Annotated in this window: 50 protein-coding genes and 2 pseudogenes (1 of these 52 running past the window's edge); 24 read left to right on the top strand and 28 right to left on the bottom strand. The window is 66.6% G+C overall.

Annotated features, from left to right (window positions below; all coding sequences use genetic code 11):
• The 5 genes from DMX06_RS20855 to DMX06_RS20835 form a co-directional block, all read left to right on the top strand.
• Positions 1-856: the 3' portion of a LysR family transcriptional regulator gene (locus tag DMX06_RS20855; RefSeq protein ID WP_110739145.1), read on the top strand. 62 nt of this gene lie to the left of the window's left edge; 856 of the gene's 918 nt are visible here — the last part of the coding sequence; the start codon falls outside the window, past its left edge; the stop codon is at positions 854-856.
• An 85-nt stretch (positions 857-941) separates the two neighbouring features.
• Positions 942-1,604 carry a TetR/AcrR family transcriptional regulator gene (locus tag DMX06_RS20850; protein WP_110739144.1) on the top strand — a complete coding sequence of 221 codons (663 nt, stop codon included), beginning with the start codon at positions 942-944 and terminating at the stop codon, positions 1,602-1,604.
• Between the two features lie 9 nt (positions 1,605-1,613).
• Positions 1,614-2,198: an IMPACT family protein gene (locus DMX06_RS20845; protein ID WP_110739143.1), complete on the top strand. Its 585-nt coding sequence runs from the start codon at positions 1,614-1,616 to the stop codon at positions 2,196-2,198.
• 447 nt (positions 2,199-2,645) lie between these two features.
• The gene (locus DMX06_RS20840; RefSeq protein ID WP_110739142.1) at positions 2,646-3,332 is read left to right on the top strand and encodes an SDR family oxidoreductase; all 687 of its coding nucleotides are present in this window, start codon (positions 2,646-2,648) and stop codon (positions 3,330-3,332) included.
• Positions 3,333-3,419: 87 nt separating this feature from the next.
• On the top strand, positions 3,420-4,370 hold the full coding sequence (locus DMX06_RS20835) for an adenosine deaminase (protein WP_110739141.1): 951 nt from the start codon (positions 3,420-3,422) through the stop codon (positions 4,368-4,370).
• Here DMX06_RS20835 and DMX06_RS20830 read toward each other — a convergent pair.
• Positions 4,367-5,077: an ArsR/SmtB family transcription factor gene (locus DMX06_RS20830; protein WP_110739140.1), complete on the bottom strand. Its 711-nt coding sequence runs from the start codon at positions 5,075-5,077 to the stop codon at positions 4,367-4,369. The two genes, DMX06_RS20835 and DMX06_RS20830, sit on opposite strands and share 4 nt — an antisense overlap.
• 489 nt (positions 5,078-5,566) lie before the next feature.
• Between DMX06_RS20830 and DMX06_RS26625 the strand changes: the two genes are divergently transcribed.
• On the top strand, positions 5,567-5,764 hold the full coding sequence (locus tag DMX06_RS26625; protein ID WP_082337625.1) for a hypothetical protein: 198 nt from the start codon (positions 5,567-5,569) through the stop codon (positions 5,762-5,764).
• On the opposite strand, the gene DMX06_RS20820 is transcribed toward DMX06_RS26625, so the two are convergent.
• Positions 5,715-6,896 (bottom strand): multidrug effflux MFS transporter, encoded by a 1,182-nt coding sequence (locus DMX06_RS20820; RefSeq protein WP_110739139.1) that lies wholly within the window; start codon positions 6,894-6,896, stop codon positions 5,715-5,717. The two genes, DMX06_RS26625 and DMX06_RS20820, sit on opposite strands and share 50 nt — an antisense overlap.
• A 237-nt stretch (positions 6,897-7,133) precedes the next feature.
• On the bottom strand, positions 7,134-7,331 hold the full coding sequence (locus DMX06_RS20815) for a heavy-metal-associated domain-containing protein (protein ID WP_110739138.1): 198 nt from the start codon (positions 7,329-7,331) through the stop codon (positions 7,134-7,136).
• A gap of 146 nt (positions 7,332-7,477) precedes the next feature.
• On the opposite strand from DMX06_RS20815, the gene DMX06_RS20810 reads away from it, so the two are divergent.
• Genes DMX06_RS20810 through cueR form a run of 3 tightly spaced genes read left to right on the top strand, consistent with a single transcriptional unit; the run spans position 7,478 to position 10,719 of the window.
• Positions 7,478-7,864 carry a hypothetical protein gene (locus DMX06_RS20810; RefSeq protein ID WP_110739137.1) on the top strand — a complete coding sequence of 129 codons (387 nt, stop codon included), beginning with the start codon at positions 7,478-7,480 and terminating at the stop codon, positions 7,862-7,864.
• Positions 7,865-7,918: 54 nt separating this feature from the next.
• Positions 7,919-10,318, top strand: a complete 2,400-nt coding sequence (locus DMX06_RS20805; RefSeq protein ID WP_110739136.1) for a heavy metal translocating P-type ATPase — start codon at positions 7,919-7,921, stop codon at positions 10,316-10,318.
• A complete protein-coding gene (cueR, locus tag DMX06_RS20800; RefSeq protein WP_050703630.1) occupies positions 10,315-10,719 on the top strand; it encodes a Cu(I)-responsive transcriptional regulator in 405 nt (134 codons plus the stop codon). The genes DMX06_RS20805 and cueR overlap by 4 nt, the downstream gene beginning before the upstream one ends.
• An 18-nt stretch (positions 10,720-10,737) precedes the next feature.
• Here cueR and DMX06_RS20795 read toward each other — a convergent pair whose 3' ends face one another.
• Both DMX06_RS20795 and DMX06_RS20790 read right to left on the bottom strand, forming a co-directional pair.
• Complete coding sequence (locus tag DMX06_RS20795) at positions 10,738-11,514, bottom strand: AraC family transcriptional regulator (protein ID WP_110739135.1); 777 nt, start codon at positions 11,512-11,514, stop codon at positions 10,738-10,740.
• 48 nt (positions 11,515-11,562) lie between these two features.
• The gene (locus DMX06_RS20790) at positions 11,563-12,840 is read right to left on the bottom strand and encodes an acetyl-CoA C-acetyltransferase (protein WP_110739134.1); all 1,278 of its coding nucleotides are present in this window, start codon (positions 12,838-12,840) and stop codon (positions 11,563-11,565) included.
• Between the two features lie 115 nt (positions 12,841-12,955).
• On the opposite strand from DMX06_RS20790, the gene DMX06_RS20785 reads away from it, so the two are divergent.
• The 7 genes from DMX06_RS20785 (at position 12,956) to DMX06_RS20755 (ending at position 19,600) form a co-directional block, all read left to right on the top strand.
• Positions 12,956-14,308 (top strand): 3-oxoacyl-ACP reductase, encoded by a 1,353-nt coding sequence (locus DMX06_RS20785; RefSeq protein ID WP_110739133.1) that lies wholly within the window; start codon positions 12,956-12,958, stop codon positions 14,306-14,308.
• 2 nt (positions 14,309-14,310) lie between these two features.
• On the top strand, positions 14,311-15,162 hold the full coding sequence (locus DMX06_RS20780; RefSeq protein WP_110739132.1) for a MaoC family dehydratase: 852 nt from the start codon (positions 14,311-14,313) through the stop codon (positions 15,160-15,162).
• A 56-nt stretch (positions 15,163-15,218) separates the two neighbouring features.
• A complete protein-coding gene (locus DMX06_RS20775; protein WP_110739131.1) occupies positions 15,219-15,524 on the top strand; it encodes a MazG-like family protein in 306 nt (101 codons plus the stop codon).
• Entirely contained in the window at positions 15,521-16,270 is a 750-nt protein-coding gene (locus tag DMX06_RS20770) for a methyltransferase domain-containing protein (RefSeq protein WP_110739130.1), read from the top strand. The genes DMX06_RS20775 and DMX06_RS20770 overlap by 4 nt, the downstream gene beginning before the upstream one ends.
• A 20-nt stretch (positions 16,271-16,290) precedes the next feature.
• Positions 16,291-16,923 carry a DUF4136 domain-containing protein gene (locus DMX06_RS20765; protein ID WP_110739129.1) on the top strand — a complete coding sequence of 211 codons (633 nt, stop codon included), beginning with the start codon at positions 16,291-16,293 and terminating at the stop codon, positions 16,921-16,923.
• A 19-nt stretch (positions 16,924-16,942) separates the two neighbouring features.
• Positions 16,943-17,503, top strand: a complete 561-nt coding sequence (locus tag DMX06_RS20760) for a DUF4136 domain-containing protein (RefSeq protein ID WP_050703622.1) — start codon at positions 16,943-16,945, stop codon at positions 17,501-17,503.
• 144 nt (positions 17,504-17,647) lie between these two features.
• Complete coding sequence (locus tag DMX06_RS20755) at positions 17,648-19,600, top strand: pilus assembly protein TadG-related protein (RefSeq protein WP_258378899.1); 1,953 nt, start codon at positions 17,648-17,650, stop codon at positions 19,598-19,600.
• Here the strand turns inward: DMX06_RS20755 and DMX06_RS20750 are convergent.
• On the bottom strand, positions 19,585-22,221 hold the full coding sequence (locus DMX06_RS20750) for a PAS domain-containing sensor histidine kinase (protein ID WP_181427875.1): 2,637 nt from the start codon (positions 22,219-22,221) through the stop codon (positions 19,585-19,587). The genes DMX06_RS20755 and DMX06_RS20750 overlap by 16 nt on opposite strands.
• Positions 22,218-22,661, bottom strand: a complete 444-nt coding sequence (locus DMX06_RS20745) for a TadE/TadG family type IV pilus assembly protein (protein WP_110739128.1) — start codon at positions 22,659-22,661, stop codon at positions 22,218-22,220. Before DMX06_RS20745 ends, DMX06_RS20750 begins: the two co-directional genes overlap by 4 nt.
• A gap of 75 nt (positions 22,662-22,736) precedes the next feature.
• Between DMX06_RS20745 and DMX06_RS20740 the strand changes: the two genes are divergently transcribed.
• Together DMX06_RS20740 and DMX06_RS20735 are read left to right on the top strand one after the other, a co-directional pair.
• Positions 22,737-23,207: an A24 family peptidase gene (locus tag DMX06_RS20740; RefSeq protein ID WP_110739127.1), complete on the top strand. Its 471-nt coding sequence runs from the start codon at positions 22,737-22,739 to the stop codon at positions 23,205-23,207.
• Between the two features lie 113 nt (positions 23,208-23,320).
• A complete protein-coding gene (locus tag DMX06_RS20735; protein WP_375538110.1) occupies positions 23,321-24,103 on the top strand; it encodes a response regulator in 783 nt (260 codons plus the stop codon).
• A 231-nt stretch (positions 24,104-24,334) separates the two neighbouring features.
• On the opposite strand, the gene DMX06_RS20730 is transcribed toward DMX06_RS20735, so the two are convergent.
• From DMX06_RS20730 to cpaB, 8 genes are read right to left on the bottom strand one after another with little or no spacing between them, the layout of a single operon-like run.
• The gene (locus tag DMX06_RS20730) at positions 24,335-24,595 is read right to left on the bottom strand and encodes a DUF3613 domain-containing protein (protein WP_110739125.1); all 261 of its coding nucleotides are present in this window, start codon (positions 24,593-24,595) and stop codon (positions 24,335-24,337) included.
• A 13-nt stretch (positions 24,596-24,608) separates the two neighbouring features.
• Positions 24,609-25,310, bottom strand: a complete 702-nt coding sequence (locus DMX06_RS20725; protein WP_110739124.1) for a tetratricopeptide repeat protein — start codon at positions 25,308-25,310, stop codon at positions 24,609-24,611.
• A gap of 13 nt (positions 25,311-25,323) precedes the next feature.
• Entirely contained in the window at positions 25,324-26,211 is an 888-nt protein-coding gene (locus DMX06_RS20720; RefSeq protein WP_110739123.1) for a type II secretion system F family protein, read from the bottom strand.
• A 2-nt stretch (positions 26,212-26,213) separates the two neighbouring features.
• Positions 26,214-27,095 carry a type II secretion system F family protein gene (locus DMX06_RS20715; RefSeq protein ID WP_110739122.1) on the bottom strand — a complete coding sequence of 294 codons (882 nt, stop codon included), beginning with the start codon at positions 27,093-27,095 and terminating at the stop codon, positions 26,214-26,216.
• On the bottom strand, positions 27,092-28,348 hold the full coding sequence (locus DMX06_RS20710; protein ID WP_110739121.1) for a CpaF family protein: 1,257 nt from the start codon (positions 28,346-28,348) through the stop codon (positions 27,092-27,094). Before DMX06_RS20710 ends, DMX06_RS20715 begins: the two co-directional genes overlap by 4 nt.
• On the bottom strand, positions 28,345-29,535 hold the full coding sequence (locus DMX06_RS20705) for a pilus assembly protein (RefSeq protein ID WP_110739120.1): 1,191 nt from the start codon (positions 29,533-29,535) through the stop codon (positions 28,345-28,347). Before DMX06_RS20705 ends, DMX06_RS20710 begins: the two co-directional genes overlap by 4 nt.
• On the bottom strand, positions 29,532-30,821 hold the full coding sequence (locus tag DMX06_RS20700) for a type II and III secretion system protein family protein (RefSeq protein ID WP_110739119.1): 1,290 nt from the start codon (positions 30,819-30,821) through the stop codon (positions 29,532-29,534). The genes DMX06_RS20705 and DMX06_RS20700 overlap by 4 nt, the downstream gene beginning before the upstream one ends.
• A 19-nt stretch (positions 30,822-30,840) precedes the next feature.
• Positions 30,841-31,788 carry a Flp pilus assembly protein CpaB gene (gene cpaB, locus DMX06_RS20695; protein ID WP_110739118.1) on the bottom strand — a complete coding sequence of 316 codons (948 nt, stop codon included), beginning with the start codon at positions 31,786-31,788 and terminating at the stop codon, positions 30,841-30,843.
• Between the two features lie 289 nt (positions 31,789-32,077).
• Here cpaB and DMX06_RS20690 point away from each other — a divergent pair, with 289 nt between their 5' ends.
• Both DMX06_RS20690 and DMX06_RS20685 read left to right on the top strand, forming a co-directional pair.
• A complete protein-coding gene (locus DMX06_RS20690) occupies positions 32,078-32,260 on the top strand; it encodes a Flp family type IVb pilin (protein ID WP_062575218.1) in 183 nt (60 codons plus the stop codon).
• A 47-nt stretch (positions 32,261-32,307) separates the two neighbouring features.
• Entirely contained in the window at positions 32,308-32,715 is a 408-nt protein-coding gene (locus DMX06_RS20685) for a response regulator (protein ID WP_110739117.1), read from the top strand.
• Positions 32,716-32,900: 185 nt separating this feature from the next.
• On the opposite strand, the gene DMX06_RS20675 is transcribed toward DMX06_RS20685, so the two are convergent.
• From DMX06_RS20675 to DMX06_RS20655, 5 genes are all read right to left on the bottom strand, one after another.
• Positions 32,901-34,571, bottom strand: a complete 1,671-nt coding sequence (locus DMX06_RS20675) for a ShlB/FhaC/HecB family hemolysin secretion/activation protein (protein ID WP_110739116.1) — start codon at positions 34,569-34,571, stop codon at positions 32,901-32,903.
• 84 nt (positions 34,572-34,655) lie between these two features.
• Positions 34,656-36,206 (bottom strand): collagen-like triple helix repeat-containing protein, encoded by a 1,551-nt coding sequence (locus tag DMX06_RS20670; protein WP_110739115.1) that lies wholly within the window; start codon positions 36,204-36,206, stop codon positions 34,656-34,658.
• A 246-nt stretch (positions 36,207-36,452) separates the two neighbouring features.
• On the bottom strand, positions 36,453-37,793 hold the full coding sequence (gdhA, locus tag DMX06_RS20665; protein WP_110739114.1) for an NADP-specific glutamate dehydrogenase: 1,341 nt from the start codon (positions 37,791-37,793) through the stop codon (positions 36,453-36,455).
• Positions 37,794-38,081: 288 nt separating this feature from the next.
• Positions 38,082-39,749, bottom strand: coding sequence for an energy-dependent translational throttle protein EttA (ettA, locus tag DMX06_RS20660; RefSeq protein WP_110739113.1), 1,668 nt, complete (start codon positions 39,747-39,749; stop codon positions 38,082-38,084).
• A gap of 227 nt (positions 39,750-39,976) precedes the next feature.
• Complete coding sequence (locus DMX06_RS20655) at positions 39,977-40,369, bottom strand: hypothetical protein (RefSeq protein ID WP_110739112.1); 393 nt, start codon at positions 40,367-40,369, stop codon at positions 39,977-39,979.
• 951 nt (positions 40,370-41,320) lie between these two features.
• Between DMX06_RS20655 and DMX06_RS20650 the strand changes: the two are divergent.
• Together DMX06_RS20650 and glyA are read left to right on the top strand one after the other, a co-directional pair.
• Positions 41,321-44,452, top strand: a pseudogene (locus DMX06_RS20650) (sensor domain-containing protein); the annotation flags it as partial.
• 312 nt (positions 44,453-44,764) lie between these two features.
• Positions 44,765-46,018, top strand: a complete 1,254-nt coding sequence (gene glyA / locus DMX06_RS20645) for a serine hydroxymethyltransferase (RefSeq protein WP_011532152.1) — start codon at positions 44,765-44,767, stop codon at positions 46,016-46,018.
• Between the two features lie 59 nt (positions 46,019-46,077).
• Here the strand turns inward: glyA and DMX06_RS20640 are convergent, their stop codons facing one another.
• From DMX06_RS20640 to DMX06_RS20620, 5 genes are all read right to left on the bottom strand, one after another.
• Complete coding sequence (locus DMX06_RS20640) at positions 46,078-46,377, bottom strand: helix-turn-helix domain-containing protein (RefSeq protein WP_110739110.1); 300 nt, start codon at positions 46,375-46,377, stop codon at positions 46,078-46,080.
• Positions 46,374-46,766, bottom strand: coding sequence for a type II toxin-antitoxin system RelE/ParE family toxin (locus DMX06_RS20635; protein WP_110739147.1), 393 nt, complete (start codon positions 46,764-46,766; stop codon positions 46,374-46,376). The genes DMX06_RS20640 and DMX06_RS20635 overlap by 4 nt, the downstream gene beginning before the upstream one ends.
• Positions 46,767-46,843: 77 nt before the next feature.
• Positions 46,844-47,821: a GTPase gene (yjiA, locus tag DMX06_RS20630; RefSeq protein ID WP_110739109.1), complete on the bottom strand. Its 978-nt coding sequence runs from the start codon at positions 47,819-47,821 to the stop codon at positions 46,844-46,846.
• A gap of 182 nt (positions 47,822-48,003) precedes the next feature.
• Positions 48,004-48,201: a YbdD/YjiX family protein gene (locus DMX06_RS20625; RefSeq protein WP_050706909.1), complete on the bottom strand. Its 198-nt coding sequence runs from the start codon at positions 48,199-48,201 to the stop codon at positions 48,004-48,006.
• A 13-nt stretch (positions 48,202-48,214) separates the two neighbouring features.
• The gene (locus tag DMX06_RS20620) at positions 48,215-50,281 is read right to left on the bottom strand and encodes a carbon starvation CstA family protein (protein ID WP_110739108.1); all 2,067 of its coding nucleotides are present in this window, start codon (positions 50,279-50,281) and stop codon (positions 48,215-48,217) included.
• A gap of 166 nt (positions 50,282-50,447) precedes the next feature.
• Between DMX06_RS20620 and DMX06_RS20615 the strand changes: the two genes are divergently transcribed.
• Together DMX06_RS20615 and DMX06_RS20610 are read left to right on the top strand one after the other, a co-directional pair.
• Positions 50,448-50,816, top strand: a complete 369-nt coding sequence (locus tag DMX06_RS20615; RefSeq protein WP_110739107.1) for a PilZ domain-containing protein — start codon at positions 50,448-50,450, stop codon at positions 50,814-50,816.
• A 261-nt stretch (positions 50,817-51,077) separates the two neighbouring features.
• Positions 51,078-52,595, top strand: coding sequence for a nucleobase:cation symporter-2 family protein (locus DMX06_RS20610; protein ID WP_110739106.1), 1,518 nt, complete (start codon positions 51,078-51,080; stop codon positions 52,593-52,595).
• Between the two features lie 302 nt (positions 52,596-52,897).
• Here DMX06_RS20610 and DMX06_RS20605 read toward each other — a convergent pair whose 3' ends face one another.
• The 3 genes and pseudogenes from DMX06_RS20605 to DMX06_RS20595 form a co-directional block, all read right to left on the bottom strand.
• Positions 52,898-54,235, bottom strand: coding sequence for a TolC family outer membrane protein (locus DMX06_RS20605; protein ID WP_110739105.1), 1,338 nt, complete (start codon positions 54,233-54,235; stop codon positions 52,898-52,900).
• 4 nt (positions 54,236-54,239) lie between these two features.
• Complete coding sequence (locus DMX06_RS20600; protein WP_110739104.1) at positions 54,240-55,571, bottom strand: HlyD family type I secretion periplasmic adaptor subunit; 1,332 nt, start codon at positions 55,569-55,571, stop codon at positions 54,240-54,242.
• Positions 55,572-55,575: 4 nt separating this feature from the next.
• Positions 55,576-55,814 (bottom strand): annotated as a pseudogene (locus DMX06_RS20595) (type I secretion system permease/ATPase); the annotation flags it as partial.

Genomic DNA, 55,814 nt, shown 5'->3' with positions numbered 1-55,814 from the left:
CTACCGCAGCGTGGTCGAATGCGGCGGCTTCTCCGCGGCGGAGAACGTGCTGGGCATTGGCCGCTCGGCGATCAGCCAGCAGATGAACGACCTCGAGCAACGCCTGGGCCTGCGCCTCTGCCAACGTGGCCGTGCCGGTTTTTCGCTGACCGAGGAAGGCCGTGAGGTCTACCACTCGGCCTTGCAGTTGCTCAGCGCCCTGGAAACCTTCCGTACCGAAGTGAACGGCCTGCACCAACACCTGCGTGGCGAGCTGAACATCGGCCTGACCGACAACCTGGTGACCCTGCCGCACATGCGCATCACCCATGCCCTGGCCGAACTGAAGGACCGCGGCCCGGATGTGCGCATCCAGATCCGCATGATCGCGCCGAGCCAGGTCGAGCAGGGCGTGCTCGACGGCAGCCTGCATGTCGGCGTGGTGCCGCAGACCAGCCCACTTTCCGGGCTCGAGTACCAGCCGCTGTACAGCGAGCGCTCGCTGCTCTACTGCGCAGTCGGCCACCCGCTGTTCTATGCCGATGATCAGCAGATCGACGACGACCGTCTCAATGGTCAGGATGCGATAGCCCCGACCTTCCGCCTGCCGGCCGACATCCAGGCCCATTACCAGGCCCTGCACTGCACCGCCAGCGCCTCGGACCGCGAAGGCATGGCCTTTCTCATCCTGACCGGACGCTACATCGGCTATCTGCCCGACCATTACGCGATGTTCTGGGTGCAGCAAGGCCGCCTGCGCGCACTCAAGCCCGCCCAGCGCTTCTATGACCTGAGCCTGAGCTGGGTGACGCGCAAGGGTCGCCGGCCGAACCTGGTGCTGGAAAGCTTCCTCGAGAGTCTGGCTGCGACACGTTGATACGCATCTCTACCGCTAATGCTTGTCACTTCGGCGCAGGCAGGTAATCTGTCGGACATCCGTAACGACCCGCCCGGAATCGTCCATGACCCTAGAAGTCCCTGCGCATCGCTCTCCCGCCTCGGGCAAGCCCGCCGGCCGCATTCGCCAGAAGAACGAACAGGCCATCATCCAGGCAGCCGAAGACGAGTTCGCCCGCCACGGCTACAAGGGCACGAGCATGAACACCATCGCGCTCAAGGCCGGGTTGCCCAAGGCCAACCTGCACTACTACTTCACCAACAAGCTGGGCCTGTACATCGCGGTGCTGAGCAACATCATCGAGCTGTGGGACAGCACCTTCAACGCCCTGAGCGTGGAGGACGACCCGGCGGAGGCGCTCAGCCAGTACATCCGCACCAAGATGGAGTTCTCCCGGCGCAACCCGCAGGCCTCGAGGATCTTCGCCATGGAAGTGATCAGCGGCGGCGAATGCCTGAGCGAGTACTTCAGCGCCGACTACCGCGAATGGTTCCGCGGTCGCGCCGCAGTGTTCCAGGCCTGGATGGACGCCGGCAAGATGGACCGGGTAGACCCTGTGCACCTGATCTTCCTCCTCTGGGGCAGCACCCAGCACTACGCCGACTTCGCCACCCAGATCTGCCAGGTGACCGGCCGCAGCCGGCTGACCAAGCAGGACATGGAAGACGCCAGCAGCAACCTTATCCACATCATTCTCAAAGGCTGCGGCATCAGCACGCCCGCCTGACCCGGACTTATGCCATCTACCCTGCTAGAGCTCTGCGAGTTCCGCGAAGAAATCCGCAAGAGCCGCTTCATCACCCTCGCCGGCCCGATCAGCAACCCGGCCGAGGCCATGGCCTTCATCGAACGCCACAGCGACCTGGCGGCCACTCACAATTGCTGGGCCTGGAAGCTCGGCGGCCAATACCGCAGCAGCGACGACGGCGAGCCTGGCGGCACGGCGGGACGCCCGATCCTTGCCGCCATCGAGGCCCAGGATTGCGACCAGGTGGTGGTCCTGGTGATCCGCTGGTACGGCGGCATCCAGCTGGGCACCGGCGGCCTGGCCCGGGCCTATGGCGGCGGCGCCAACAAGTGCCTGCAGCAGGCGCCCAAGCGCTTGCTGGTACAGCGAAGCGAGTTCGCCTGCAGTTGCACCTTCAGCGAACTGGCGCTGGTCAAGCTGCGCCTGGGCGAAGTCGACGGCCTGGTGCTGGAAGAGCAGTTCACCGCCAACGGCGTCGACCTGCGCATCGCCCTGGGTGACAGCCACCTCGAGGTGCTGCAGCAGCAGCTCGCCGACCTGAGCCGCGGGCGCATCCTGCTGGAGCGGGCCTGAGCGTTGCCCACAACTGCTGTGGGCCTGCCTGTGGATAAGCTTGGGGCATTCCGCTGCAAGCCTTGTACGGCAAGGCCTACAGCGTATTGAGCATATTTTGATCACATTTGTGTGACATAGACCCAAGTCACTGAAAGCCCGCGAGTTATCCCCAGTCATCAGCGCCTGCCTTCCCTGAAACGGGCATTTTCAGACCGCCGCGCTTGCACACAATTACTGTGGAGCAGCCTGTGGATAACCCGTGAACCACCCCCGCCAGGCCCCGGTCCCATCGGCCTTTCAGACCATCGAACATTTTTTGACCAGCAGCGACAGGGCAACCGGCCGGCACCTGGTTTATGCTCGTCACCCAGGCCCTCCCCTGTGGAGGGCAACCGCCACGTTGTTGCGCGACGAGCGAACCTGTGCACAACACCGCTCGCCTCGCCCTTGATATGGAGTATCGTTATGACCGCTAACAAGACCGCCCTCATCATCGGCGCCTCCCGAGGCCTCGGCCTGGGCCTGGTGCAACGCCTGCGCGAAGATGGCTGGAATGTCGTCGCCACCGTGCGCGACCCGCAACAGCCAGGTGCGCTGGGCGAAGTCTGCGGGGTGCGCATCGAGCGCCTGGAGATGAACGACACGGCCCAGCTCGACGGGCTCAAGCAGCGCCTGCACGGTGAAGTATTCGATCTGGTATTCGTCAACGCCGGGGTGATGGGCCCGCTGCCGCAGGACCTGGAAAGCGTGCAGGTGCAGCAGATCGGCGACTTGTTCATGACCAACGCCGTGGCGCCGATCCGTGTGGCCCGACGCTTGGCCGGCCAGGTGCGCGAAGGCAGCGGCGTGCTGGCGTTCATGAGCTCGATCCTGGGCAGCGTGACCATCCCCGACGGTGGCGAAGTCTGCCTGTACAAGGCCAGCAAGGCCGCGCTCAACTCGATGATCAACAGCTTCGTGGTCGAGCTGCAGCGCCCCGACCTGGCCGTATTGGCCATGCACCCGGGCTGGGTGAAGACCGACATGGGCGGCGAGAACGCCGAGATCGACGTGCTCACCAGCACCCGCGGCATGCTCGAGCAGGTCAAGGCCCAGAGCGGCAACGGCGGCCTGCGCTTCATCAACTACAAGGGCGAGGCGCTCACCTGGTAAACCCGGGCAATACCGGCCTGGGTGGGCGCATTGCCCGGCCAGGCCCTGTAGAATGGCGGCCAACCGTACCTGATCGAGATTGCACACATGTATGAATGGCTGAACGCCCTGCCCAAGGCGGAACTGCACATGCACCTGGAGGGCTCGCTGGAGCCCGAACTGCTGTTCGCCCTGGCCGAACGCAACAAGATTGCCTTGCCCTGGGCGGACGTCGAGACCCTGCGCAGCGCCTATGCCTTCAACAACCTGCAAGAGTTTCTCGACCTCTACTACCAGGGCGCCGATGTCCTGCGCACCGAGCAGGACTTCTATGACCTGACCTGGGCCTACCTGCAGCGTTGCAAGGCGCAGAACGTCATCCACACCGAGCCGTTCTTCGACCCGCAGACCCACACCGACCGGGGCATCCCGTTCGAGGTGGTGCTCGATGGCATCAACCGGGCCTTGAAGGATGGCCGCGAGCAGCTTGGCATCAGCAGCGGCCTGATCCTCAGCTTCCTGCGCCACCTGAGCGAAGACGAAGCGCACAAGACCCTGGACCAGGCCCTGCCATTTCGCGACGCCTTCGTCGCCGTGGGCCTGGACAGCTCGGAGCAAGGCCATCCGCCGAGCAAGTTCCAGCGCGTCTTCGACCGCGCCCGCAGCGAAGGTTTCCTGACCGTGGCCCATGCCGGCGAGGAAGGACCGCCCGAATACATCTGGGAAGCCCTCGACCTGCTGAAGATCCAGCGGATCGACCACGGCGTGCGCGCCATCGAGGACGAGCGCCTGATGCAGCGCATCATCGACGAGCAGATCCCGCTGACCGTCTGCCCGCTGTCCAACACCAAGCTGTGTGTGTTCGAACACATGGGCCAGCACAACATTCTCGACATGCTCGAGCGTGGGGTGAAGGTCACGGTCAACTCCGATGATCCGGCCTACTTCGGTGGCTACGTCACCGAGAACTTCCATGCCCTGCACCAGCACCTGGGCATGACCCAGGACCAGGCACGCCGCCTGGCGCAGAACAGCCTGGATGCGCGGCTGGTCCGCTAGCCGGCCTGTCGGGCCGGGAGGCAGGCGATCGCGTTGATCTGCTGCTGGCCGAGCGGTGTGAGCTGCACCGCCCGGCTGCCCTCCTGCTCACGCACCCAGCCCGACTGGGTGAACAGCCGAAGCAAGGCCTTGCCCAGGCAGCCGCCCAGGTGCGGGCCCTGGTCGTTCCATTTGCTGCAGTGACAGATCACGCAGCCGCGCCGGTCGCCGGCGGCCAGCGCGTCGATGAACACCCCCAGTGCCTGCAAGTGCTCCTTACCCTCCTGGCTCACCGACAGGTACTGCTCGCTCCCTTCCAGCCAGCCGGCCACATGCAGGCGCTGGAGCAGTGCGGCGGCCACTTCGCCGCCCAGATGGTCGCCACACAGGCGCGCCTTGCGCATCGACAGGGGTATCTGCAGCGTCGTGCCCTGCTCTGCAGGTGAACGGGTCACCAGTTGAACGCTGGCCAGCGCCTCCACCGCGGTGCCGACCTCCGGCGTCGCCAGGCGGAAGAAGCGCTTGCGCCCGCGCGCCTCGTGCCTGAGCAGCCCGGCACTGGACAACAACGATAGGTGCGCGCAGGCCGACGAGGTGCTCAACCCGATGAGTACGGCAAGCTCGTCCGCCGCACGCGGGGTGCCATCGATCAACGCCCACAACATGGCGCTGCGCTTGGGATCGGCCATCAGGCTGGCGACCTGACTGATGCTGCGGACTGCGTTCATGAACCTGAAGCTCCCTGATGAATCCCGCCTGCTGGCGAACGCCGCAGATGCCCTGCCTCCGGTTTGGGCAAGCGCGGGATGGTTCGTGTGCCGGAGGGTGGGCACCAGCCCTGGGAAACGCTCACCCGGCGCTGATGCCGGAGGCAGTATAAGCCGCTGGAGGGTGCTCGCCTTGAGGGAGGCATGCCCCGGATGGGTCGGGATTTGCCTCCTAAAAAACGTTCTGAAAGATGCGTCTGTCAGAGCGAAAGACGGCTGATTCTGCCCATCCCCCGTACTACCGTGGCTGTAGCGGGAGCGCGGCTGACAGCTGCTATCAGGGGGCTCGATATGTCCGACGAGGAGGGGGAAAATTTCCACCTTGCAAAACAGAAGGTCTCCCTACTTCAGACCGTCATGACCGTCAGTCAGGGTACTGATCCTGGTCATGGCGCAGGCAGGGCCCAGCGCTACACTAGATCCACTCCCGCTCACTGGAGGTGGATCGCGATGAAGATTGTCGTCAGTGCGTCGAACCGGAATCCCGCCTGCCCTTGGCAGGTCCAGCTCGACCAGCATGTGGTGAGTTTCCGTAGCGAAGCCGAGGCGCGGTCGTTCGTCGCCCTGCTCGAGGCGCGTCTCAACGCGCCCCACCCGCTCACGCAGGCCGGCTGGCCTGCAGGCGCCGGGTCAGCATTGCGACACTGACCACCAGCGCGCCGCACAGGCTGATCACCAGCGCCATGGGCACCGCGCTGCCGTCGTGCAGCACCCCGACCAGCGCCGCCGCGCCCGCCGCGACGCTGAACTGCAGGCAGCCCATCAAGGCCGAGGCACTGCCCGCCCGCGTTCCTTGCCCGCTCATGGCGCAGGCCGAGGCGTTGGGGATGATGCAGCCGAGGCTGGCTATGCACACGAACAGCGGCACCAGTAATGGCCAGAGCTGTTGCGGGCGCAACGCCGCGACCACCAGCAGCGCCAGCGCCGCCACCAGGTACAACCACACCGCTCGCGCCAGCAGGAACGCCGGACCGCGCTTGGCCAGCAGCCGCGCGTTGACCTGGGCCATCAGGATGAAGCCGGCGGCGTTGGTGCCGAACAGCCAGCCGTAGTGCTCGGGCGGCACGCCGTAGAGTTTGATGAATACGAACGGCGAACCGGCGATGTAGGCGAACATCCCGGCGATGGCGATACCGCCGGTCAGCGCATGGCCGACGAACACCCGGTCGCCGAACAGGCTCAGGTACTGGCGCAGCGCGCCCGACAGCGGCTGGCGTGGAATATGGGCCGGCAGGCTCTCCGGAAGACCCAGGCCGACGGCCACCAGGCACGCCGCGCTGAACAGGCCAAGGGCCAGGAAGATCGACTGCCAGCCGGCCACGTTGACCAGCACGCCACCGAGCATCGGTGCGAGGATCGGCGCCAGGCCCATCACTAGCATCAGCTGCGAGAACACCTTGGCCGAGGCCACCGCGTCGCACTTGTCGCTGACGATCGCCCGCGACAACACCATCCCCGCGCAGCCACCCAGGGCCTGGACGAAACGCGCCAGGATCAGGCTGTCGAGATTGGGGGCGTAGGCGCAGGCCAGCGACGCCACGGTGAACAGGCCGACCCCGAACAGCAGCGGCAGGCGCCGGCCGAAACGGTCGGCCACCGGCCCGTAGGCGAGCTGGCCCAGGGACAGGCCGAGGAAGTAGGCGGCCAGGGTGGCCTGCACATGCTTTTCGTCGGTGCCGAAGGCATGCGCCATGGCCGGGAAGGCCGGCAGATAGAAGTCGATCGCCAGAGGCCCGAACGCACTGAGGGCGCCGAGAATCAGCAAGGTTCGCAGGTTCATGGAGAATCCATAGCAGGCTAAGCAAGTCCGCTAGTCTACCTGCACTGGATCAGTGGGCGTTGAAAACCTTTGTAATAATTGATCCTGGGTGTCCTGTAGGAAAACAGTCGGCGAACAGGAATACAGCAGAATCGGCGTGGGAGCGGGCTTGCCCCGCGATGAGGCCAACCAGGCCAGCATCATTGCCTGTCCTGGCGCAATCGCGGGGCAAGCCCGCTCCCACGGTAGCTTGGCCGATCAGGCCACCTCGGCCTGATACCCCTCTTCACGAATCGCCGCCAGGATCTGATCCGTCGCCAGGGCACTTTCCACCCGCACCTGGCGCGCCGCCAGGTCCACTTCCACCCGCGCCGCCGCATCCTGCTCCTGCACCGCCCGGGTCACGCCCTTCACGCAATGGCCACAGGTCATGCCTTGCACATTGAACACTTGCATCGAGGTTGCCTCCTTGTGGGTTTTGCCCAGTCTCAGCCTTGCCATCGGGGCAAGGTCAAGTTCCGAGGAAAACGGCCGGGCTGGAAATCCGCGCGCGGCTCGGCCAAGCTGCGCCTTTGACGATTTTGGCAAGCAGGAGATTTTTCATGATCAGGGCAGCATTGGGCCTCGTCGGATTGCTGGGCGCGCTAGCCGTCGTGCCACCGGCCAGCGCCGAGGGCAATTCGGACTACAGCGTGCTGATCATTTCCCGGGAACGCCTGGAAGTGGCCACCAGCTGCGAGATCGGCATCTATCTCAACGACCAGTTGTCCGGCCGCCTGTTCCAGGAGCAGGCGACCTCGTTCAACCTGCCGCCGGGCCCCGTCGATGTGCGCCTGCGTCTGCTGCCCGGGCAGGTACCCGGCTGCGCAGCCGGCATCGAGGACCAACGCAGCACGCGCCTGACCCTGCAGGCGGGCCAGATCAACAAATACCGGATTGCCATGGGGCAAAATGGCCTGGTGCTCAAGAGAGCCGGCCTGGGCTATTGACCTTGCCCGCATGGCAAGGTTGATGCTGGAGGCCTGTCCACGGAGGAGAGAGCCATGCCCGCATCCACCACCTTCGACCTGCCGATCGGCGGCATGACCTGCGCCAGCTGCGCAGGTCGGGTCGAACGCGCCCTGCGCAAGGTCACCGGTACCGAACACGTCAGCGTCAACCTCGCCACCGAGCAGGCCCGGGTCCAGGCCCCGGCAGACAGCCTGCCAGCGCTGGTCGACGCGGTGCGCGACGCCGGCTACAGCGTCCCCACCCGCATCCTCGAACTGCAGATCGGCGGCATGACCTGCGCCAGCTGCGCCGGCCGGGTCGAGCGCGCCCTCGGCAAGCTGCCGGGGGTCGAGCAGGTCAGCGTCAACCTGGCCAGCGAACGCGCCCACCTCGAAGTGCTCGAGGGCGTCGACGACGGCGCGCTGATCGCCGCGGTCGAGAAGGCCGGCTACAGCGCCACCCTGCCGCGTACTCCCCACGATGACCAGGCCCAGGCCCGACGCCGCCTGCGCAACGAACGCCTGGCGGTCGGCGCCGCCCTGCTGCTGGCCCTGCCACTGGTGCTGCCGATGCTGGTGCAGCCCTTCGGCCTGCACTGGATGCTGCCGGCCTGGGCGCAGTTCCTGCTGGCCACACCGGTGCAGTTCATCCTTGGCGCGCGCTTCTATGTCGCTGCCTGGAAGGCCGTGCGCGCCGGTGCCGGCAACATGGACCTGCTGGTCGCCCTGGGCACCAGCGCCGGCTACGGCCTGAGCCTGTACCAATGGGCCAATGCCCACGCTGGCATGGAGCCGCACCTGTACTTCGAAGCCTCGGCGGTGGTGATCGCCCTGGTGCTGCTGGGCAAGTACCTGGAAAGCCGCGCCAAGCGCCAGACCGCCAGCGCCATCCGGGCACTGGAAGCCCTGCGCCCGGAACGCGCCGTGCGGGTGATCGACGGGCGTGAGGAAGACGTTGCCATCAGCCAACTGCGCCTCGACGATGTTGTGCTGGTCAAGCCCGGCGAGCGCTTCCCGGTCGATGGCCAGGTGCTCGAAGGCAGCAGCCATGCCGATGAGGCCCTGATCAGTGGCGAAAGCCTGCCGGTGCCCAAGCAGCCCGGCGACGCGGTAACCGGTGGCGCCATCAACGGCGAGGGCCGCCTGCTGGTGAAGACCCTGGCGCTGGGCACCGAGACCGTGCTCGCCCGCATCATCCGCCTGGTCGAGGACGCCCAGGCGGCCAAGGCGCCAATCCAGAAGCTGGTCGACCGGGTCAGCCAGGTGTTCGTCCCCGCGGTACTGGTGCTGGCCCTGATCACCCTGGTCGGCTGGTGGCTGGCCGGCGCACCGCTGGAAACAGCGCTGATCAACGCCGTCGCCGTGCTGGTGATCGCCTGCCCCTGCGCCCTGGGCCTGGCCACGCCCGCCGCGATCATGGCCGGCACCGGCGTCGCCGCCCGCCACGGCATCCTGATCAAGGACGCCGAAGCGCTGGAGCGCGCCCATGCAGTCAACCGCGTGGTGTTCGACAAGACCGGCACCCTCACCTCCGGCAGCCCGCGCATCGTCCACCAACAGGCCAGCAGTGGCGATGACAACGAACTGCTGCGCCTGGCCGGCGCCCTGCAACGCGGCAGCGAGCACCCGTTGGCCAAGGCGGTGCTCGACGCCTGCGCCGAACGCCATCTTGATGTACCACAAGTGGCCGACAGCCAGTCCCTCACCGGCCGTGGCATCGCCGGCCAGGTGGACGGCCGCGAGCTGGCCCTGGGCAACCGCCGCTTGCTCGACGAGAGCCGACTGGTGCCGGGCGAGCTGGCTGCCAGCGCCCAGGCCTGGGAGGCCGAGGGCCGTACCTTGTCCTGGCTGATCGAACTCGGCAACCAACCCCGCGTGCTGGGCCTGTTCGCCTTTGGCGACAGCCTCAAGCCCGGCGCCGACCAGGCCATCGCCGCCTTGCATGCGCGCCACATCAGCAGCCACCTGCTGACCGGCGACAACCGCGGCAGCGCCAAGGTGGTTGCCGAGGCCCTCGGCATCGACGACGTGCACGCCGAAGTGCTGCCGGCGGACAAGGCCGCCACCGTGGCCGCGCTCAAGCAGCAGGGCGTGGTGGCCATGGTCGGCGACGGCATCAACGATGCCCCGGCGCTGGCGGCCGCCGACATCGGCATTGCCATGGGCGGCGGCACCGACGTGGCCATGCAGGCGGCCGGCATCACCCTGATGCGCGGCGATCCGCGCCTGGTGCCCGCCGCCCTGGAGATCAGCCGCAAGACCTACGCGAAGATCCGCCAGAACCTGTTCTGGGCATTCATCTACAACCTGATCGGCATCCCCCTGGCCGCGCTGGGCTACCTCAACCCGGTGCTGGCCGGTGCCGCCATGGCGCTGTCCAGTGTCAGCGTGGTGAGCAACGCCCTGTGGCTGAAGACCTGGAAACCCACCGCCATCGACCAGGAGGCCCCATGAATATCGGCCAGGCCGCCCGCCGCAGCGGGCTCAGCGCCAAGATGATCCGCTACTACGAGTCCATCGGCCTGCTGCGCCCCGCCACGCGCAGCGAAAGCGGCTACCGGCTGTACCAGCAGGAGGACCTGCACAGCCTGGCATTCATCAAGCGCTCGCGCGACCTGGGCTTTTCCCTGGAGGAAGTCGCCAGGCTGCTGACCCTGTGGCAGGACCGCCAGCGCGCCAGCGCCGACGTGAAGGCCCTGGCCATGCAGCATATCGAGGCGCTTAACAAGCGCATCGAGGAACTGGTGAGCCTGCGCGACACCCTCGGCGAGCTGGTGGCCCACTGCCAGGGCGATGACCGGCCGGACTGTCCGATTCTCAAGGACCTGGCCAATGGCAGCGGATGCTGCCATTGAACGCCTTCGGCGCCCCAGCTACAGGCGCAGCTCCCCCGGGGTCGCGCCGAACAGTTGGCGGAACGCGGCGATATAGGCCGAGGTCGAGTCATAGCCGCAGCCCAGCGCGGCCTGGGTGACGCTCTCCCCGGCCTCCAGCAGCGCCAGCGACGACAGCAGGCGCATGCGCTGGCGCCAGTTGCGAAAGCTCAGCCCCGTCTCGCGCTGGAACAGGCGCATCAGGGTCTTTTCCGACACCTCGAGTTGCACCGCCCACTGCTGCAGGGTCTGGGTTTGGTCGGGTGCGGCGATCAGCCCATTGCACAATGCCAGCAGCCCCGGATGGCGCGGCAACGGCAGCGAGAAGCCCACCTGCGGCAGGGTACGCAGCTGGTCCAGCAGCACCGACACCAGCCGCGCCTCGGCACTGTCGCCCTCCGGGTAGTTCACCGCGAAGGTGCAGAACTGCTTGATCAGCTCCCGCGCCAGCGGCGTGACTTCCAATACCCGGCATTCGCCCAGCGCCCAGGGGCAGGCGTCGCGGCGCACGTACAGGCTGCGCATCTCGGCCTGCATCGAGGTCAGCACTTCGTGCTCGGTGCCGGCCGGGATCCACACACCCCACTGCGGCGGGGCGAAATAGCTGCCGTCGCTGGTGTAGACGCCGAGCACGCCACTGATGGCATAGGAGAACTGCACCCAGTCATGCTGGTGACGGGTGGTCCAGGACCCGGCTCCCAGGCTCTCGGCACGGGCGTAGAGCGGCCTGGGCAGGTGGTCCAGGGCAGGGATGGGACGCGGTCCGGTGATCGACATGCTAAGGCCTGGTGTCTCGGGTCGGACAAGGGTACCAGCCATCGCAGGCTAACGTTCGACGATCGCCGTCACCCCCTGCCCGCCCGCCGCGCAGATCGAGATCAGGCCACGCCCCTTGCCACGCTCGCTGAGCAGCTTGGCCATGTTCGCCAGTATCCGCCCTCCCGTCGCCGCGAACGGATGCCCCGCGGCCAGCGAGCTGCCCTTCACGTTCAGCCTGGCGCGATCGATCGCCCCCAATGGCCCTTCGAGCCCCAGGCGCGTGCGGCAGTAGTCCGCATCCTCCCAGGCCTTGAGGGTGCACAGCACCTGGGCGGCGAAGGCTTCGTGGATCTCGTAGAAGTCGAAATCCTGCAAGGTCAGGCCATTGCGCGCCAGCAGCCGCGGCACCGCATACACCGGCGCCATCAGCAGGCCCTCCTGGCCGTGGACGAAATCGACCGCCGCCGCCTCGCCGTCCACCAGGTAGGCCTGCACCTTCAGCCCCTGTGCCTCGGCCCAGGCTTCGCTGCCGAGCAGCACCAGCGAGGCGCCATCGGTCAGCGGCGTGGAGTTGCCCGGCGTGAGCGTGCCCAGGCCACTGCGCTCGAACACCGGCTTTAGCTTGGCCAACTGCTCCAGGGTCAGGTCGGCGCGCAAGTTGTTGTCCCGGGTCAGGCCAAGGTAGGGCGTGAGCAGGTCGTCGTGCCAGCCTTCACGGTAGGACGCCGCCAGGTGCTGATGGCTGAGCAGGGCCAGTTCATCCTGCTCCTCACGGCCGATCTGCCAGGTCTGCGCCATGCGCTCGCAATGCTCGCCCATCGACAGCCCCGTGCGTGGCTCGCCATTGCGCGGCAACTCGGGCTTGAGCAGGCCCGGGCGCAGTTTCAAAAAGGGCTTGAGACGCTCGCCGAGGCTCTTGCCGCGGTTGGCCTGCAGCAGGATCTGCCGCAGCCCTTCGCTCACCGCAATGGGCGCGTCCGAGGTGGTGTCGACGCCCCCAGCGATGCCACTGTCGATCTGCCCCAGGGCGATCTTGTTGGCCACCAGCAACGCCGCTTCCAGGCCGGTGCCGCAGGCCTGCTGGATGTCGTAGGCCGGGGTCTGCGGCGACAACCTCGAGCCGAGCACGCACTCGCGGGTCAGGTTCATGTCACGCGAATGCTTGAGCACCGCGCCCGCCGCCACCTCACCCAGGCGCAGGCCGTGCAGCCGGTAACGCTCCACCAGGCCCTCGAGGGCCGCCGTGAGCATCGCCTGGTTGCTGGCCTTGGCGTAGGCGCCGTTGGAGCGGGCGAAGGGAATCCGGTTGCCCCCCAGGATCGCGACCCGGCGAATTGACTGCATGCGTGTTCCTCCTGAAACAATTTGATCCTTAAGCCTAGGTTCTTTTCGCGCATTCGAACGACCCTGCCACAAACTTGGTCCACACTTGCATGCTTGCCTTCAGGGAGAACCGTACATGAGCGACCGCTATCTGGGCTTTGCCAACTCCACCCTCGGACGAAAACTGGTCGACGCCCTCGGCCTGCCCCGCCCGGTGCCGCTGGAGCGCTGGCAGGCCGGACGCCTGCGCCCCATCGAGGGCGCGCTGGTGCTGGGCGGCGGGCCGCTGGCACGCCAGGTGGCGGCGATCGCCCCGCGTCTGACGGCCGACTGCTACGGCTTCGGCAGCGAAGCGCTCGAGGCCCCCGCCTGGGTCGCGGGTCTCGGGCCGAAGCTCAAGGCGGTGGTGTTCGATGCCAGTCACCTGTCCGACAGCGATGCCCTCAAGCAGTTGCGCGAATTTTTCCAACCCCTGCTGCGCAGCCTGGCCTCCAGCGCCCACGTGGTGATCCTGGGGCGTGCGCCAGAAGCCGTGGTCGATGCGCAGGCCAGCGTCGCCCAGCGGGCCCTTGAAGGCTTCAGCCGCTCGCTGGCCAAGGAACTGCGTAATGGCGCCACGGCCAACCTGCTGTATGTCGCCGAAGGCGCCGAAAGCCAGCTCGAGGGCGCGCTGCGGTTCTTCCTTTCGCCCAAGAGCGCGTTCGTTTCCGGCCAGGTCCTGCGCCTGGCGCCCTGCGCCGCCCAGGTGCAGGACTGGACCCGGCCGCTGGCCGGCCGTCACGCGCTGGTCACCGGCGCCGCCCGGGGCATCGGCGCGGCGATTGCCGAAACCCTGGCCCGGGACGGCGCCGAGGTGACACTGCTCGACGTGCCCCAGGCCCAGCGCGACCTCGACGCCCTCGCCGCACGCCTGGGCGGCCGCGCCCTGGCGCTGGACATCTGCGCCGCCGATGCCGCCGCGCAACTGCTCGAAGCCCTGCCCCAAGGCCTGGATATCGTCGTGCACAACGCCGGCATCACCCGCGACAAGACCCTCGCCAACATGACCCCGGAGTACTGGGACGCGGTGCTGGCCGTCAACCTCAAGGCGCCCCAGGTGCTGACCGAGGCGCTGTTCGAGGGCGGCAAGCTGCACAGGGATGCGCGCATTACCCTGCTCGCTTCGGTCAGCGGCATCGCCGGCAACCGCGGCCAGTCGAACTACGCGGCCAGCAAGGCCGGGCTGATCGGCTTCGCCCAGGCCTGGGGGCCACGCCTGGCCGAGCAGGGCGCCAGCATCAACGCCGTGGCGCCGGGCTTCATCGAGACCCACATGACCGCGGCCATGCCCATGGGCCTGCGCGAAGCCGGTCGGCGCCTGAGTTCGCTGGGCCAGGGCGGCTTGCCGCAGGACGTCGCCGAAGCCATCGCCTGGCTCAGCCAGCCGGGCTCGGGCACGGTCAATGGCCAGGCCCTGCGGGTCTGCGGCCAGGCCTTGATGGGAGCCTGACCATGACCCGACCCTGGCACGACCTGCACAGCCCCGACTCGCGGCCGAACCTGTACCTGCGCGCCCTCGGCAAACGCAAGATCCGTGGCAGCCAGCTGCCGGATCAGGGCCTGCGCTGCCTGTTGCGGGTCGACCCCGCCAACCTGGCGGCCTATCGCCGGCTCTGCCACTTCGCCGACGACGGCCGCCTGCCGGGTACCTACCCGCACATCATGGCCTTCAGCTTGCAACTGCAGTTGCTCACCGCCGAGGCATTTCCCTTCCCGCTGCTGGGGCTGGTGCACCTGCACAACAGCCTGCAGGTGCTGCGCCCCCTGGGCGGCATCGACGGGCTGCGCTTCGCGGTGTATGCCGACAACCTGCAACCTCATGAAAAGGGCGGCACCTTCGACCTGGTGACCGAGGCCGAGGACGGCCTTGGCCTGCTCTGGCGCGAGACCAGCCGCATGCTGGTGCGCGGACTCAAGCTCGACGCGCCGGCCGCGGACCTGGCCGAGACGACGCCCGCCGCTCTGCCCGAGGCCACCCGCTGGTATGCCGACGGCGACATCGGCCGGCGCTACGCCAGGGTCTGCGGCGACTACAACCCGATCCACCTGAGCAGCCTTACCGCGCGCCTGTTCGGCTTCCCCAGGGCCATCGCCCACGGCATGTGGAGCAAGGCCATGGCGCTGGCGGCATTGCAGGGGCACCTGCCCAAGGCCGGGTATGCCTTCGCGGTGGACTTCCACAAGCCGGTGCGCCTGCCTTCGGAGGTGATACTGAGCGCCAGCGAGGCGGGGCCGAGCGGCGAGCTGCGCCTGGATGGCCACGGCGGGCTGCTGCATATGCTCGGCAGCTGGCGCACGCTCTGATCGGGCTTGCTTTGCAAGGCACCTCGCCGGAAGCTATGCGCCACGAGGAGACCCCGATGAACCTGCAAGAACTGACCGAACGCCTGCACCGCATCCGCGACACCAACGACTGGCGGGTGTTCCACAGCCCGAAGAACCTGGCCATGGCCGCCAGCGTCGAAATGGCTGAACTGATAGAGATCTTCCAGTGGCTGAGCGAGGACCAGTCCCGCCAGCTGCCCGCCGACAAACTCGTCCATGCCGGTCAGGAAGTGGGCGATATCGTCCTTTACCTGTTGCTGCTGTGCAGCGAATTGGGCCTGGACATGGACGAGGTGGTGCGGGCCAAGCTCGCCGACAGCGAGAGGCGCTTCGGCAAATGAACGACCGTCACTTCGATGAACTGGCCAGCCGCTTCGCCGAGAAGATCTACGGCGGCGCCAAGGGCGCCATCCGCCTGGCGGTGCTCCAGGCCGACCTGGCCGAAGCCCTGCCCGACCGTCCGCTGCGGGTGCTCGACATTGGCGCGGGCCTCGGCCACATGGCCCTGTGGCTGGCCCAGCGCGGCCACCAGGTGACCCTCGCCGAACCCGCCGCGCCGATGCTCGACGGCGCCCGCGCGCGCTTCGCCGAAGCCGGCCAGCAGGCGACCTTCATCCAGGCGCCCTGGCAGGACCTGCTCGGCCAGCTCACCGAACCCTACGACCTGGTGCTGTGCCACGCGGTGCTCGAATGGCTGGCCGAGCCCGAGAGCATCCTGCCGGTCCTGCATCAACTGACCGCGCCGGGAGGCTGGTTGTCGCTGGCCTTCTACAACCGCGACGCGCTGGTCTACCGCAACCTGCTCAAGGGGCATTTCCGCAAGCTGCGGCACAATCGCCTGGCCGGTGAAAAGCAGAGTCTCACGCCACAGAAACCACTTGATCCGCGCGAGCTCAAGGCGCAACTTGAAGCTCTGTGGAAGGTCGAAAGCGAGAGCGGCGTACGGGTATTCCACGACTACATGCCCAAGGAGTTCCAGGACAAGGCCGAGCTGCTCGATCTGCTGGAGATGGAACTGGCGCACCGCCGCCATCCCAGCTTCGCCGGCCTGGGCCGCTACCTGCACTGGATGTGCCGCCCCCACTGACCCGCTTGCCAGGAGGATCCATGCCGTATCGTCTGCTCTGCCTGGCCTTGCTCCCCCTCGCCCTGGCCGCCTGCCAGGGCAGCAACCCCTATGTCGCCAGCGGCAAGCCGCTGCCACCAGCGCCGCACCAGGCCGCCAGGACCTTCGATGCCAGCGCCTATCCCGCGCCGGTACGCGATTACGGCCGTTATCGCAGCTGGAGCTGGCGCAACAACCAGCCACCCGGAGGCCTGGTCAACGCGACGCCGGGCCAGCTGGCCGACGCGGTGAGCGGCGCCCTCGACCAGCACGGCCTGCGCCCGGCCCACAATGCCCCCGCCGACCTGCTGGTCAGCGCCGACGTACGCCTGGAACGGCGCCTGCGCCAGGTGCGCGACTACGACTACGATCCCTACTACGGCCCCTACCCCTACGGTAGCGTCGGCTACGGTGGCTACCGCAACGGCTATGGCGGCTACGCCAGCGTGCCGATCGTGCGCACCTACGAAGTCGAAGTGATGGTGGTGCGCATCGACCTCTTCGATGCCCGCAACGGCCAGCCGGTGTGGAGCGCCAGCGCCGAAAGCGGCAGCGACAAGGACTCGCCGCGTGAACGCGAAGGCGCCCTGCGCGAGTCGGTGAGCAAGGCGATGAACGGCTATCCTCCCAGCTAACGTTCAACGGAGAACCATCATGTTGCGCCGTCTCGTTCTACTGTCCTTCGCCCTGCTGCTGGCCGCCTGTTCGAGCAACAACGTGCAGCACGACTTCGATGCCAGCCGCGATTTCGCCGCCTACCGCAGCTGGGCCTGGCAGGAGCCGGGCCTGCAATATCGCCCGGACGACCCGCGGATCAAGAGCGACCTGACCGAGCAGCGCATCCGCCAGGCGGTTGCCGGCCAGCTCGACCAGCGCGGCCTGCGCCCGGTCCAGGGCAATGCCCGGGCGGATGTGAAGGTGCGCGCCTACCTGATCGTCGAGGACCGCCAGCAGCAGATCACCACCAACTACGGCGGTGCCTGGGGTGGCTACTGGGGCGGTTACTGGGGCGGACCGATGTACAACGAGACGCGCAGCGTCGACTACAAGGTGGCGACCATCCAGGTCGACCTGTTCGACGGACGTGACGGCAAACTGGTATGGCGCGGCAGCGCCGAGCAGATCATGAACAACTACCCGCCCAGCCCGCAGGAGCGCAACGCGGCGATCCAGAAGACCGTGACCCAGGTGTTGAGCAACTACCCGCCGCATTGAGGCCTGCGCGTGCCCCTGTAGGAGCGGCGCAAGGCCGCTCCTACAGAGATCGCGTACAGCAGGCAAGGCAACTTGCCATCACCTTGACTACACTCCTTGCACCGCCGCCGCGCTGCCGGGCCACAGGCCGGCAAAGGAGTGCCCGTGGTTCCTCGTTCCGCTGTGCGCCAACGCGGCGCGATCGGCCTGATGGCCGCGCTGACCATGGGCCTGGCCCTGGTGTTCATGCTCCTGACCGTCGACAGCGGCCGCCTCTACCTCGAGCAACGCAAGCTGCAGCGCATCGCCGACATGGCCGCGCTGGAGGCCGCCGAGCACGGCGGAGTCTGCGGCGGCAGCGGCCCGCAGGCGTCCACCCTGGCCCGCACCGCGGCCACCCGCAACGGCCACTCACCCTTCAATCCACTGATCGCCAGCTGTGGCTACCTGCGCACCGGCATCGACAACCTGCGCACCTTCAACGCCGACAACGCGCGCAACGAGGCGATCAAGGTCGAGGTCAGCAACGTGGTCAGCACCAGCGTCGCCGGTGGGGTATACGCGCTGGTCCAGGGCGGGGCCATCGCCCGCACCACCACGCTGCGCGCCAGCGCGGTGGCCGGCAGCCCAAGAGCGCCCCAGGCGCGGCTGAGCATCCGCACCACCCTGGCCACCGTCAACTCGACCCAGGGTTCGGTGCTCAACGCCCTGCTCAAGGCCCTGGGCGGCTCGGCGCAGCTCGATGTGCTGGGCTGGCAGGGCATCGCCAACACCCAGCTCGACCTGTTGAAGTACCTCGACCAGCTGGCCGTGGACCTGCACCTGGATATCGGCGACTACCAGCAACTGCTCAATGCCGACACCAGCGCCACCGTGCTGCTGCAGGCCGCGGTCAAGGTGCTGCAGCAAAGCGGCGCCGCCGTCGATGTGATAACCAACCTGGGCAAGCTGGCAGCGGACCTGCCGGTGGGCGGCCTGCAACTGGGCGATCTGCTCGACCTGCAGAACGGCACGGCCCAGGCCGGTCTTGACGCCAGCATCCAGCTGCTGCAACTGGTGCAAGGGGTGATCCAGCTGGCGGCCAGCGAGCACGCGGTCAACGCCAACCTGCCGATCAATGTGCTCGGGCTGGTCAATGGCCGCGTGCAACTGCGGGTGATCGAGCCCCCGCAGATCTCGGCGGTGGGCGACCCGCGCACGGACGAGCTGCGCATTCATACCGCCCAGATCCGCGCGTTGGTGTCACTCGACCTGCCCCTGCTGAGCGGCATCGCCGGGCTGCTCAACGCCGTGCTGGACCTGGCCGCGCCACTGACCAATGTGCTCAACAACCTGCTCAGCCTGAACCTGCTGGGCACCGTGCAGTCGCTGACCTGCGCCCTGGGCATTCCGTGCAAGGTCAGCGACATCAAGCTGCTGGACGGCCAGGTGCATATCGATATCGGCATCGAAGTGGCCGAAGGCAGCAGCCGCCTGCGCCCGGCACCACCCGACAACTACACCTGCACCCCGAAAAGCCTGACCACCCTCACCCAGCGCTCGGCGGCGAAGATCGCCATCGGCAGGTTCGATTCCCCGGCGGACTTCCTCAGCAACGGCACCACCGTGGTCAAGGCCCTGCCGGTCATCGATATCGGCACCAATGTCTGCAGCCGCCTGCTGATCCTGCCGCCGTCCTGCGGCACACGGGTGCCCTATGCCGGCGGTGGCATAGGCCTGCGGGTGGACAGCAAGCTGCTGGGCAATGGCCCGGTCGAAAAGACACTGCTGTTCAGCGGCGCCCACGCCCCGACCGAAATCGGCCAGGAACCTGCCTACCAACCCATGGACAGCGACCAGGCCCAGGTGGTGGCGAGCCTGTCCGACACCCTGGCGGGCATCCACCTGGAAGCCTACAAGCCCACCGGCAATGGCGGCCTCGGCCAGGTGCTGGTGCTCACCGCCGGACTGCTGGACGGGGTGAAGAACATCCTCGAACCGGTCATCAAGAACCTGCTCGGCCCCCTGCTCGATCCCCTGGTCAACGGCTTGCTCAAGGTGCTCGGCATCGACCTGCTCGACGCCCAGGTCGGCACCAACCTCAGTTGCGCCAGCGGCCACGCTCAACTGGTGCTGTGAAGGGGCAGCTCGACCCGCAAGCACGCGCCGTCGGCGCCGTTGTCCACGCTCAGGCGGCCTCCCATCTGGCTGACGATGCCATGGCTGACCGACAGGCCCAGCCCGGTGCCGACCCCGGCCGGCTTGGTGGTGAAGAAGGGTTCGAAGATCCGCTCGTGCAACTGCGGATCGATCCCGCCGGCGTTGTCCTCCACCAGCAGCCATAAGCATCCGCCATGCAGCGCCTGGCGTACCCGGATCCACGGCTGTGCCACCTGCTTTTCCAGCAAGGCGTCACGTGCGTTGACCATCAGGTTGATCAGCACCTGTTCCAGCTGGTCCTGGTGCCCGAGCACCTGCGCCAAGGCCTCCGGCGGTTCCAGGCGCAGCGTCACGCCCTTGCCGCGCAGGCCTTCCTCGAGCAACGCCCCGGCGCCTTCCACCGCGGCCCAGGCGGCGAAGCACTCGCGCTCGACCGCCGAGCGCCGGCCATACACCCGCATATGGTCGACCAGTCGGGCGGCGCGCTCGACCTGGGCCTCGATACGGCGCAGCTTGTCCTGCAGGTAGGCCTGATCGGCGGCGCCGTTCTCCAGGCGCTTGAGGGTGTTGGCGACCGCCATGCGCATCACGTTGAGCGGCTGGTTGATCTCGTGCAGCAGGCCGGTGGCCAGCTCGCCGAGGGTCGCCATCTTCGCGCCCTGCAGCAATTGCTGCTGGCTGCGCCGCACCTCGGTGTTGTCGCGCCCCACGGCCTGGACCTCCAGCAGGTTGCCGTCGGCGTCGAACAAGCCACGGTCGGCCCAGACCCACCAGGCGTGCTCGCGGCCGGGCAGTTGCAGGCAGATCTCCGCGCTGCTCACCGGCTGCTCCGGGGTCAGCGCCCGCAGGCGCAGGAGAAAGGCCTCGCGCTGGCCGGCAGACAGCCACTGCCCAAGGTCGGCACCCTGCAACTGCTCAGGCGTGCAGCCCAGGTAATCGCCCAAGGGTCGGTTGCCGAACAATACGGTCAGGTCCGGGCGATAGCGGCAGATCATCGCCGGCGAGTCCTCCACCAGTACGCGGTAGCGCTCCTCGCTCTGGCGCATGCGCTCGGCGGCCTCGGTGGCCTCGCTGACGTCCAGCCACAAGCCGACCACCTCCAGCGGCTGGCCGAGGTCATCACGCAACAGGCGAGCCTCGTCGAGCATCCAGTGATAGCCACCGAGGTGATCGCGCAGGCGATAGCGGCAACGCACCAGACCATCGCGCAACAGGCTGCGGGTGCGCTCGAGCCACAGCGGGCGGTCGTCCGGATGCACCGCCAGGCCCGGCTGGCGGGCCTGCTCGCTGTCGGCCGCCCAGCCCAGCAACGGCGCCAGGCTGGCGCTGTAGAAGTCGCTGTGCAGCGCGCCTTCGGCATAGCGCTGCACGTAGATCACCGCGGGTGAGCGGGCGATCAGGTTCTCCAGGCGGGCACGGGCCGCGCCGGCCTGCTGCTCCTGGGCCTTGAGGGCGCTGATATCGAGCAGAAAGCCACGCAGTCGGCCGCCCTGGCCCTGGCCGGCCCAATGGAACCAGCGCGGCGGTGCCTGGGGGGCGCTGTCCGGCAGACGCACGCTCAGGCTCAGGGTTTGCCCGCCACGGGCTTGGTCCAAGGCCAGTTGCGCCGGTTCGCGGTCCGCCGGGTGCAGGCGGGCCAGCCATTGACCGAGGCTGGCCCGATTCGGCAGCCCGAGGTTCGCCGCCAGGGCCGGATCCAGCTGCAACTCACCCTCCGCCGGCCACTCCCACCACCCCGCGCCCAATTGCCGCTGCAGGTCGTCGAGGTGATGGGCCTGGTGTTGCAATTGCTGGCGGCGATGGCGCACCAGCAGCGGCTCGGTCAAGGTCCGCACCAGGGCCAGGGCCATGTCGACCGCAGGCGCCTGCCGTGCGCCGGCGCACAGCATCCAGGCCTCGGCCTCCAGGCCCTGCCGGTAGGGCACCAGGAACAGCGACGCGCCGCCGCACAGGGCAAGCAGCTCTGGGTCATCATCGACTTCGATCAAGGTATGGGCCGGCCAGCGGTCCAGGCGGTCCCCCAACTTGCGATCGTCGGGCCAGGGCCAGGCCTGGTCGCTGCTGGCATAGTGGCGCCAGCCTCCCGGCTCGCGCAGCATCAGCCGCAGCGCGGCCGCCTGCCAGTGCTCGGCCAGGCTGTGCAACTGCTCGCGGGTCGTCTGCGCCAGGCGTTCGCTGCCGCACTCGCGCAGGGCATGGCCGATCTCACCGAGCAAGGGCCGCTGACGGTCCCAACGCTGTTCGCGCAGCAGGTCGCCGATATCGAACAACTGCAGCATCCAGCCCTGCTCGTGCCGCTGCAGCCAGCCACGGGTGTGCAGCGCGTGGCCCATGACGGTGTGAAAGTCCAGGTCCAGGGGCTGCCCCTGCCAGTCGGCGGGCTGCCCTTCGAGCACCAGCCAGCTGTGCCGCTCCAGGTAGTCGTGCACCCGCGCCCCCGCCTGTCCGGGCAAGGCCAACAAACTGCGCAGCGGACCGCCCAGGCGCAGCACCCGCGCCTGGTCGTCGAGCCACAGCTGCAGGCCAATGGCCGGCGCCACTTCGGGCGTCTGGGACGGGGCCGGCGCGGCGAACCAGCGATCGAACAGGCTACCACTCACAGTTGCAGGCTCGCCTGGGCCTGCAGCCGCGCGGGCAGCTTAGGTACGTCACCCACCACCGGCAGCACCAGGGTCGGCAGCACCCGCGTCAGGCGCGAGCGCGGGTAGTCGATCACCACCGTGAGCACCTTGTCCACTCCAACCGTGACCCGGGTGTCGGTGAGCACGTTGAACCCCAACGCGTCGGGCATCCACGCCAATTGCTGGCCGATCACCTGGCGGGCCAGCCCCTGCACGTCCAGCTCAAAGGTCTGGCTGGTCGGGTCCACGGCCACGCAGCGGCGCACCGCCTCGCTGCTGGCCTGGTTGAACGACTGCAGCATAAGCATCGGCAGGGCGTAGCTGACCAACCCGTAGAACACCGCGAAAAACACCATGAATACCGCGACAAACTCGATGGCTGCCGCGCCTTTTTGCTGTCCCGCCGGGCCTGCCTTCATGATCGCGTCTACCCTGACTGTGAGACCTGTCTGAAAGCATAGAACCGTTCAACGAATAGGGATGGCAATTTGCCAATGCAAAGCATTGTTCTCCTGATGTGGCTTGCCTTGTGCACCGAACAAGATGTCCGTGAACGGCAAATCTCCAATGCCCTGACCCTCGGGGTCGCGGCATGCGCCCTGGCCTGGCTGTTCGCCACCGGACGCAGCTGGATTGGCGCCGAGGCAAGCGAGGCCGGCTGGGCCCTGGCCATCGTCATGCTGCTCACCCTGCCCGGCTACATGCTCGGCCGCTTCGGCGCCGGCGACGTCAAGCTGATGGGCGCCCTGGCCCTGGCCACCAGCCCGCAGTACGTGCTCGGCACCTTCATCGGCGCCGGGGTCACCGTGCTGGCCTGGATGTTCGGCCGGCGACGCCTGTGGACCCTGCTCAATCCCAAGGTGAAAAAGCGCCTGCAGGCGCTGGCCGAACAGGTCGGCGACAAGCAGCCCTTTGCCCCCTACGTGCTGGCCGGCTTCCTGCTGACGGCCGTCTGGATCCAATAACCGACCGGTGGGCCGCTTCGACGGACAAGGCGCATGTACATAATTGCAAAGTGCGACTACTTTTCTACCTGCCAGAGCGTCTGGCCCGGGAGCAGAGCCGATACAACAGGGAGTTGATCGTGAATAAATCTGTCAGTGAGGTGAAAGTGCTGGTGGTCGACGACCAGCCAGTGATCGTCGAAGAGTTGTGCGAATTCCTCGAAAGCGAGGGCTACCGTTGTGTACCCGCCCATTCCACCGGGCAGGCCATCGACTGCTTCAAGGCCGACGAGACCATCGGCCTGATCCTCTGCGACCTGCACATGCCCGAGCGCGATGGCATCGAGCTGGTCCGCACCCTCAAGCAGATCACCGGGCCGCAGCGCATGTTCGAGGCGATCATGCTGACCGGCCGCGCCGACAAGCAGGACGTGATCCGCGCCTTGCGCGAGGGCTTTGCCGACTACTACCAGAAACCCATGGACCTGGACGAACTGCTCGAAGGGGTGCGCCGCCAGGAAGCGGCGCTGCTCGAACGGCGCCGCAACTTCCGCGAGCTGGGCAGCCTCAACCAGCGCCTGCAGGAGCTGGCCGAATCCATCGATGACCTCTACCAGGACCTGGAAAAAGCCCGTGGCCAGGGCACCCACCGCCGCGCTAGCGACGCCGAGGACGGCGAGGCGGAGCTGCCCGCCGCCTTCGAGAAGCTGTCACCGCGCCAGCTTGAGGTGGCCCGGCTGGTGAGCAAGGGCAAGACCAACTACCAGATCGCCTGCGAACTGGGCATCACCGAGAACACGGTGAAGCTGTACGTGTCGCAGGTGCTGCGCCTGACCCACATGCACAACCGCACGCAGCTGGCGCTGGCGTTGACCCCGCGTTCGTCGCCGGTGCATCAGCGGTTTACCACGCATTGATCTTGTGAGTACCGCATCTCTGTAGGAGATCGCCCAGCCTTTCCGGGCTGCGCTTTCGCGCAGGGAACTGTCCCTCTGTGGGAGCGGCCTTGCCAAGGCGTCGGACCGGTCGGAAAGGGGCGCGCAGCGGCCCCAGATTCCGAGCCACCATCAAAATTGCTGGGGGCTGCTGCGCAGCCCTTTCGCGACGCAAGGCCGCTCCCACAGGCATCGCGCCACAGCTGTAGGTTCTCAATTGTTCGACGAACTGATCTTGGTCCAGCGGTAGAAGTCAGGAATCGCATACTTGTAGCTGTCCAGCCAGCGCTGCATGGCCTGGTCTCGTTCCTTGTCGGTCTGCTCCTGGCGCACGCTGGACGCCTGGCGATTGCTCGCCTGCACCTGCAGCAGGGCTTCGGTGGCGGTCTGCGGGCGCGGCTGGCGCGGTGGTTCTTCGGCCTGGGCCAGCAGCGGCGCGGCCAGGCAGGCCAGGACGATCCAGGGCTTGAACATGATCACCTCCCGATCAGTTGATGGCCGCGGCCGAGGATTCGGTCGCCGCCAGCGGGCCGCGCCCGTTGGACCTGATGCGCTGTGCCCGGGCCTGGGCCTCGGCGAACTGCTCGGGCTTCAGGCGCAGGCGATTGACCAGGTCCTCCGCCTGGCGCCAGTTGTCCTGCACCAGCGACAGGGTCACCAGGTTCACTGCCGGTAGCGCGTTGTCATCCTTGAGCTCGATGGCGGTGAGGAACTCGAAGCGCGCCTGTTCGTGGTTGCCCAGGTTCATCTGCACCACGCCCAGGTCGTTGCGCACCTTCTCGTCGGTGGGTGCCAGGCGTGCCGCCCGCTGCAGGTTGCGCAGGGCCTGGACGTCGTCACCACGGGCCGAGGCCAGCTGGCCCAGGCCGTGCTCGCCCTCGGCGGCCAGGCAGCCGCCGAGCAGGCTGCGGTAGAGCGGCTCGGCCTCGCCGCGCCCGAGCAGGCGCAGCACCTTGGCCTTGCGCAGGCGGACCTGGTCGAGGGTTTCGGGCAACTGTTCCAGGTGCGCCAGGCCGGCGTGCGGGCGCCCCTCGCCGATCATCTGGTCGGCCATGTCCAGGCTCAGTTGCTGGTCGGCATCGGGCTTGCTGCAGGTGCCGCCACCGAGCAGGCGGGACAGGCCCTCGGGAGGCTGGCCGGCGCAGCCGGTGAGCAGCAACAGGCCGATGAACGTCAGGATCGCTTTCATGTCCGTTTCTCCCTCATGATCCCAAGGCCCGCGCCAGCGCGGAAAAACCTGGCCCGGCCAGGACGATCAGCAACGCCGGGAACAGGAACACCATCATCACCGCCGACATCTTCGCCGACATCTTCGACACCCGCTCCTGCAAGCCGGTCAGGCGCCGGTCGTCGAGCAGTTCCTTGAGCGCGAGCAGCGATTTCATCGAACCACTGCCCTGCACCAGCAGCTGCTGGAGAATGACGCAAGTGTCGATCAACTCGTCCACCGCCAGCAGGCGCGCGGTCTTTTCCAGCTCAGGGCCCAGGGCCAGGCCGGAATCGACCCGCTGCAGGACCAGGCGCAATTCTTCACTGATGTTCGGCACCAGGCTGCGGCCTTCATGGGCCAGCACCCGCAGGGCCTGCTCCACCGCCAACCCGGTTTCGAAGAGGATGCGCAGCAACGGGATCAGCAGGCTCACCTCCTGGGCGATCTGCCGCTGACGCCGCGCCGCCGCCAGCACCAGCAGGCGCTTGGGCAGCAGGTAGCCCGCGCCCATCGCGCAGAGCACCAGCACGCCCCAGTGCCCACGGTTCTCCCCGGGCAGGCCATGGGCCAACAGCAGCGCCACGCCCACCGCCAGCAGCGGCAAACCCAACTGCACGGCGGCGAACAACGCCCGTTGCCGGCTGCGCCGCCAGCCCAGGCGGTCGAGCAGCGCCTGGGTCTCGCCGTCCAGCCGTTGCAGGCGCCGCCCCAGCGGGCTGCTGCCCAGCCACTGCAGCCAGTCGCCAAGCCGCTCGTCAGGGGCCAGTCGCCCCAGCAGGCGTCGCGCCACCCGCTGACGGGCCCGCCATTGCTGGGCGACCTGCAAGGCCAGCAGCACAAAGGCGGCGAACAGGAACAGCGCACAGAGCAACAAGGCCATGGTCACAGGCTCCTCATCATGCGCCACAGCACCAGGCAGCCGACGGCCTGCAGGGCAAAGGCGAACAGCAGCATCAGTTGCCCGCTGCGGTCGTGCCACATGGCCAACAGATAGGTGGGATTGGCGAACAGGAAGTAGCCGACCATGGCCAACGGCAGCGCGCCGAGGATCCACGCGGTAATGCGCGTTTCGCCGGTCATGGCGCGCAGTTGCCGGTCGCCCTGCTCGTGTTCGCGGATCAGCTTTATCAGGTTCTCCATCAACTCGCTGGCATTGCCGCCATGACGCTGGTTGATGCGCAGGCCCAGGGCGAACATGCGCAGTTCGGCCTGGCCATACAGTTCTGCGAATTCGTTGACCGCATCCTCCAGCGGTACGCCCAGCTGCACGTTGCGCCGCACCCGCAGCATTGCCGAACGCAGTGGCTCGCGGGTGCTGTCGACGCCACCGAGCACCGCCTCGTTCAAGGTGCGACCGGCCTTGAGGCTGCGCACGCTGTAGTCGAGCAGGCCGGGCAGTTGCTGGACGATCTGCTGCAGCCGCCGCCGACAGCGCCAGGTCAGATAGAAGTGACCGAGCAAGGGCAGGCCGAACAACACCATCAACGCTGCCACCCAGCCTGCCAGCAGGCCGGCGAGCAGGGTCAGCACCAGCCAGCCGAGCAACCACGGCCGCGGGGAAAAATCGGCATGGCCCAGCCCCGCCCTTTGCAGCAGCGGGTCAAGCCAGTCGCGCCGGGCATTGGCGCTGCGCACGGCACGGTAGGCCCGGCCCAGACGCTCGAGGATGCGTTCCTCGCCGCGCTTGTACAGGCCCAGGCGCAACAGCAGCAGCGCCATGCCCAGGCACAAGGGCGACAGTGCCAGCAGCAGCGGGCCCATCACAGCACGCCCTCGTGGCGCAGCTTGCTCCCCGCAGGGTTCGGCGCCTCGCGCAGGAAGCCATCGCCGCTGCGCCGGTCCAGGCGGAACAGGGTGTTGGTGACGTACACATCGTCGCGCACGCCAACCACTTCCAGCACCTCGCTGACGCAGCGCCGGCCATCGGCCAGGCGGGTCAGCTGGATCACCACATCCAGCGCCGCGCAGATCATCTGCCGCAGGGTCTTCTCGGCCACCTGCCGGCCCGTCAGGCCGACCAGGGTTTCCAGGCGCAGCAGCGCGTCCTGGGCGGTGTTGGCGTGCACCGTGCTCATCGAGCCGTCGTGGCCGGTGTTCATCGCGGTCATCACGTCGAGCACCTCGGCGCCGCGGATCTCGCCGAGGATGATGCGGTCGGGGCGCATGCGCAGGGCGTTGCGGATCAGCTCGCTGGCCTTGATCTCACCGTGGCCCTCGGCATTCGGCGGGCGGGTCTCCAGGCGCACCACATGCGGGTGGTGCAGCTGCAGTTCGGCCACGTCCTCGATGGTCACCAGGCGCTCCTGGGGCGCGATCATCTGGCTGAGGATATTGAGCAACGTGGTCTTGCCGGTGCCGGTGCCGCCGCTGACCAGGATATTGCAGCGTCGGCCCACGGCGCGTTCGAGGAAGTCGTAGATCGGCTGGTCGATGGCCCGGGTGGCCAGCAGGTCGGCGCTCTTGAGCATGTCCTGGCGGAACTTGCGGATCGACAGGCAAGGCCCGTCCAGGGCCACCGGCGGGATGATCGCGTTGACCCGGCTGCCGTCGGGCATGCGCGCATCGACCATCGGCGACGACTCGTCCAGGCGCCGCCCGAGGGGCGCGAGAATGCGCTGCATCACTCGCTCGACATGGTGCGCGTCGATGAAGCGCAGGTCGGTCTGCTGCAGCAGCCCCGCCCGCTCTACAAACACCCGGTACGGGCCGTTGACCAGGATCTCGGTGACACTCGGGTCGCGCAGCAGCACCTCCAGCGGACCATAACCGGTCAGCTCGTCGACGATCTCTTCGGCCAGACGTTCCATCTCGTAGCGCGACAGGGCCAGGCGCAGGCGTGCTACGTAGTCGCCCACCTGTTCGAGGACGAACTGCGCCAGTACCGGACGCGCCCCTTCGAGCAGGTTGCGGCCGCTGTCCTCGATGGCGTCGATGACATGCCGGTGCAGGGCGCGCTTGAGCACCTGCGGATCGCTGGCCGCATGGCGCGGCCCGCCAAAGGGTTCTTCGTTGCTCATCGGTTGCCCCATAGCCGGTTGAGCCAGGTCTGGCCAGACGGTGCCAGGGTTTCCGAGCGCTGCGCCAGGCGTTCGCCCAGGCCGCGCAGGGCCTGGGTCAGGCCTTCGCGCGGGGCCAGCTCGAACAGACTCAGGCCCTGGTTCTTGGCGTTCAAGCGCACCTCCGGGCTGTAGGGCATGACCTTGAGCAGGGCCAGCCCGTAGCGTTTGGCCAGGGCATCGGCATCCGGCGCCACATGGCGCAGGTAGCGGTCCACCAGCAGGCTGGCGTGCTCGAGCTTGATGCCACGGTCGCGCCACTGTTCGAGCACGTCCAGGTTGCGCCGGCAGTCGAGGATGTTCTGGTCGGTGTAGACGATCAGCTTGTCGCAGTGGCTGACGATGGTGCGCAGGGCCTCGCTGTCGGCCTGGCCGGTGAGGTTCACGACGATGTGCTGGAAGTGTTGGCGCAAGGCGCTGAGCAGCATGTACAGCTCGGCGGCGCTGGACTGTTCCAGGGCCTCGTCGTTGTCGGCGTAGGCAAGGATGCGCAAGCCGCCCTTGTCGCGGGTGAAGGCGCTGTCGATCAGGGTCGCGTCGAGCCGGCGCAGGTGGCGCAGGGCATCGCCGAAATGGAACGAGGCCTCAAGGCCCAGCAGCGCCAGGCTATCGCCCCGGGGCAGGCCGAGGTCGAGCAGCAGGGTCTGCTGGCCGCTGTCCTGCACCACCCGCGCCAGGTGGGTGGTAAGCAGCGCGCCGTCGGCGCCGCGCTGGGTGCCGAAGAGCACGGTCAGGCCGCCCAGGCTGGGATTGCTGGTGGCCGTCGGCAGGCGCTTGCCCAGACGCCGCACCAGCCCGGCCACCTCGCTGGCCCGAGAGCCATAGGCGACGAAGTCGCGGGCGCCGGCGCGCATGGCGTGCAGCACCAGCTGGTTGTCCATGCCGTCGCCGAGGGCGACGATGGCCAGCATCGGCTTGGCTTCGAGCATGCCCTCGATCAACGCGCACTGGCCGATCAGTTGCTCGCGGTCCAGACCGATGAACACCAGGTTGCTGAAGGTCATGTCGACCAGCGCCAGCAGCTCGTCGAGGTTCGGGCTGCTGGCGCCGATCACCTGCCCCAGCGGCGTCAGCGCGCCCTGCAGCCAGTGCAGGTCCTCGTCGGTGCGGGTCAGGGCCAGGTAGGTCTGGTTCAGGCTTTCATTCATTGGGACAACCCGCCACGGCCTTCGAAGTTGCCGTTTTCCATGAAGAACAGGCGTCCCCAGCTGGGGTCGTAGGTGCGCAGCGCCTCGCCCGGCAGCTCCGGCAGGCGCGCATTGGCGGCCAGCGGCTGGACCAGGTGCGGGGTGACGATCATCAGCAGTTCGGTCTCCTCGCGGTTGAGCGCCGACTGGCGAAAGAACGCGCCGATGATCGGCAGGTTGCCCAGCCCCGGCATCTTGTCCACGTTCGATCGCACGTTGCTGCTGATCAGGCCGCTGATGATGAAACTCTCGCCATCGGCCAGGGAGATGCTGGTGTCGGTGCGCCGCACGCTGAGCCCCGGCACCCGGGTGCCGGCGATGACCACCGAATTGTTGAAGTCCAGCTCGCTGACCTCGGGAGCGACCTTCAAAGTGATGCGGTTGCGGCTGACCACCGTGGGGGTCAGCGCCAGGCGCACGCCGAACTCCTTGTACTCGATTGATACGTTGTCACTGCCGCTGCTGGGCACCGGGATGGGGATCTCGCCACCGGCCAGGAAGCTTGCGGTCAGCCCGCTCAGCACGGTGAGGCTGGGGCGCGCCAGGGTGTAGGCGAAGCCGCTGTTCTCCAGGGCGTTGATCATCGCCAGGAAACGGCTGCTGCCACCGCCCCAGACGATATTGAAAACGCTGTTGTCGAGGGGGATGCCGGGCCGTGCGTCGGCGTAGTTGGCCGAGCTCGGCACGCTGGCGGTGCTCGGCACGTAGCCAGGCCGTACCACCGTGTCGGGCACGGTGCCGGGTGAGCCGATCAAGCTGTTGTTCGAGCCCTTGAAGAACAGCCGCGCACCGGCCTCCTTGTACTTGAGGCGGCGCACCTCGACGAAGCGGATGTCGGCCTGCACCTGTACCGGCAGGTCTTCCTGGGCGGAGGGCAGCTGCGCCGTTTCCGTCATGTCGGCGCTGGCCCGGCCCTTGACGAACAACATGGCCCGGTGCGGCTGCGCGGCGCAGTCGGTCCACAGCATCAGGCTCGTGCTGCCCTGCCCCACCGCCGTCAACAGCACGGCGCGCTCGCCGCTGGGCTGCACATCGGCCACCTTGGGCTCGCCCACCGCCGCCCGGGTGATGGCCACCGGCAGGCGCAGCTCCTGCTGCAAACCCTGGTCCATCTCGATCACCGACGGCAACTGGCCAAACGCCGCGCAACCCTTGGCCGCCTGCGCCGTGGGTGCGAGCAGGGCCAGGGCCAGCAGCGCCGGGGCCAGCCATTCGCCTCGTGGAGTAACACGCAAAGAACTACGCATGGATCGCATCCTTGCCGGTTCAGGGAGTCTTGTTGTTGTCGCCGTTCTGCGCACCGCGGATGATCTGCATGGTCGGCGCGCCGGCCACCGCGGCGGCAGCCTGGCTGGCCAGCGGCACCTGGGACAGCTGGCTGAAGCGATAGAGATCGCGGTTGGCGCTCTCCAGTTGCGCACTGGCGGCCTGGCCGGACCAGTAGGCCGCCAGCAATTGTTCATCGGCGCTGCGCACCGCCAGGCGCAAGGTCCCGGCCTGGGCCGCCAGCATCAGCCGGCTTGCCAGGGCCTCGGGCACGGCCAGACCCACGGTGCGGGTGGTGTTGCTGTTCAGCGATTGCTGGTCGCGGCGGGCTTTCTGTTCTTCGGCCGTCTGCGCCGGGCGCCCGTCGTTGGCCAACCCGGTCTGCTGGTCGACGCTGAGCACGCGCAGGGCCGGCAGCACCACCTGGGCGGAAGACTGCGGGTTGTTGTTCTCCTCGCGCAGGAACAGCAGCACATCGACAAAATCGCCAGGGCGCAATTGCCCGGCGGCACCGCTCACATCGTCGATGGCCACGGCCACGGCGCGCTCGTGGGGTCGGATCATCCGCGCCAGCGGGCCACCGGCCTGGAAGCTCGACTCGTCCAGCCAGCTGCCCGCCGCCAGGGGCCGGGTGCTGCGGCGCCCGAGCACCTGGTCGAGTTGCTGGAAGGCGCCGGCCGGCACCACCTGCAGGCGCTCGACCAGCACGTCGTCCTCACCCAGGGGGGTGTTGGCCGGCACCGCCCTGCGCAGCACCACGATGGGCGAACGCGGCGGCTCAGGCGGTGCAGCAGGGACGGGCGCGGCGGGGATCGCCGCTTCGCTTGGGGGTGCCAATGGCGCCGGCGCCGGCTCGGCCGGACGGCTCAGGCGCAGGCCCCAGTATCCGGCGAGCAAGGCCGCGATCAGGAACAGGCCGGCGAGGATCATGGTCAGGCGACTGCTCATCTGCGCTCTCCCCTACGCCCGAAACCAATGATGGCAAAAGGTAACTATTTCGCTATTGGACGGTAGCTGAGCCGCTATCTTTCGCCATTACCTGCACCGCATTTTTAGAGCCATGAAATTGACGCGTCGGCAAAACAAAAACTTAGCACCGCCAATTACAACCAATACTTTTGGATTAATGCTTTCTTACATTTGCAGGTCGCCACGGCTTGGCGATGCTCTGATGGCAAAGGGGTATCACTTATCAAGCCCCGCCGACCGGCGCCCATCGAGCGCAAGGAGTAGTGCCATGCTGCTGCAACAGATCCTCATCCATGTGAAGGCTTTCCTCCAGCGCAAGGACGGCGCCTCCGGTATCGAATACGCGGTGATCGCGGCCATGGTGGCGGTGGTGCTGGCCGGCTTCGTCACGCCGATCTCGACCGAGGTGTCGGCCATCATGACCACCATCAAGACCGCGATCACCCAGTGATCGCGCAGCACCTGCATGACGTGTAGTCCCACTGCCAGGAGCCGACCATGCCGACCTCTTCCTTGCGTCAACAGATCCTGCTGGTGGACGACGAGGAAGAGGCCCTGCTGGAGCTGGCCGAACTGCTGGAGAACGAGGGTTTCTGTTGCCACACCGCCACCTCGGTGCGCGGCGCCCTGCAGCAACTGACCCGCCACCCCGACGTCGCCCTGGTGATCACCGACCTGCGCATGCCCGAGGAGAGCGGCCTGAGCCTGGTGCAGCGTCTGCGCGACCACACCGCGCGCCAGCACCTGCCGGTAATCGTCATGTCCGGACATGCCGACATGGACGATGTCAGCGATCTTCTGCGGCTGCAGGTGCTCGACCTGTTCCGCAAGCCGATCTACCACGCGCGCCTGCTCGAGACGCTGGAGAACCTGTTTCCCAAGCCGTTGATGCAGGCCGTTAAATAGCTGGCGTCCCAATGGGACAACACGTAACCCATTGATTTTGCTTGACCCTGTGGGAGCGGGTTTACCCGCGAACACCGGCGGAGCCGGTGCCATACACCGCGCTGGATTCTTCGCGGGTAAACCCGCTCCCACAGAGATAACAGTTCCCTGCGCGACAGCGCAGCCCGGAAAGGCTGTGTGATCTCCTACAGCTGATAACTGAAACTCAGGTTCAGCCGTGGCCGCCGGTTGAAGCTGTCCAGGGCGATGTCCGACATCGGCTTGGCCACCTCGACCGCGATGTTGTAGTAGCGCATATCGCCAAACCGCAGCCCCAGCGCCGCCGATGACATCTTCGCGTCCCTCACGTCCAGCTCGTTGAACCAGGCCCGCGCCGTGTCGAGCGCCACGTAAGGCTGCACGACCTTGAGCCATCCACCGTCGCGGTGGAAGCTGTAATTGAGTTCGTAGGCCAGCCCCCAGCCCTTGTCACCCGAGCCCTGGTCGCTGGGGTAGCCACGCCCGAAGTTCTGCCCACCGAACACCGCCCGCTCGCTGTCGGGCAGGCTGTCGTTGCTCCAGTAGACGGCCGCCGATGCCACGCCCTGCCAGTTGTCGGTGAAGTTGTCGCTCTGCACCCCCGACAGCCGCAGGCGCAGGAAGTCCAGGTCGTAGTCGGCATTGGTGTTCGCCCCCAGCCGGTCGAGGCCCTGGTAGACGCCGGCACTGAGGATGCGCAGGCGCCGCGCCTCGGCCTTGCGCCAGTCGCCCTCGAAGGACAGCGCGCGAATATCGGTCTCGCTGTCCAGACGCTGCGGGAAACCCACCACCTGGTAGTCGATGCGGTCGTTGACCACATAGAAGCGACCCACCACCTCCAGCCACTCGCTGGGCGAAGCGATCAACGACTGGCTGATGCCCACCGAGTAGCGTTCGTTCTCACGGTGCTGGGTCAGGTCGATGCCGTTGTCCAGGCGGATGCGCGCCTTGGGATCGCTGCGGTAGCGCGAGGCCGACAACAGCAGCTTCGAGCCCTCGGCATCGAGGAACTGGCTGTAGTCGAGGCGGTAGTAATGCTCCTTGTCCTCGCCCGGCGGCACCAGCACGCTGGCGCTCAGTTGCTCGGCAAAACGGGTCTGCGCGTTGCTGCTGGCGCCGAGCAGCGCCTGCAGGTCGTCGCGGCTGCCGTCATTGAGGCTCAGGGTGGTGGTAAACGGTTTGCGCGAGACCTGGGCCAGCAGCCGGGTCGCGCCATCGGTGGTGGCCGGGGGCGGCACCTGGGCCTGGAAGGTCACCCCGGGGATGCGCCCGGCCAGGCTGGTATAGCGCTCGAAGCTCTCGCGGGTCAGCGGACGCTCGGCCTTGAGGCGCTCCATCAGCTGGTCCAGGTAAGCCCGCGCCGCACCGATATCGCCCTCGACCTGATAGTCGTGGATATAGCCTTCCACCAGCACTACCCGCACCCGACCCTCGACGAAGTCCTGGGGCGGCAGGTAGGCGTACGACAGCAGGTAGCCATCCTGCTGGTAGCGCTGGGTGAGGCGGCGGGTGACCTCGATCAGTTCGGCGAGGGTCACCTCGCGGCCGATCAGCGGCTGGTAGTGCTCGCGCAGGTCGCTCAGGGGGTAGACGGTACCGCCCTCAAAGCGCACCTTGCGCACCGCCACCCGCGTGCTCATCAGCAGCGGCGATTGGCGTGCGCTGTCCACGCTGGGTACGCGCAGGCCGGCGGGGCCGGGGCGATAGGCGTCCACCGGCAGGTTCGGCGTGGGCAGGCGGCGCTCGGTCTCGTTGCTGTTGAGGAAACTCGGCAAGGGCTCGGCCCGCGCCAGAGTGGCCACGGACAGCGCCAGCATCGTCACCAGCCATCGGCGCATTCGGACACTCCATGATCCACGGGTGGCAGGGTGACCGACCGGCGCACCGGTCGGTCTCACTCACCTTGAGCGTAGCCCGTCGCGTCAGCGCTGCCCGCCTGCCAGGGCGCCTGTCACGCCGCTCAACGCACCGCCAAGGCCGCTGCCCTGTATGCCATTGGCGTTGACCAGGGTACCGGCCTGGCCGACCGTTGCGCCCACAGCCGTCACCGTCGCGCCCACCTGGCTGACCGTCGGGTTGGCCGTGGCACCGGTCAATTGCGCGCCGACGGTACCCTCCGCGCCACCGACCTGGTTCAGCAACCCGGCCACAGGCGCCCCCGCCCCCGTACTGGCGCCGACCTGCTGGGTCACGCTGGACACACCGGCGACCACCGGATTGAGCCCGCTGCCCACCTGCTGGGTGAGTGCCGCGGCAGGAGTACCTGCCGCCGTGTTGGTCACGCCGTTGCCGCCGAGCACTGGGCCCAGGCTGGCGACGCTGTTGCCCGCCTGCACCATGCTGCCGCCGATACCGCCAACCGTCGGGCTGCCAATACTCGCGGCCAAGCCACTACCGGCACCTGCCACCACGCCACCAGCGGTTTCCAGCAGCCCGGTGCGCGCGCCGCCAGTGGCCGGCGCCAGCCCGCTGGCGGTGCTCACGGTGGTGCCGGTATTGGTGACCGCCTGCCCGAGCGTGGTGCCCAGTGGATTACCCGAGCCAGCCAGTTGCTGGCCGGCCTGGTTCAGGACCGTGCCGGTTTGATTCAACGTCTGGTTGAGCGGGCCGGCGAGCCCGGTCTGCCGGGTGACGTTGGCCGTTGTGTTTTCCACCAGCGAGACCACCGGCACCAGGGCATCGCTCGCGCCTTGGGTCGCACCGGCCAGCGGGCCGCTGGTGCCGACCGGCGAGAGCGTGTTGCCAAGCATGGTCACCGCCTGGCCGACCCGGGCGACGCCCTGCCCGGCCCCGGCGACCAGCTGGTTGACCACCGCTACCTGCTCGACCGGCCCGTTGCTGGCCAGTCCGGTCACGCCCTGGCCAAGGCCCGAGACACCCGTGCCCAGGTCGCCGGTGGCCGCGCCGACAACACCTACCGTGGTACCCACGGCATTGTTGCCGGTGCCCAGTTGCCCCAGGCCGTCGCTCAGGCCACTGCCGACACTGTCCACCGCGTTGCCGGCGGACGACACCAGCGCACCCACGCCGCCGGTCAACGAGGTGTCGCCGGCGATGGGCAGCGAGCCGATCACCTGGCCGAGAGTGCTCACGCCGTCACCGACACCGGAGACGGTGTTGCCCAGTTGATCGACCACCTGGCCGGTGACCAGGGCGGTAGGCGTGGTGCCACCGCCCGTGCCGCCATCGCCGCCGCCGGGCGTGGTGCCGCCGCCGGAGCCGCCGCTGCCCTCACCCGTGCCTGCGCTGCCATCGCCCGGGGTGCTGCCACCACCGGTGCCCGTGCCACCGCCACCGGCCCCGCCGCCCGAGTCTCCAGCACCCGCACCTGTGCCTGCGCCCGTACCGCCGTCAGCCGAGGAACCATCGACCTCGCTGTGATGCCCACCTCCGCCACTGCTGCAACCGGTGAGGCCCAGGGACATGATCATCGTCAGCGCCGTTGCGGCCTTGATCCACGCTTGAGTGTTCATGGGAAGACTCCCGCTGCTGGTTGTTGTACTTACAACCAGCAGTGAAAGCCGAGGAGGTAGAAACAGGTAGTTCACAACTTGGTGTTAGTACCTGTGGAAGAGAGCGGCGGGCGCTGCGCAAACCTATGAAATCAAGCTGATTTCATCCAGTAGACGAAGCCTGGTGACGCAAGTATTAGTACTAAGTTATTAGCACAAGCGACTGCGGAGCGGTCTTGCCAAGACTTCAGCCCCCATGACCTCGAATCAAACCACGCCCTGCGCCAACATCGCATCAGCGACCTTGACGAAGCCGGCAATGTTGGCGCCCTTGACGTAGTTGATGCTGCCATCGGCCTCTTCGCCGTAGTGCACACACGCATGGTGAATCGACTGCATGATGTGGTGCAGCTTGCTGTCCACCTCGCCCGCGGTCCACAACAGGCGCATGGCGTTCTGCGACATCTCCAGGCCCGATACGGCCACGCCGCCGGCATTGGAAGCCTTGCCCGGCGCATAGAGGATGCCGGCCTCGATGAAGATATCCACAGCCTCCAGTGTGGTCGGCATGTTGGCGCCCTCGGCCACGCAGATGCAGCCGTTGCGCAGCAGGGTACGGGCGTCCTCGGCGTTCAGTTCGTTCTGGGTCGCGCACGGCAGGGCGATGTCGCACGGTAGGCTCCACGGCGTCTGGCCCTTGCGGAACTCCAGGCCGAACGGCCCGGCCAGCTCGCTGAGGCGGCCGCGCTTGACGTTCTTCAGCTCCATCAGCGCGTCCCATTGCGCGTCGCTCAGGCCGGCTTCGCAGAACAGGGTGCCTTCGGAGTCGGACAGCGAGATCACCTTGCCGCCCAGGTCCATGACCTTGCGCGCGGCGTACTGGGCGACGTTGCCCGAGCCTGAGATCGCCACGCGGCGACCGTCGATACGCTTGTCCTGGCGCTTGAGCATCTCTTCGGCGAAGTACACGCAGCCGTAGCCGGTGGCCTCCGGGCGGATCAGGCTGCCGCCGTAGGTCATGCCCTTGCCGGTCAGCACCGAGGTGAACTGGTTGGCCAGGCGCTTGTACTGACCGAACAGGAAGCCGATCTCGCGGGCGCCGACACCGATGTCACCGGCCGGCACGTCGAGGTCGGCGCCGATGTGACGGTACAGCTCGCTCATGAATGCCTGGCAGAAGCGCATCACTTCGGCGTCGCTCTTGCCCTTCGGATCGAAGTCCGAACCGCCCTTGCCACCGCCCATGGGCAGCGAAGTCAGCGAGTTCTTGAACACCTGCTCAAAGGCCAGGAACTTGAGCACGCCCAGGTTCACCGACGGGTGGAAGCGCAGGCCGCCCTTGTACGGGCCGATGGCGCTGCTCATCTGGATGCGGTAGCCGCGGTTGACCTGGACCTTGCCCTGGTCATCGACCCACGACACGCGAAACAGCACGGCGCGCTCGGGCTCGACCATACGCTCGAGGATGCCGGCTTCAAGGTAGTGGGGGTTCTGCTCGAGGAAGGGCCACAAGCTGCGCAGCACCTCCTCCACGGCCTGATGGAACTCGGGCTGGCCCGGGTCGCGCTGCTGCAACCGGGCCAGGAAATCGTCGACGGATTCGATCATGGTAGACATCTCACCAAGAGGGATTGTTTTTGGTTTTTTCAGGAATGTACCAAGAACCAATCGCACTGGAACAGGGCGAAATGTCGTTTTTATGAAATTATTTGGTGCGTTTTCTATAACTGTATACAAGTTTTCTGGCGTGCTCGTAAGAGAGAACTTGCTCCTCGACATCCTGCAACGCAGCAATCGCGGGGCAATCCCGCTCCCCCGCAGCGCTTCAAATCGCCTGAACGTCGGGCACAAAAATGGGGCCCCGAGGGGCCCCATTGCTGTGCAGCGCAAGCCGGCTTACTGGGCCAGTTTCTTGTGACGCACACGATGCGGCTGGGCAGCGGCGTCGCCCAGGCGCTTCTTGCGGTCGGCTTCGTACTCGGTGTAGTTGCCTTCGAAGAACACCACGCTCGAGTCGTCCTCGTACGCCAGGATGTGAGTGGCCACACGGTCCAGGAACCAACGGTCGTGGGAAATCACGATGGCGGCGCCCGGGAAGTCCAGCAGGGCTTCTTCCAGCGAACGCAGGGTTTCGACGTCGAGGTCGTTGGACGGTTCGTCGAGCAGCAGGACGTTGCCGCCCTCCTTCAGGGTCAGGGCCAGGTGCAGGCGGCCACGCTCACCACCGGAGAGGTCCTTGACGAACTTCTGCTGGTCGCCGCCCTTGAAGTTGAAGCGGCCAACGTAGGTGCGCGACGGGATCTCGTAGCTGCCGATGCGGATCTGGTCGGAACCGTCGGAGATCTGCTGGAACACGGTCTTGCTGCCGTCCAGGTCCTCGCGGCTCTGGTCGACGCAGGCCAGCTGCACGGTTTCACCGATCTCGATGCTGCCCGAGTCCGGTTGCTCCTTGCCCATCAGCATGCGGAACAGGGTCGATTTACCCGCGCCGTTGCCGCCGATCACGCCGACGATGGCGCCCTTGGGCATGGCGAACGACAGGTTGTCGATCAGCACGCGATCGCCGTAGCCCTTGGTGACGTTCTTGAACTCGATGACCTTGTCGCCCAGGCGCGGACCGGCCGGGATGTAGATCTCGTTGGTCTCGCTGCGCTTCTGGAATTCCTGCGACTGCATCTCTTCGAAGCGCTGCAGACGTGCCTTGGACTTGGACTGGCGGGCCTTGGCGCCTTTGCGCACCCACTCCAGTTCCTCTTTCATGGCCTTTTCGTGGGCGCTCTGCTGCTTGGATTCCTGGGCCAGGCGATCCGACTTGGCCTCCAGCCAGCCCGAGTAGTTGCCTTCGTACGGGATGCCGGCGCCGCGGTCCAGTTCGAGAATCCAGCCGGCGACGTTGTCGAGGAAGTAACGGTCGTGGGTGATCGCCACCACGGTGCCGGGGAAGTCGTGGAGGAAACGCTCAAGCCAGGCCACCGAGTCGGCGTCCAGGTGGTTGGTCGGTTCGTCCAGCAGCAGCATGTCGGGAGCCGACAGCAGCAGCCGGCACAGGGCCACGCGGCGCTTCTCGCCACCGGACAGGTGCTCGATCTTCGCGTCCCAGGCCGGCAGGCGCAGGGCGTCGGCGGCGACGTCCAGCTGACGCTCCAGGTTGTGACCGTCGGCGGCCTGCAGGATGGCTTCGAGCTTGGCCTGCTCGGCGGCCAGCTTGTCGAAGTCGGCGTCCGGGTCGGCGTAGGCGGCGTAGACCTCGTCCAGGCGTGCCTGGGCGTCCTTGATCACGCTGACCGCTTCCTCGACCACTTCACGCACAGTCTTGGTCGGGTCCAGCTGCGGCTCCTGGGGCAGGTAGCCGACGTTGATGTCGGGCATCGGACGGGCTTCGCCGTCGAATTCCTTGTCGACGCCCGCCATGATCCGCAGCAGGGTCGATTTACCCGCGCCGTTCAGGCCCAGCACGCCGATCTTGGCGCCGGGGAAGAACGACAGGGAAATGTTCTTGAGAATTTCCCGCTTCGGCGGCACGACCTTGCTCAGCCGATGCATGGTGTAGACGTATTGAGCCAAAACCAAGCCCTCTATCAGATAGGTAAAGACACGCGCCCCGGCATTGGCCAGGGTGATGTAGTTACGGGGTGTCGTTGAACAAAGTGGGCCATTCTACGCCAAGTCGCGGCGTTGCACAGATGGGGTAGATGGCGGGGCCGCTCGGCGGCTATCGCGGGCCAGGCCCGCTCCCACGCCAGCGCAAGTTTTCGTGGGAGCGGGCCCTACCCGCGAGAGGGTGAGCAGGCTCAGACGTGAGCTTGCCTTACCTTGCCACGCGGCAGGCGGCAACGGTCCGACTGCTCGGCCAGACGCGCGGCCCAGGCCGCCTTGACACTGAAACCGCCGCTGCGAGCGGGTTTTTCAGCAGCCTTGGCGGCCGGCTTGCTCGCGACCTTGGCGGGCGCGGCAGCAGGCTTGGCAGGCGCCGGGGCGACGGGCTCGACCGCAGGCTTGGCCTGCTTGCGCAGTTCGGCCAGCGACGGCGTCTTGCTGGCACTGGCGGCAGCCGTGTCCGGCTTGGCCAGCGAACGCTGGCAGGTCTTGCAGGATACGTCCTCGGCCACGGCAGTGCTGACCAGGGTCTGACTGCTACGCCCACAGGCGGAATCGAGGCCGTTGGAGGAATAGTGGGTAACCAAAACCGTACATCTCCGTTGCGTTGACTATGAAGCGGGCGGCATTCTCGCACAGGTTGCAGGGGCTTGCCGAACCGACATGACCGGCTGTTGAGCAGACCGCGGACGCACGGACTGGCACTTTGCCATATTTGCGGGCATGCTAGTCGGCTTCTCGCGTGCGCCTTATAGTGCGCCCAGCGACCACGGCACGCGCCGTGCATGCTGCGAGGATGCAACCCCTGCCATCGCCAGCCAAATCGCAGGACCCAACGCTTGACCAATCTCACGCAACCGTCATCCCTGCGGCCTGCCGACACCTCGGCCGGCACACACCTGCGTGGCTCGCTCAAGGGGGCTCTGGCCCTGCTCGCCCTGGTTTTGCTGGGGTTGCTGTTGTGGCAACTGTTCGCCCAGTTCCGCCACACCCAGGCCGACCTGCGCCAACAGAGCCTGGCGACCAGCGCCGAGCTGGCCGATCACCTGAGCCTGAACATGGCGCTCAAGGCCCAGCAATCGCTGAACCTGGTCCAGCCTTACGTCAAACCACCGGCGCCCGCCGCCCTGCCGAGCCTGCTCACCACCTTGCAGGCGCGCCTGCCGGCCTTGCGCGACCTGGCCTGGCTGGACGCCGCCGGGCAGGTGCGCAGCGACAGCCTCGACGGCACTCCGGACCGTCAGCTGATTGACGACCTCCTGCAACTGAACCAGGGCCGCGCCTTCTTCTATGGCAACGGCGCCGACAACCAGCGGGTATACCTGCTGCTGCGCCAGCCGACCGAGCAGGACCGCGGCTACTGGCTGCTGCGCCTGAGCCCGGACTACTACCAGGAGCTGACCCGCCACCTGGACGGCCCCACCCACCCCCTGTGGCTGCTGGAAAACAGCCGCAGCGGCGAGGTCATCGAGCACCACGGCCACCGCCAGACCAGCGATGAACCGCTACAGAGCGTGATGCTCGCGTTCATCGACAACAGCACCTGGCAACTGCGTGGCCTGTTCGACGCCGGCCTTGCCCGCGACAAACTGCTGCCGGCGCTGATCGGCAAGTGTGTGCTGGTGCTGTTCTGCGCCCTGCTGCCGGTGCTGGCGCTGATCAACATGCGCCGGCGCCAGCGCGCCCTGCAGGAAGATCGCCGACGCTACCAGGAAATCTTCGAGGGCACCGGCGTGGCCCTCTGCGTGCTCGACCTCTCCAGCCTGCCCGGCCAGCTCGACCGCTATCACCTGCGCAACCGTGCCGCGCTCAAACAGAGCCTGGCACTGGACACCAGGCTGCGCCGCACACTGCTGGCGGAGCTGAAGATCACCGAGATCAACCAGGTGGCCCGCCAGTTGCTCAACGTCGACTGCCACGAAGGCGCCTGGCAGCGCCTGATCGAGGGCAGCGGCGACAGCCGCGACAGTGTCGGCATGCAGTTGCTCGACGCGCTGATCGAAGAGCGCCAGCAGCTTGAGCTGGAAGTGCGCCTGCCCGCCCCGCTGGGCGGCGAGCTGCACCTGTGGCTGATGGCCCGGCTGCCCCAGCAGCGCCGCGACTACCAGGCGGTGATCCTGAGCATCAGCGACATCACCAGCCGCAAGCAGGTGGAGCTGTCGCTGCTCGAACGCGAAGGTTTCTGGTCGGATGTGGTGCGCACCGTACCCGACCAGCTCTACGTGCAGGACGTCAACAGCCAGCGGATGATCTTCAGCAACCGCCACCTCGGCCAGACCCTGGGCTACGACCGCGTGGAGCTGGCGCAGATGGGCGACCGCTTCTGGGAGATGCTCCTGCACCCCGGCGACGCCGCGCACTACCGCGCCCTGCGCCAGCAGCAGCGTGACACCGGTTACGGCCAGTCGTTGCACTGCCAGCTGCGTTTCCGCCACCGCGACGGCGGCTGGCGCTGCTACGACATTCGCGAACAGGTGCTGACCCGCGACAGCGAGGGCCTGGTCACCCGCATCATCGGCGTGGGCAAGGATGTCACCGTGCAGATCGAGGCCAGCGAGTCCCTGCGCGACAGCGAGCAGCGCTACCGCATGCTCGCCGAGAGCATCAGCGATGTGATCTTCTCCACCGACAGCCAGTTGCAGCTCAACTACGTCAGCCCGTCAGTCCAGGCGGTACTGGGCTACCAGGCCGATTGGATCTTCGCCAACGGCTGGCAGTCGATCGTCGCCAACCCCACCCAGCTAAGCGGCGTCTACAGCCTGCTCGAACGGGTCAGCAAAGTGCTGGGCGACAGCGAACAACTGGCCCAGTTGCGCAGCACCCTGCCCACCCAGCTGTTCCTGTTCGACTGCCTGCGCGCCGATGGCCGCAAGATCCCCATCGAGCTGCGCCTGGTGCTGGTGTGGGACGAACACGAGCGCTTCGAGGGCGTGCTCGGCGTGGGGCGCGACATCAGCCAGCAGCGCCGGGCCGAAAAAGACCTGCGCATGGCCGCGACGGTGTTCGAACACTCCACCTCGGCGATCCTCATCACCGACCCGGCCGGCTATATCGTCCAGGCCAACGAGGCCTTCAGCCGGGTCAGCGGCTACGCCGTGGCCGAGGTGCTCGACCAACTGCCCGGCATGCTCACCGTCGAACAGCAGCAGAGCGCCCAGCTGGGCTACGTGCTCAAGCAGCTGAGCCAGCGCGGCACCTGGGAAGGCGAGGTCTGGCTCAAGCGGCGCAACGGCGAGCACTACCCGGCGTGGGTGGGCATCACCGCGGTGCTCGACGACGAGGGCGACCTGGCCAGCTACGTGTGCTTCTTCACCGACATCAGCGAGCGCAAGGCCAGCGAACAGCGCATCCACCGCCTTGCCTACTACGACGCCCTGACCCACCTGCCCAACCGCACGCTGTTCCAGGACCGCCTGTACACCGCCCTGCAGCAGGCCGAACGGCAGAAGGCCTGGGTGGTGCTGATGTTCCTTGACCTCGACCGCTTCAAGCCGATCAACGACTCCCTCGGCCACGCCGCGGGTGATCGCATGCTCAAGGACATGGCCGAACGCCTGCTGGCCTGCGTCGATGACGACGACACCGTGGCGCGCATGGGCGGCGACGAGTTCACCCTGCTGCTGCAACCCAAGGCCAGTCGCGAGCAGGCGCTCAACCGGGCCATCCATGTCGCCGAGAACATCCTCGACGGGCTGGTCACGCCGTTCGTCCTGGAAAACCGCGAGTTCTTCGTCACCGCCAGTATCGGCATTGCCCTGAGCCCGCAGGACGGCAGCGAGCTCAGCCAACTGATGAAGAACGCCGACACGGCGATGTATCACGCCAAGGAACGCGGCAAGAACAACTTCCAGTTCTACCAGACGGACATGAACGCCAGCGCCCTGGAGCGCCTGGAGCTGGAGAGCGACCTGCGCCACGCCCTGGAGCAGAACGAGTTCATCCTCTACTACCAGCCGCAGTTCAGCGGAGACGGCAAGCGCCTGACCGGCGCCGAGGCGCTGCTGCGCTGGCGCCACCCGACCCGCGGCCTGGTGCCGCCGGGCGACTTCATCCCGGTGATCGAAGAGCTGGGCCTGGTGGTCGACGTTGGCGACTGGGTGCTGCGCGAGGCCTGCCGTCAGCTCAAGGCCTGGCACAAGGAAAAGGTACGGGTGCCGAAGGTGTCGGTGAACATTTCCGCCCGGCAGTTCTCCGACGGCCAGCTGGGCACGCGCATCGCCACCATTCTCGAGGAAACCGGGCTGCCCCCGGCCTGCCTGGAGCTGGAGCTGACCGAGAGCATCCTGATGCGCGAGGTCAACGAGGCCATGCAGATCCTCGACAGCCTGAAGAACCTCGGCCTGAGCATCGCGGTCGACGACTTCGGCACCGGCTACTCGTCGCTCAACTACCTCAAGCAGTTCCCCATCGATGTGCTCAAGATCGACCGCACCTTCGTCGACGGCCTGCCCGAGGGCGAACAGGACGCGCAGATCGCCCGGGCGATCATCGCCATGGCCCACAGCCTCAACCTGGCGGTGATCGCCGAGGGCGTGGAAACCCACGAGCAGCTCGAATTCCTGCGCGAGCACGGCTGCGACGAGGTCCAGGGCTACCTGTTCGGCCGGCCGATGCCGGCCAACCAGTTCGAGGCGCAGTTCAGCAACGAGACGTTGTTCATGTTTCAGTGACGGCGGTGACACGAGACAGTTTCTGTGGGAGCGGCCTTGCGTCGCGAAAGGGCCGCAAAGCGGCCCCGGCGATCTTTGCGTTAACACTGAGCTCCTGGGGCTGCTGCGCAGCCCTTTCGCGACGCAAGGCCGCTCCCACAGGGCACAGCGCCGAGCCGTAAAAACCGGACCCCGAAGTCAACTCCAGCCCAGAAACGGCGCGGGTTGCAACATGAGGGCCATTGGTCCGCGACTTGATGCCACTTCATATGCCAGCGGCGAATCAATCGGTTAGAATGCACCCCCAATTCTGCCCGATCCTTGAGGACCGCCATGTTCAGCCGTGATTTGACCATTGCCAAGTACGACGCCGAGCTCTTCGAAGCCATGCAGCAAGAAGCCCTGCGCCAGGAAGAGCATATCGAGCTGATCGCTTCGGAAAACTACACCAGCCCGGCGGTCATGGAGGCCCAGGGCTCGGTTCTGACCAACAAGTACGCCGAAGGCTACCCAGGCAAGCGCTACTACGGTGGTTGCGAATACGTCGACGTCGTCGAGCAACTGGCCATCGACCGCGCCAAGGAACTGTTCGGCGCCGACTACGCCAACGTCCAGCCGCACGCCGGCTCCCAGGCCAACGCCGCCGTCTACCTGGCCCTGCTGTCGGCCGGTGACACCATCCTGGGCATGAGCCTGGCCCACGGCGGTCACCTGACCCACGGCGCCAGCGTCTCCTCCTCGGGCAAGCTGTACAACGCCATCCAGTACGGCATCGACGCCAACGGCCTGATCGACTACGACGAAGTCGAAGCGCTGGCCCTGGAGCACAAGCCGAAGATGATCGTCGCCGGCTTCTCCGCCTACTCGCAGGTCCTGGACTTCCCACGCTTCCGCGAAATCGCCGACAAGGTCGGTGCCTACCTGTTCGTCGACATGGCCCACGTGGCTGGCCTGGTCGCCGCTGGCGTGTACCCGAACCCTGTTCCGTTCGCCGACGTGGTCACCACCACCACCCACAAGACCCTGCGCGGCCCGCGTGGCGGCCTGATCCTGGCCCGTGCCAACGCCGACATCGAGAAGAAGCTGAACTCCGCGGTCTTCCCGGGTGCACAGGGCGGCCCGCTGGAGCACGTCATCGCCGCCAAGGCGATCTGCTTCAAGGAAGCGTTGCAGCCTGAGTTCAAGGCCTACCAGCAGCAGGTGGTGAAGAACGCCCAGGCCATGGCCGAAGTGTTCATCGAGCGTGGTTTCGACGTGGTTTCCGGCGGCACCCAGAACCACCTGTTCCTGCTGTCGCTGATCAAGCAGGAAATCTCCGGTAAGGACGCCGACGCCGCCCTGGGCAAGGCCTTCATCACCGTCAACAAGAACTCGGTCCCGAACGACCCACGTTCGCCGTTCGTCACCTCCGGCCTGCGTTTCGGCACCCCAGCCGTCACCACCCGTGGCTTCAAGGAAACCGAGTGCCGCGAACTGGCTGGCTGGATCTGCGACATCCTGGCCGACCTGAACAACGAAGCGGTGATCGACGCCGTACGCGAGAAGGTCAAGGCCATCTGCAAGAAGCTGCCGGTGTACGGCAACTGATTGGCAGACGCCTGATGTGAAAAAGCCCGGCCATGTGCCGGGCTTTTTTGTGCTTCTTCTCAGCGAGTTGTTGCGACATCCGGCACGAGACGTATTTCCACGCGCTGCCCCAACGCCCTCGCCGCACTGGCCAGCGTTGCCAGCGTCATGCCGGCATCCGTCTGATCAAGCGCTCGATCGACCGCCGTACGGCTGGTGTGCATGCGCTCGGCAAGCGCCTTCTTGCTGACCTTCTGCTGCTTCATCGCCTCAGTCAGCTGCCAGGCAATCACCCGCTTGAGCGCTGTGGCCGTGACCTCCTCCAGAATGCCTTCTTCGGCAAGAAAATCATCGAAATCCGAACCGATGTGCGGGTTCATATCGTTTGCCTCCGCAAGCTTGCCCTGCGCTGCCTGGCCAATGCGAGGTCGACCGAGGGCGTCTTTTGACTTTTCTTGATGAATCCATGGAGCAAGACCATCACCCCATCGGTGATCGTGAACATCACCCGTCCCACGCTATCCCCCAGGTCGATACGGATCTCCCAGAGTCCGCCTTCCATCTTCCGAACCAGAGGCATGCCAAGTGGCCAACCGAATTGCACAGCCTTGATCTTGTTTCCGATCAGCCTGTGCTGGTTACGCGGCAACGCTTTCAACCACTCCCGCACTGGCTCATTACCGAGGTCACTGCGAAAGAAAAACACCCGAAGCTGTGGATGTGACTCGACCAAGTGTACCAAAAAAGGTACCTCTTTCAAGGGGGCCATAGCGTATGGCCCAATGAATTGAACGAGGCAAAAAAATGCCGCCATTCGGCGGCATCAACCAGTCAGCTACGTCCCACTCATGCGTGATACAACGCCTCAAACCCTGCCCGAATATTCTCTTCCGGCAACTCATCGGCGATGAACACCATCACGCTTTCGCGCGTCTCGCCTTCCTTCCACTCGGCGTCCCAGTCGAACCCGTACAGCTTCAGCACCCCTTGGAACACCAGACGGCGGTCCTCGCCGGCAATGTTCAGTACCCCCTTGTAGCGCAGCAATTGCTTGCCGTGCTCTTCCAGCAGCTCGTTCATGAAGTCGCTGAGCCGATCGATGTCCAACGGCGTTTCAGTGCGCAGCACCAGCGTCGAGATACGGTCAGGCGTGGCCGGCTTGAGCACCGGGCGCAAGGTGGGCTTTGGGCTGATGCCCAGATCCGGGTTGAGGTTGAAGCCGCGCACATCGAGTAGCTCGGCCAGGTCGATGCGACCGTGCTCGACCACACGGATCGCCGCCCGGCCATTGATGCGCGCCAGGCGCTCGCGCAGGGCTTCGACCACCTGCGGCTCGACCAGGTCGGTCTTGCTCAGCAGCAGACGGTCAGCGAAGCCGACCTGGGCCTGGGCGATGGCCTGGGTCAGGTGCAACTCGGCGTGGGCAGTGTCGACCAGGGTGATGATGCCGTCGAGGATATAGCGCTCGCGCAGCTCTTCATCGATGAAGAAGGTCTGCGCCACCGGTGCCGGGTCGGCAAGGCCGGTGCATTCGATGACCAGGCGATCGAAGGCGATTTCACCGGCATCCAGCCGTTCGAGCAGCAGGTACAGGGCCCGGGTCAGGTCGCCATGGATGCTGCAGCACACGCAGCCGTTGGCCAGGGTCATGACCTGCACCGGTTCATCGCCCAGCAGCTGGCTGTCGATGCCGGCCTCGCTGAACTCGTTCTCGATCACAGCGAGCTTCAGGCCATGCTCGGCCTTGAGCATGTGCTTGAGCAATGTGGTCTTGCCGGCGCCAAGGAAGCCGGTCAGCACGGTAACGGGAATCGGCGTTTGCACGCGGAAATCTCCTGAGCGGAAAAAAAAGAAAGGCCGCGATCCCTTGCAGGAGCGGCCTTGTGTCGCGACAGGGCCGCAAAGCGGCCCCAGATTTGCAGGTTCGCAGCAGATATTGCCGGGGCCGCTGCGCGGCCCTTTCGCGGCACAAGGCCGCTCCTACAAGGACCGCGCCGGCATCAGGTTCAACAGCACTTGGGCCCGGACTTGCCACCATAGCGCGCTTCCTGGCGCTCGCGGAAGAACGCCTCGTAGCTCATCACCGGCTTGTCCGGGTGCTTCTTCTGCATGTGCTCGACATAGTTGTCGTAGTCGGGCATGCCGACCATCAGGCGGGCGGCCTGCCCCAGGTACTTGCCCAGTCGACCCAGGTCGTTGAACATCGCGGCGGTCCTCTCAAGCGTCAGGCAGGGCCTGGAACGGGGTTTCCTTGTCGCTGCGCTCCTTGCGACCCAGGGCGGCGAGGCCGACCTTGACGGCAAAGAACAGCACGCTGAACACCACCACCAGGAACAGCACGGTCAGGCCGGCGTTGGTGTAGGCGTTGAAGATCACGTGCTGCATCTGACCGATGTCCTTGGCCGGAGCCAGCACCTGGCCGGCGTCCAGCGCGGTGCTGTACTTCTTGGCCAGGGCCAGGAAGCCGACCGCCGGGTTCGGGTCGAACAGCTTGATCAGGCCCGCGGTGGTGGTGCAGATCAGCAGCCACACGGCCGGCAGCAGGGTGACCCAGACGTAGCGCTGGCGCTTCATCTTGATCAGCACCACGGTGCCCAGCATCAGGGCGATGCCGGCAAGCATCTGGTTGGAGATGCCGAACAGCGGCCACAGGGTGTTGATGCCACCCAGCGGATCGATCACGCCCTGGTACAGCAGGTAGCCCCACAGGGCCACGCAACCGGCGGTGCCGATCAGGTTGGCGGTCCACGACTCGGTGCGTTTCAGCGCTGGCACGAAGCTGCCCAGCAGGTCCTGCAGCATGAAGCGACCGGCACGGGTACCGGCGTCCACCGCGGTGAGGATGAACAGCGCCTCGAACAGAATGGCGAAGTGGTACCAGAACGCCATGGTGTTCTCGCCCGGCAGCACCTGGTGGAGGATCTGCGCGATACCGACCGCCAGGGTCGGCGCGCCGCCGGCACGGGCCAGGATGGTGTGCTCGCCGATGTCGCGGGCGGTGGCCTCGAGCTGCTCGGGGGTAATCATGAAGCCCCAGCTACTGACGGTCTGCGCCACCGAGACGACGTCGGCACCGACCACTGCGGCCGGGCTGTTCATGGCGAAGTACACGCCCGGCTCGATCACCGAGGCGGCGACCATGGCCATGATGGCGACGAACGACTCCATCAGCATGCCGCCGTAGCCGATGTAGCGGGCGTTGGTTTCGTTGTCCAGCAGCTTGGGCGTGGTCCCCGAGGAGATCAGCGCATGGAAGCCGGACACCGCGCCGCAGGCGATGGTGATGAACAGGAACGGGAACAGGGTGCCCTTCCACACCGGGCCCGTGCCGTCGGTGAACTGGGTCAGCGCCGGCATCTTCAGTTCGGGCGCGATGATCAGGATGCCGATGGCAAGGCCCACGATAGTGCCGATCTTGAGGAACGTCGACAGGTAGTCACGCGGCGCCAGCACCAGCCACACCGGCAGCACGGCGGCGACGAAGCCATAGCCGACCAGCATCCAGGTGATCTGCACGCCGGTGAAGGTGAACGCCGGGCCCCACACCGGATCTGCGGCGATCTGGCCCCCCAGCCAGATCGACAGCAGCAGCAGGACCACGCCGACCACCGAGATCTCGCCGATGCGGCCCGGGCGGATATAGCGCATGTAGATGCCCATGAACATCGCGATCGGGATGGTCGCCATCACCGTGAACATGCCCCACGGGCTCTCGGCCAGGGCCTTGACCACGATCAGCGCCAGCACCGCGAGGATGATGATCATGATCAGGAAGCAGCCGAACAAGGCAATGGTGCCGGGGATGCGGCCCATTTCCTCGCGGACCATGTCGCCCAGCGAACGGCCGTTGCGGCGGGTGGAGAGGAACAGGACCATGAAGTCCTGCACCGCGCCGGCCAGCACCACGCCGGCGATCAGCCACAGCGTGCCGGGCAGGTAGCCCATCTGCGCGGCGAGTACCGGGCCGACGAGCGGGCCGGCGCCGGCGATGGCGGCGAAGTGATGGCCGAAAAGGATGTGCTTGTTGGTCGGGACGTAGTCCAGGCCATCGTTGTTGAGTACCGCGGGCGTGGCCCGGCGAGGGTCGAGCTGCATCACCTTGGTGGCGATGAACAGGCTGTAGTAACGGTAGGCAACCAGGTAGATGGCCACTGCCGCGACAACGATCCACAAGGCGTTGATCGCCTCACCGCGACGCAGGGCAACCACACCCAGCGCGCAGGCCCCTATGACTGCCAGCGCCAGCCACGGAATGTGGCGTAGCAGGCTATTATTGTTGTTCATGGTTTACTTCCAGCTGGTGGATTGGAAAGACCGCCCATCGAGTCTAGGGCCAGTCAAAGCGCATTGCCACACTTGCTTTGGTCTAGAGCCTCTGCGGCCAGATTGCGGTACCTGATACGACGCCAGGATTAACTATAGTCAGGTTGAACCCCCGAGGGCTTATCCCATGAGCGATCACGACGAACGCCGCCGTTTCCAACGCATCGCCTTCGATGCCCCCACCGAATTGCGCCAGGGTGAACGCCGCTGGCCGGTGAAACTGCTCGACCTGTCGCTCAAGGGGTTGCTGATAGAGCGCCCTCAGCCCTGGGATGCCGACCTTACCCAGGACTTCGAAGCGGTCATCCACCTGAACGACAAGAAGACCCGGGTGCTGATGCAGGTCGAACTGCGCCACGAGGAGCCGAGCCGCCTGGGTTTCATCTGCCTGCACATCGACATCGATTCGATGACCCACCTGCACCGTCTGGTGGAATTGAATGTGGGCGACAGCACCGAAATGATGCGCGAGCTGCGCGAACTCATCGAAGATTGATATCTCTTAGCCTGCTATCTATCTGGCTGTGACGGCTTTCCTGTCCAGCCAGACAGCTTTCCTGCACCTGCCAGCCTGTTTGTACACACCCCTCTGGAACAGCCTCCTGCATGTTGGAACGCAATCTGCATCCAGGTTTCACGCACCCTGGACGCACCCGTTCCGTCGCTACGATCAAAACTTTGTATACAATTTTTGTGGCAATTTTTTGTGGTAGTTGTCTACAGTAGCGGCACAACAATAAACAGAGAGCCTGCTCCAATGACCACGTCCCCCAGCACGTCTCCCGCCCCGCGCCCCGAGGACGAGAACCTCGGCCTTGGCGCCAACCTGGCCTACGGGCTGCAGCATGTCCTGACCATGTATGGAGGGATCGTCGCCGTACCCCTGATCCTCGGCCAGGCCGCCGGCCTGGCCCCGGCGGAAATCGGCCTGCTGATCGCCGCCTCGCTGTTCGCGGGAGGCCTGGCCACCTTGCTGCAGACCCTCGGCCTGCCGTTCTTCGGCTGCCAGCTGCCGCTGGTGCAAGGCGTGTCGTTCGCCGGCGTGGCAACCATGGGGGCGATCATCAGCAGTGAAGGCGGCGGCGGCCTGCAGGGCGTGCTGGGCGCGGTCATGGCGGCGTCGCTGATCGGCTTCTTGATCACCCCGGTGTTCTCGCGCATCACCAAGTTCTTTCCGCCACTGGTCACCGGCATCGTCATCACCACCATCGGCCTGACCCTGATGCCGGTAGCCGCGCGCTGGGTGATGGGCGGCAACAGCGCTTCACCGGAGTTCGGCAGCGTGGCCAATATCGGCCTGGCGGCGCTGACCTTCGCCATCGTCCTGCTGCTGAGCAAGCTGGGCAGCGCGACCATCTCGCGGCTGTCGATCCTCCTGGCCATGGTGGTCGGCACCCTGATCGCCTGGTCGCTGGGCATGGCCGACTTCAGCAAGGTCACCGAAGGCCCGATGTTCGCCTTCCCCACGCCCTTCCACTTCGGCATGCCGACCTTCCACATCGCCGCGATCCTGTCGATGTGCATCGTGATCATGGTGACCCTGGTGGAAACCTCGGCGGACATCCTCGCAGTCGGTGAGATCATCGACACCAAGGTCGACTCCAAGCGCCTGGGCAATGGCCTGCGCGCCGACATGGCATCGAGCATCCTGGCGCCGATCTTCGGCTCGTTCACCCAGAGCGCCTTCGCCCAGAACGTCGGCCTGGTGGCCGTGACCGGGGTGAAGAGCCGCTACGTGGTGGCCACCGGCGGGGTAATCCTGGTGGTGCTGGGCTTGCTGCCGATCATGGGCCGGGTCATCGCCGCGGTACCGACCCCGGTACTGGGCGGCGCGGGCATCGTGCTGTTCGGCACCGTGGCCGCAAGCGGTATCCGCACCCTGTCGAAGGTCAGCTACAAGAACAACGTCAACCTGATCATCGTCGCCGCCTCGCTGGGCTTCGGCATGATCCCGATCGCGGCGCCGACCTTCTACCACAACTTCCCGAGCTGGTTCGAAACCATCTTCCACTCCGGCATCAGCTCGGCGGCGATCATGGCCATCCTGCTGAACCTGATCTTCAACCACTTCACCACCGGCAACTCGGAGAACCAGTCGGTGTTCGCCGCGGCCTACGAGCGCACCATCCAGTACTCGGACATCTCGGCCCTGCGCGATGGCGACTACTTCAAGGATGGCAAGCTGTTCGACGCCGACGGCAACGAGGTTCCGGTGCTGGAACTCGACGAGCACGGCAATGAGGCGCCCAGGCGCAAGGCGGTCGCCGAGCACTGATCGCTGACCAGGACGGTCATCGAGGGGGAGCCGACGCGCATCGTCGGCTCCTTTTTTTCGTCTGGTGCATACGTGGTAGCGGGAGTTGTGGGAGCAACTGTCTTGCTGAGTTTTCTCAACTGGCGTGATCTCTGTAGGAGCGGCCTTGCGTCGCGAAAGGGCCGCAAAGCGGCCCCAGCGATATCTGCAACTACGCTGAAATCCCGGGGCTGCTGCGCAGCCCTTTCGCGACACAAGGCCGCTCCTACAGGTTGGCGTAGAACCTGTGGGGCCCGCTCCCACGATTGATCCGCTGAGTCGCCTTAGCCGTGCGCCACGAAGTACCGGTTCAACACATTCAGATCCCCCGCCTCCAGCACCCCCGCCAGATAGCGCAACTGCAACCACGCCCTCAAGTACTCATGCCGTGCCTGCGCCAGATCGCGCCTGGCACCAAACAGCTGCTGCTCGGCGTCCAGCACATCAAGGTTGACCCGCTCCCCTCCCCGCACGCTCTTGCGTGTGGCCTGCACCAGGGCCGAGGCCGCCTTCACCGCAAGGTCGTAGGCACGGATCTTTGCCGTGCCGCTGGCGCACAGGTTGAACTGCCGGCGTAGCTGGTTGAGCGTGTCGCGCAACTGCGCATCCAGTTCGAAGCCCGCAGCATCGCGCTGGGCCCGGGCCTGGCGAACCGACGCCGATACACCGCCACCGGCAAACAGCGGCACACTCAACTGCACGCCGATGCTGTCGGTATCGTAACGTTGGTTGTAGCTGCTCTCGGAACTGGAACTGGAAATGCCCTTGCTGGCATAGGCACTCAATGAAGGCAGGTGCCCGGCCCGCTGCCGCTCGATGTGCTGCTCGGCGACCTCGAGCCCATGGCGCTGGCTGGCCAGCTCGGCGTTGCGGGCGACAGCCAGGTCGCGCCAGGGTTCGAAACGCGTCGGGGTGAGGGGCTGGACACGGAAGTCGCCGGTCATCGGCGCCAGGTCCTCGACCGCCACCGGCTCGCCGATGATCGCCTGCAAGGCGCGCAGCGCGGCGTCGAGATTGTCACCGGCCTCGATCTCCTGGGCCTGGGCCAGCTCGTAGCGGGCGCGGGTTTCCAGCACATCGGTACGGGTGCCTTCGCCGCCCTTGAGCAGGCGCTCGTTGAGGGTCAGCTGCTCGGCGTAGGTACGTCGCTGGGCCTGGGCCAGGGCAATCTGTTCGTTGGCGAACAGCGCTTCGCTGTAGGCACCGAACAGGCGCACCATCAGTTCCTGGCCACGGCCGCGATAGCGCTCGTCGGCCAGGGCGGCCTGGGCCACGCCACGGCGGTAGTCGCTCCAGGCGGCATAATCGAACAACGGCTGTTCGAGAGTCAGGGTCGAACTGTAGCTGCGGTAGTCGCGCTGGGTGGTCACATCGCCGAACTGGCTGCGCTGGGTCACCTTGGAATCGTTGCGGGCACGGTTGTAGCGATACGACAGCCTGGGCAGCAAGCCGGCGCGACCGATCGCCAGGTTCTCGAGCCCGGCCTCGCGCTCGGCGATGGAACCCTGCCAGGTGGGATCGTTGCGCAGGGCCAGGGCATAGGCGTCGCCCAGGTCCAGGGCCTGCGCCGACAGGCTGGTGAACAACAGCAGCGGGCAAACGGCACGCAAAAGCACGGACATCCTCTTATTCCTCGGCCAGGGCGACATGCACCCGGTCGGCCAGTGGCTTGAACAGGTAGTTGAGCATCGAGCGCTCGCCGGTTCGCACGAAGGCCTCCACCGGCATGCCCGGGCGGATATCCAGGCCGGCCAGTTGGCCGAGGCCCTGCTCGCTGACCTTGATGCGCACCTGGTAGTAGGGTTGCTGGGTCTTTTCATCGAGCAAGCGGTCGGCCGAGACCAAGGTCACCTCGCCATCCACCCGCGGCGTGGTGCTCTGGTTGAAGGCGACGAACATCAGTTCCACCGGCAGCCCTGGGCGCAGGCGGTCGACCATGTCCACCGAGGCGCGGGCATCGACCAGCAACGGCGCATCGCGCGGCACGATCTCCATCAGCTGCTGGCCACGGGCGATGACCCCGCCGTTGGTGAATACGCTGAGGCCGACCACCGTGCCGGCCACGGGCGCCCGCACCTGGGTATGGGCCAGCTCGAATTCGGCGCTGCGCAGGCGGTTGTCCAGGTCCTCGGCGCTGGCCTGCAACTCGGCGAGCTGCTGGCGCACCTCGTTCTGGTACTCCTGCTGGCGCTGGCCGATGCGCAGCTTGAGTTCCAGCACCTGGCGCCGGGTGCGGCCGATGCTGCCGAAGTCCTCGGCGATCGAACCATTGACCTGGGCCAGCAGGCGCTCGCTGTCGAGCAGGCGATTGCGGGCGATGTAGCCGTCCCGGGCCAATTCGCGCAGGCCGCGCAGTTGCTCGTCCAGCGCGTCACGCTGGGCCTGTTTGCTGGCCAGCGAGCCTTGCAGGCCCTGCAGCGAGGCTTCGGCGCCGGCAATGCTCTCGCGCAGGCCTCCGAGCTCCATGTCCAGCGCCTGGGCGCGGCTGCTGCGCAGTTGCCGCTGGCTCTCCAGCACCGTGGCCACCCAGGCGCTGGCGGCCTGGTCTCGCAGGCCCTGCGGGAACTCGACCGACGCCCTGCCATCGCGCTCGGCCAGCAGACGCGCCTCGGCGGCGCGGGCGTTGACGTACTGCACCCGCAGCGAGCCGACCTGGGCCTGGGCCTGGGTCGGCTCCATGCGCAGCACGACCTGACCGGCGCTCACCGTGTCGCCATCACGCACCAGCAACTGCTCGATCACCCCGCCGGTTGGGTGCTGCACGGCCTGTCGGCTACCGGCGACCATCACGCTGCCACTGACCGGTACGCCTTTGTCCAGCGGCGCCAGCGCGGCCCACAGGAGGAAGCCACCGAAACCTGCCAGCACCAGCCAGCGGCCCACCCGGCCCGGGCGGTGTTCGTCGAGGCTGAGCAGGCTGGCCTCGGTCTTTTGCGTGGAGAGGGCGTGTACGCTCATGAAGTCAGGCTCTTGGCTGGCCGAAGGTGACGCTCAGGCCGATGGGGTTGCGAGGGGTGGGTGGAGCGACAGGTGCAGGGGCGGGCCGGGCGGACCGTTGAGCGTCCTGCAGCACCCGGGCGGTGGGGCCGAAGGCCTGCAACTGACCGCCCTTGAGCATCAGCAGGTTGTCCAGGCCGGCCAGCAGCGAGGACTTGTGGGTGATCAGGACCAACGTGCGCTTGTGCTCGCGCAGCCTGGCAA

Origin of the sequence: Pseudomonas mosselii (assembly GCF_003205295.1) — a bacterium.
In the GTDB taxonomy this organism is placed as follows: domain Bacteria; phylum Pseudomonadota; class Gammaproteobacteria; order Pseudomonadales; family Pseudomonadaceae; genus Aquipseudomonas; species Aquipseudomonas mosselii_B.
The sequence above is the reverse complement of the archived record's forward strand: the minus strand, read 5'-3'. Positions and strand labels throughout refer to the sequence as shown.

Excerpts from the sequence above, each read along its gene's own strand:
- DMX06_RS20850 (WP_110739144.1), top strand. The coding sequence starts at position 942 with ATGACCCTAGAAGTCCCTGCGCATCGCTCTCCCGCCTCGGGCAAGCCC.
- DMX06_RS20845 (WP_110739143.1), top strand. The coding sequence starts at position 1,614 with ATGCCATCTACCCTGCTAGAGCTCTGCGAGTTCCGCGAAGAAATCCGC.
- DMX06_RS20840 (WP_110739142.1), top strand. The coding sequence starts at position 2,646 with ATGACCGCTAACAAGACCGCCCTCATCATCGGCGCCTCCCGAGGCCTC.
- DMX06_RS20835 (WP_110739141.1), top strand. The coding sequence starts at position 3,420 with ATGTATGAATGGCTGAACGCCCTGCCCAAGGCGGAACTGCACATGCAC.
- DMX06_RS20830 (WP_110739140.1), bottom strand. The coding sequence starts at position 5,077 with ATGAACGCAGTCCGCAGCATCAGTCAGGTCGCCAGCCTGATGGCCGAT.
- DMX06_RS26625 (WP_082337625.1), top strand. The coding sequence starts at position 5,567 with ATGAAGATTGTCGTCAGTGCGTCGAACCGGAATCCCGCCTGCCCTTGG.
- DMX06_RS20820 (WP_110739139.1), bottom strand. The coding sequence starts at position 6,896 with ATGAACCTGCGAACCTTGCTGATTCTCGGCGCCCTCAGTGCGTTCGGG.
- DMX06_RS20815 (WP_110739138.1), bottom strand. The coding sequence starts at position 7,331 with ATGCAAGTGTTCAATGTGCAAGGCATGACCTGTGGCCATTGCGTGAAG.
- DMX06_RS20810 (WP_110739137.1), top strand. The coding sequence starts at position 7,478 with ATGATCAGGGCAGCATTGGGCCTCGTCGGATTGCTGGGCGCGCTAGCC.
- DMX06_RS20805 (WP_110739136.1), top strand. The coding sequence starts at position 7,919 with ATGCCCGCATCCACCACCTTCGACCTGCCGATCGGCGGCATGACCTGC.
- cueR (WP_050703630.1), top strand. The coding sequence starts at position 10,315 with ATGAATATCGGCCAGGCCGCCCGCCGCAGCGGGCTCAGCGCCAAGATG.
- DMX06_RS20795 (WP_110739135.1), bottom strand. The coding sequence starts at position 11,514 with ATGTCGATCACCGGACCGCGTCCCATCCCTGCCCTGGACCACCTGCCC.
- DMX06_RS20790 (WP_110739134.1), bottom strand. The coding sequence starts at position 12,840 with ATGCAGTCAATTCGCCGGGTCGCGATCCTGGGGGGCAACCGGATTCCC.
- DMX06_RS20785 (WP_110739133.1), top strand. The coding sequence starts at position 12,956 with ATGAGCGACCGCTATCTGGGCTTTGCCAACTCCACCCTCGGACGAAAA.
- DMX06_RS20780 (WP_110739132.1), top strand. The coding sequence starts at position 14,311 with ATGACCCGACCCTGGCACGACCTGCACAGCCCCGACTCGCGGCCGAAC.
- DMX06_RS20775 (WP_110739131.1), top strand. The coding sequence starts at position 15,219 with ATGAACCTGCAAGAACTGACCGAACGCCTGCACCGCATCCGCGACACC.
- DMX06_RS20770 (WP_110739130.1), top strand. The coding sequence starts at position 15,521 with ATGAACGACCGTCACTTCGATGAACTGGCCAGCCGCTTCGCCGAGAAG.
- DMX06_RS20765 (WP_110739129.1), top strand. The coding sequence starts at position 16,291 with ATGCCGTATCGTCTGCTCTGCCTGGCCTTGCTCCCCCTCGCCCTGGCC.
- DMX06_RS20760 (WP_050703622.1), top strand. The coding sequence starts at position 16,943 with ATGTTGCGCCGTCTCGTTCTACTGTCCTTCGCCCTGCTGCTGGCCGCC.
- DMX06_RS20745 (WP_110739128.1), bottom strand. The coding sequence starts at position 22,661 with ATGAAGGCAGGCCCGGCGGGACAGCAAAAAGGCGCGGCAGCCATCGAG.
- DMX06_RS20740 (WP_110739127.1), top strand. The coding sequence starts at position 22,737 with ATGCAAAGCATTGTTCTCCTGATGTGGCTTGCCTTGTGCACCGAACAA.
- DMX06_RS20730 (WP_110739125.1), bottom strand. The coding sequence starts at position 24,595 with ATGTTCAAGCCCTGGATCGTCCTGGCCTGCCTGGCCGCGCCGCTGCTG.
- DMX06_RS20725 (WP_110739124.1), bottom strand. The coding sequence starts at position 25,310 with ATGAAAGCGATCCTGACGTTCATCGGCCTGTTGCTGCTCACCGGCTGC.
- DMX06_RS20720 (WP_110739123.1), bottom strand. The coding sequence starts at position 26,211 with ATGGCCTTGTTGCTCTGTGCGCTGTTCCTGTTCGCCGCCTTTGTGCTG.
- DMX06_RS20710 (WP_110739121.1), bottom strand. The coding sequence starts at position 28,348 with ATGAGCAACGAAGAACCCTTTGGCGGGCCGCGCCATGCGGCCAGCGAT.
- DMX06_RS20705 (WP_110739120.1), bottom strand. The coding sequence starts at position 29,535 with ATGAATGAAAGCCTGAACCAGACCTACCTGGCCCTGACCCGCACCGAC.
- DMX06_RS20700 (WP_110739119.1), bottom strand. The coding sequence starts at position 30,821 with ATGCGTAGTTCTTTGCGTGTTACTCCACGAGGCGAATGGCTGGCCCCG.
- cpaB (WP_110739118.1), bottom strand. The coding sequence starts at position 31,788 with ATGAGCAGTCGCCTGACCATGATCCTCGCCGGCCTGTTCCTGATCGCG.
- DMX06_RS20690 (WP_062575218.1), top strand. The coding sequence starts at position 32,078 with ATGCTGCTGCAACAGATCCTCATCCATGTGAAGGCTTTCCTCCAGCGC.
- DMX06_RS20685 (WP_110739117.1), top strand. The coding sequence starts at position 32,308 with ATGCCGACCTCTTCCTTGCGTCAACAGATCCTGCTGGTGGACGACGAG.
- DMX06_RS20675 (WP_110739116.1), bottom strand. The coding sequence starts at position 34,571 with ATGCGCCGATGGCTGGTGACGATGCTGGCGCTGTCCGTGGCCACTCTG.
- DMX06_RS20670 (WP_110739115.1), bottom strand. The coding sequence starts at position 36,206 with ATGAACACTCAAGCGTGGATCAAGGCCGCAACGGCGCTGACGATGATC.
- gdhA (WP_110739114.1), bottom strand. The coding sequence starts at position 37,793 with ATGATCGAATCCGTCGACGATTTCCTGGCCCGGTTGCAGCAGCGCGAC.
- glyA (WP_011532152.1), top strand. The coding sequence starts at position 44,765 with ATGTTCAGCCGTGATTTGACCATTGCCAAGTACGACGCCGAGCTCTTC.
- DMX06_RS20640 (WP_110739110.1), bottom strand. The coding sequence starts at position 46,377 with ATGAACCCGCACATCGGTTCGGATTTCGATGATTTTCTTGCCGAAGAA.
- DMX06_RS20635 (WP_110739147.1), bottom strand. The coding sequence starts at position 46,766 with ATGGCCCCCTTGAAAGAGGTACCTTTTTTGGTACACTTGGTCGAGTCA.
- DMX06_RS20625 (WP_050706909.1), bottom strand. The coding sequence starts at position 48,201 with ATGTTCAACGACCTGGGTCGACTGGGCAAGTACCTGGGGCAGGCCGCC.
- DMX06_RS20620 (WP_110739108.1), bottom strand. The coding sequence starts at position 50,281 with ATGAACAACAATAATAGCCTGCTACGCCACATTCCGTGGCTGGCGCTG.
- DMX06_RS20615 (WP_110739107.1), top strand. The coding sequence starts at position 50,448 with ATGAGCGATCACGACGAACGCCGCCGTTTCCAACGCATCGCCTTCGAT.
- DMX06_RS20610 (WP_110739106.1), top strand. The coding sequence starts at position 51,078 with ATGACCACGTCCCCCAGCACGTCTCCCGCCCCGCGCCCCGAGGACGAG.
- DMX06_RS20605 (WP_110739105.1), bottom strand. The coding sequence starts at position 54,235 with ATGTCCGTGCTTTTGCGTGCCGTTTGCCCGCTGCTGTTGTTCACCAGC.
- DMX06_RS20600 (WP_110739104.1), bottom strand. The coding sequence starts at position 55,571 with ATGAGCGTACACGCCCTCTCCACGCAAAAGACCGAGGCCAGCCTGCTC.